At 75.3% G+C, this 54,736-nt stretch carries 44 protein-coding genes and 2 pseudogenes; 28 read left to right on the top strand and 18 right to left on the bottom strand.

Translation table 11 applies throughout. The features are described 5' to 3' along the window. Nucleotides 1–1,215: sulfite oxidase (locus ABZY91_RS22000; RefSeq protein WP_355404626.1), on the top strand; the 1,215-nt coding region annotated here is incomplete at its 5' end. A 37-nt stretch (nt 1,216–1,252) separates the two neighbouring features. Here the strand turns inward: ABZY91_RS22000 and ABZY91_RS21995 are convergent. After that, the gene (locus ABZY91_RS21995; RefSeq protein WP_329948877.1) at nt 1,253–1,903 is read right to left on the bottom strand and encodes a TetR/AcrR family transcriptional regulator; all 651 of its coding nucleotides are present in this window, start codon (nt 1,901–1,903) and stop codon (nt 1,253–1,255) included. Between the two features lie 138 nt (nt 1,904–2,041). Next, on the bottom strand, nt 2,042–2,950 hold the full coding sequence (locus ABZY91_RS21990) for an acyl-CoA thioesterase domain-containing protein (RefSeq protein WP_355404624.1): 909 nt from the start codon (nt 2,948–2,950) through the stop codon (nt 2,042–2,044). Between the two features lie 159 nt (nt 2,951–3,109). Between ABZY91_RS21990 and ABZY91_RS21985 the strand changes: the two genes are divergently transcribed. From ABZY91_RS21985 to ABZY91_RS21965, 5 genes are all read left to right on the top strand, one after another. Next, the gene (locus ABZY91_RS21985; RefSeq protein ID WP_355404622.1) at nt 3,110–4,594 is read left to right on the top strand and encodes an SWIM zinc finger family protein; all 1,485 of its coding nucleotides are present in this window, start codon (nt 3,110–3,112) and stop codon (nt 4,592–4,594) included. Continuing rightward, on the top strand, nt 4,591–7,356 hold the full coding sequence (locus tag ABZY91_RS21980) for a DUF6493 family protein (RefSeq protein WP_355404620.1): 2,766 nt from the start codon (nt 4,591–4,593) through the stop codon (nt 7,354–7,356). The genes ABZY91_RS21985 and ABZY91_RS21980 overlap by 4 nt, the downstream gene beginning before the upstream one ends. Before the next feature lie 75 nt (nt 7,357–7,431). Then, entirely contained in the window at nt 7,432–8,010 is a 579-nt protein-coding gene (locus ABZY91_RS21975; protein ID WP_355404618.1) for a TetR/AcrR family transcriptional regulator, read from the top strand. Between the two features lie 58 nt (nt 8,011–8,068). Next, entirely contained in the window at nt 8,069–8,425 is a 357-nt protein-coding gene (locus ABZY91_RS21970; protein WP_329880434.1) for a hypothetical protein, read from the top strand. A gap of 182 nt (nt 8,426–8,607) precedes the next feature. After that, on the top strand, nt 8,608–9,561 hold the full coding sequence (locus tag ABZY91_RS21965) for a DUF389 domain-containing protein (RefSeq protein WP_355404616.1): 954 nt from the start codon (nt 8,608–8,610) through the stop codon (nt 9,559–9,561). A 108-nt stretch (nt 9,562–9,669) separates the two neighbouring features. Here the strand turns inward: ABZY91_RS21965 and ABZY91_RS21960 are convergent, their stop codons facing one another. The 3 genes from ABZY91_RS21960 to ABZY91_RS21950 all read right to left on the bottom strand — a co-directional run bounded on the left by ABZY91_RS21960 (nt 9,670) and on the right by ABZY91_RS21950 (nt 12,363). Further along, nucleotides 9,670–10,929, bottom strand: coding sequence for an MBL fold metallo-hydrolase (locus ABZY91_RS21960; protein ID WP_355404630.1), 1,260 nt, complete (start codon nt 10,927–10,929; stop codon nt 9,670–9,672). 336 nt (nt 10,930–11,265) lie between these two features. Then, nucleotides 11,266–11,718 (bottom strand): MaoC family dehydratase, encoded by a 453-nt coding sequence (locus ABZY91_RS21955; protein ID WP_355404614.1) that lies wholly within the window; start codon nt 11,716–11,718, stop codon nt 11,266–11,268. Between the two features lie 213 nt (nt 11,719–11,931). Further along, a complete protein-coding gene (locus ABZY91_RS21950; RefSeq protein WP_355404612.1) occupies nt 11,932–12,363 on the bottom strand; it encodes a pyridoxamine 5'-phosphate oxidase family protein in 432 nt (143 codons plus the stop codon). Between the two features lie 252 nt (nt 12,364–12,615). On the opposite strand from ABZY91_RS21950, the gene ABZY91_RS21945 reads away from it, so the two are divergent. The 15 genes from ABZY91_RS21945 to ABZY91_RS21875 all read left to right on the top strand — a co-directional run bounded on the left by ABZY91_RS21945 (nt 12,616) and on the right by ABZY91_RS21875 (nt 30,887). Further along, nucleotides 12,616–13,557 (top strand): hypothetical protein, encoded by a 942-nt coding sequence (locus tag ABZY91_RS21945; RefSeq protein WP_355404610.1) that lies wholly within the window; start codon nt 12,616–12,618, stop codon nt 13,555–13,557. Nucleotides 13,558–13,800: 243 nt separating this feature from the next. Continuing rightward, complete coding sequence (locus tag ABZY91_RS21940; protein ID WP_355404608.1) at nt 13,801–14,319, top strand: hypothetical protein; 519 nt, start codon at nt 13,801–13,803, stop codon at nt 14,317–14,319. Nucleotides 14,320–14,552: 233 nt separating this feature from the next. Next, entirely contained in the window at nt 14,553–15,254 is a 702-nt protein-coding gene (locus ABZY91_RS21935; protein ID WP_355404606.1) for a hypothetical protein, read from the top strand. Nucleotides 15,255–15,355: 101 nt separating this feature from the next. Next, nucleotides 15,356–16,252, top strand: a complete 897-nt coding sequence (locus ABZY91_RS21930; RefSeq protein ID WP_355404604.1) for an SAF domain-containing protein — start codon at nt 15,356–15,358, stop codon at nt 16,250–16,252. Between the two features lies 1 nt (nt 16,253). Next, a complete protein-coding gene (locus tag ABZY91_RS21925; RefSeq protein ID WP_355404602.1) occupies nt 16,254–17,795 on the top strand; it encodes a hypothetical protein in 1,542 nt (513 codons plus the stop codon). Continuing rightward, nucleotides 17,785–19,425, top strand: coding sequence for a CpaF/VirB11 family protein (locus ABZY91_RS21920; protein ID WP_355404600.1), 1,641 nt, complete (start codon nt 17,785–17,787; stop codon nt 19,423–19,425). Before ABZY91_RS21925 ends, ABZY91_RS21920 begins: the two co-directional genes overlap by 11 nt. Further along, complete coding sequence (locus ABZY91_RS21915; RefSeq protein WP_355404598.1) at nt 19,422–20,492, top strand: type II secretion system F family protein; 1,071 nt, start codon at nt 19,422–19,424, stop codon at nt 20,490–20,492. The genes ABZY91_RS21920 and ABZY91_RS21915 overlap by 4 nt, the downstream gene beginning before the upstream one ends. Continuing rightward, nucleotides 20,489–21,367 (top strand): type II secretion system F family protein, encoded by an 879-nt coding sequence (locus ABZY91_RS21910; protein ID WP_329880421.1) that lies wholly within the window; start codon nt 20,489–20,491, stop codon nt 21,365–21,367. Before ABZY91_RS21915 ends, ABZY91_RS21910 begins: the two co-directional genes overlap by 4 nt. Before the next feature lie 58 nt (nt 21,368–21,425). Continuing rightward, complete coding sequence (locus tag ABZY91_RS21905) at nt 21,426–21,704, top strand: hypothetical protein (protein WP_355404596.1); 279 nt, start codon at nt 21,426–21,428, stop codon at nt 21,702–21,704. Between the two features lie 38 nt (nt 21,705–21,742). Next, a complete protein-coding gene (locus ABZY91_RS21900) occupies nt 21,743–22,120 on the top strand; it encodes a TadE family protein (RefSeq protein WP_329880418.1) in 378 nt (125 codons plus the stop codon). Beyond that, nucleotides 22,117–22,650 (top strand): TadE/TadG family type IV pilus assembly protein, encoded by a 534-nt coding sequence (locus ABZY91_RS21895; protein WP_355404594.1) that lies wholly within the window; start codon nt 22,117–22,119, stop codon nt 22,648–22,650. Before ABZY91_RS21900 ends, ABZY91_RS21895 begins: the two co-directional genes overlap by 4 nt. 192 nt (nt 22,651–22,842) lie before the next feature. After that, the gene (locus tag ABZY91_RS21890) at nt 22,843–23,292 is read left to right on the top strand and encodes a hypothetical protein (RefSeq protein WP_329880416.1); all 450 of its coding nucleotides are present in this window, start codon (nt 22,843–22,845) and stop codon (nt 23,290–23,292) included. After that, a complete protein-coding gene (locus ABZY91_RS21885) occupies nt 23,292–27,329 on the top strand; it encodes a LysM peptidoglycan-binding domain-containing protein (RefSeq protein ID WP_355404593.1) in 4,038 nt (1,345 codons plus the stop codon). Before ABZY91_RS21890 ends, ABZY91_RS21885 begins: the two co-directional genes overlap by 1 nt. A 686-nt stretch (nt 27,330–28,015) precedes the next feature. After that, nucleotides 28,016–30,166, top strand: coding sequence for a hypothetical protein (locus ABZY91_RS21880; protein WP_355404591.1), 2,151 nt, complete (start codon nt 28,016–28,018; stop codon nt 30,164–30,166). Nucleotides 30,167–30,278: 112 nt separating this feature from the next. Then, the gene (locus ABZY91_RS21875; protein ID WP_355404589.1) at nt 30,279–30,887 is read left to right on the top strand and encodes a hypothetical protein; all 609 of its coding nucleotides are present in this window, start codon (nt 30,279–30,281) and stop codon (nt 30,885–30,887) included. A 132-nt stretch (nt 30,888–31,019) separates the two neighbouring features. Here ABZY91_RS21875 and fabG read toward each other — a convergent pair whose 3' ends face one another. From fabG to ABZY91_RS21860, 3 genes are all read right to left on the bottom strand, one after another. Next, nucleotides 31,020–31,778 (bottom strand): 3-oxoacyl-ACP reductase FabG, encoded by a 759-nt coding sequence (gene fabG / locus ABZY91_RS21870; protein ID WP_355404587.1) that lies wholly within the window; start codon nt 31,776–31,778, stop codon nt 31,020–31,022. A gap of 152 nt (nt 31,779–31,930) precedes the next feature. Continuing rightward, nucleotides 31,931–33,118, bottom strand: a complete 1,188-nt coding sequence (locus ABZY91_RS21865) for an acetyl-CoA C-acyltransferase (protein WP_355404585.1) — start codon at nt 33,116–33,118, stop codon at nt 31,931–31,933. Between the two features lie 94 nt (nt 33,119–33,212). Continuing rightward, nucleotides 33,213–34,376, bottom strand: a complete 1,164-nt coding sequence (locus ABZY91_RS21860) for an acyl-CoA dehydrogenase family protein (RefSeq protein WP_329880403.1) — start codon at nt 34,374–34,376, stop codon at nt 33,213–33,215. Between the two features lie 123 nt (nt 34,377–34,499). On the opposite strand from ABZY91_RS21860, the pseudogene ABZY91_RS21855 reads away from it, so the two are divergent. Beyond that, nucleotides 34,500–35,123: pseudogene (locus tag ABZY91_RS21855) on the top strand (TetR/AcrR family transcriptional regulator C-terminal domain-containing protein); the annotation flags it as partial. Nucleotides 35,124–35,245: 122 nt separating this feature from the next. Here the strand turns inward: ABZY91_RS21855 and ABZY91_RS21850 are convergent. The 7 genes from ABZY91_RS21850 to ABZY91_RS21820 form a co-directional block, all read right to left on the bottom strand. Then, nucleotides 35,246–36,601 (bottom strand): nitric oxide synthase oxygenase, encoded by a 1,356-nt coding sequence (locus ABZY91_RS21850; protein WP_355404582.1) that lies wholly within the window; start codon nt 36,599–36,601, stop codon nt 35,246–35,248. A gap of 118 nt (nt 36,602–36,719) precedes the next feature. Further along, on the bottom strand, nt 36,720–38,153 hold the full coding sequence (locus ABZY91_RS21845; protein ID WP_355404580.1) for a sugar porter family MFS transporter: 1,434 nt from the start codon (nt 38,151–38,153) through the stop codon (nt 36,720–36,722). A 148-nt stretch (nt 38,154–38,301) separates the two neighbouring features. Then, on the bottom strand, nt 38,302–39,273 hold the full coding sequence (gene egtD / locus ABZY91_RS21840) for an L-histidine N(alpha)-methyltransferase (RefSeq protein WP_355404578.1): 972 nt from the start codon (nt 39,271–39,273) through the stop codon (nt 38,302–38,304). 90 nt (nt 39,274–39,363) lie between these two features. After that, entirely contained in the window at nt 39,364–40,113 is a 750-nt protein-coding gene (gene egtC / locus ABZY91_RS21835) for an ergothioneine biosynthesis protein EgtC (RefSeq protein ID WP_355404576.1), read from the bottom strand. Continuing rightward, a complete protein-coding gene (gene egtB, locus ABZY91_RS21830) occupies nt 40,113–41,447 on the bottom strand; it encodes an ergothioneine biosynthesis protein EgtB (protein ID WP_355404628.1) in 1,335 nt (444 codons plus the stop codon). Before egtB ends, egtC begins: the two co-directional genes overlap by 1 nt. Nucleotides 41,448–41,593: 146 nt before the next feature. Beyond that, nucleotides 41,594–42,883: an ergothioneine biosynthesis glutamate--cysteine ligase EgtA gene (egtA, locus tag ABZY91_RS21825; RefSeq protein WP_355404574.1), complete on the bottom strand. Its 1,290-nt coding sequence runs from the start codon at nt 42,881–42,883 to the stop codon at nt 41,594–41,596. Nucleotides 42,884–43,250: 367 nt separating this feature from the next. After that, nucleotides 43,251–43,715 carry an SRPBCC family protein gene (locus tag ABZY91_RS21820; protein ID WP_329948854.1) on the bottom strand — a complete coding sequence of 155 codons (465 nt, stop codon included), beginning with the start codon at nt 43,713–43,715 and terminating at the stop codon, nt 43,251–43,253. A gap of 209 nt (nt 43,716–43,924) precedes the next feature. Here ABZY91_RS21820 and ABZY91_RS21815 point away from each other — a divergent pair, with 209 nt between their 5' ends. After that, nucleotides 43,925–44,731, top strand: coding sequence for an SAM-dependent methyltransferase (locus ABZY91_RS21815; RefSeq protein ID WP_329880389.1), 807 nt, complete (start codon nt 43,925–43,927; stop codon nt 44,729–44,731). Beyond that, the gene (locus tag ABZY91_RS21810; protein WP_329880388.1) at nt 44,728–46,848 is read left to right on the top strand and encodes an EAL domain-containing protein; all 2,121 of its coding nucleotides are present in this window, start codon (nt 44,728–44,730) and stop codon (nt 46,846–46,848) included. The genes ABZY91_RS21815 and ABZY91_RS21810 overlap by 4 nt, the downstream gene beginning before the upstream one ends. Before the next feature lie 111 nt (nt 46,849–46,959). On the opposite strand, the gene ribA is transcribed toward ABZY91_RS21810, so the two are convergent. Next, nucleotides 46,960–47,604, bottom strand: a complete 645-nt coding sequence (gene ribA, locus ABZY91_RS21805) for a GTP cyclohydrolase II (RefSeq protein ID WP_355404571.1) — start codon at nt 47,602–47,604, stop codon at nt 46,960–46,962. A gap of 971 nt (nt 47,605–48,575) precedes the next feature. Here ribA and gdhA point away from each other — a divergent pair. The 4 genes from gdhA (at nt 48,576) to ABZY91_RS21785 (ending at nt 52,947) form a co-directional block, all read left to right on the top strand. Next, complete coding sequence (gene gdhA / locus ABZY91_RS21800; protein ID WP_329880376.1) at nt 48,576–49,955, top strand: NADP-specific glutamate dehydrogenase; 1,380 nt, start codon at nt 48,576–48,578, stop codon at nt 49,953–49,955. 209 nt (nt 49,956–50,164) lie between these two features. Then, the gene (locus ABZY91_RS21795; RefSeq protein ID WP_355404569.1) at nt 50,165–51,037 is read left to right on the top strand and encodes an AraC family transcriptional regulator; all 873 of its coding nucleotides are present in this window, start codon (nt 50,165–50,167) and stop codon (nt 51,035–51,037) included. A gap of 170 nt (nt 51,038–51,207) precedes the next feature. After that, nucleotides 51,208–52,116 carry an NADP-dependent oxidoreductase gene (locus ABZY91_RS21790; protein ID WP_355404567.1) on the top strand — a complete coding sequence of 303 codons (909 nt, stop codon included), beginning with the start codon at nt 51,208–51,210 and terminating at the stop codon, nt 52,114–52,116. Nucleotides 52,117–52,182: 66 nt separating this feature from the next. Beyond that, nucleotides 52,183–52,947, top strand: a complete 765-nt coding sequence (locus tag ABZY91_RS21785; RefSeq protein ID WP_355404564.1) for a VOC family protein — start codon at nt 52,183–52,185, stop codon at nt 52,945–52,947. On the opposite strand, the gene lnt is transcribed toward ABZY91_RS21785, so the two are convergent. Beyond that, nucleotides 52,923–54,581, bottom strand: a complete 1,659-nt coding sequence (gene lnt / locus ABZY91_RS21780) for an apolipoprotein N-acyltransferase (RefSeq protein ID WP_355404562.1) — start codon at nt 54,579–54,581, stop codon at nt 52,923–52,925. The two genes, ABZY91_RS21785 and lnt, sit on opposite strands and share 25 nt — an antisense overlap. Before the next feature lie 68 nt (nt 54,582–54,649). After that, nucleotides 54,650–54,736: pseudogene (locus ABZY91_RS21775) on the bottom strand (AraC family transcriptional regulator); the annotation flags it as partial.

Below are 54,736 nucleotides of genomic sequence, written 5' to 3'. Positions count from 1 at the left end.
GCCCCGCCGGACGCGCTCGCGGCGCCGCGGTCCGCGGGCGGCGCCGAGCCCGTCGCGCCGCCGTCCGCCGGCCTCGCCGCCGCCGCTCCCACCGCCGGGCCGGTGCCAGGGATCCTCAAGCCGCTGCCCGCCGAGTGGTTCGTCCCGCGCGGCACCAACGCCGAGATGCGGTTCGACGCGCTGCGCGGGAGCGCGGACGGCGGCCCGGTCGGCCGTCACATCCCGGTGGAGCGGTTCTTCGTCCGCAACCACACCAGCACGCCGCTGATCGACGCCGACAGCTGGCGGCTGCGGCTCTTCGGCAGCGGCCTGCGCGGCGCACCCACCGCCGACCGGCCGGTCGAGTTCTCCCTCGACGACCTGCACGACCTCCCCGCGCACTCGATCAGCGCCCTGGTCGAGTGCGCCGGCAACGGCCGCAGCTTCTACGCCGGCCAGCAGCACCAGACGGTGACCGGCACCCAGTGGACGCTCGGCGGCATCGGCTCGGCCCGCTGGCGCGGGGTCCGGCTGGCGGACGTGCTCCGCCGGGCCGGGATCAGCCGTCGTGCGGTGGACGTGCTGCCCAGCGGCCTCGACGCGGAGTTCGTGTCCGGCGGCGTCAGCCTCGGCCGGGTCCGCCGCCCGCTGCCGGTGGCGAAGGCGCTGGACGACGTACTGCTCGCCTACGAGATGAACGGCGAGCCGCTGACGCCCGACCACGGCGCGCCCGTCCGGCTGGTGGTGCCGGGCTGGATCGGGATCGCGTCGATCAAGTGGGTCGGCACGGTCGAGGTGGCCGACCACCCGCTCTACTCGCCCTGGAACACCGACTTCTACCGCCTCTTCGGCCCCGACCACCCGGCCGGCGGCAGCGCCCCGCTCACCACCCAGGTCGTCAAGAGCGCCTTCGAGCTGGCCCGCGGGGCGGTGCTGGCCGCCGGTCGCCGGCACCGCCTGTACGGCCGGTCCTGGTCGGGTGCGGCGGCGGTCCGTACGGTCGAGGTGTCCACCGACGGCGGCCTGCGGTGGCACCGGGCCGAACTGCTCGACGAGCCCCGCGCCGACAACTGGACGCGCTGGAGCATCGACTGGCGTCCGGAGCGGCCCGGCCCGTACGAGCTGCGGGCCCGGGCGACCGACCGCCGCGGCAACACCCAGCCCGAGGTGGCGGTGTTCAACCGCGAGGGCTACCTCTTCGACGCGGTGGTGGTCCACCCGGTGACGGCGGCCTGACTCCGCCCGGGGTCCGCCGCAGCCGCCCCCACCGGGCTCAGGCGCTGGACGGGACCTCGTACGGGGCCGGGTAGGGCGTCTCGTACGGGGCCAGCACCAGCCGCACCACGTCCTCCAGCCGCCGCCGGGCGTCGCCGAGCGTGGTGCGGCCGGTCACCCAGGCCGTCAGCTCGCCCTGCCAGGCGTGGCCGACGATGTGCCGCACCAGGTCGCTCGTGGCGGCCGGGACCTCGGCCATCACCGCCTGGAGCGCGGCACTGTCGGCCCGGGCCATGCCCTGCAGGGCCTCGCTGGCGAAGGGGTCGGTGGAGGCGGCGACGGCCACCCGGAGCCGGGCCAGTTCGGGCTGGCGCTGGTAGGCCCGCATGCCGCCGCGGACGAACCGCACCACCCGGTCGGTGGCGCCCAGGCCGGCGCGCGGTCCGCGGAGCTCCGCCACCAGGTCGGCCAGCAGCAGGCGGTGCCACTCGGCGATGGCGGCCGCCAGCAGGTGGTCCTTGGAGGAGAAGTAGCGGTACGCCGTCCCCAGGGCGACTCCGGACCGCTCGCAGACCTGCTTCATCTGCAGCCGCTCGACGCCGATCTCGTTCACCAGGGCGAGCGCTGCCGCGATCAGACTCTCGCGGCGTTCGAGTTGACGCGGAGACATCGCCTCCACCGGCCGTGGTGACAGGTCAACCTTGGTCACCCGCACCATGATACGGGCCGTGGCCGCTCAGGAATATGACGCCGACAGGCCGCCCGCCGTTCTCCCCCCGGTCACCGGGGCCGGCCCGCGGGCCGGCCCCGCCCCGGTGACCGCCCCGCCGTCGGCTCCGGGCCGTGGTCAGCGCGGTGCGACCAGGCGTTCGCGGATCAGCGCCTCCTGCACGGCGGACGCGACCAGCCGTCCCTCCCGGTCGTAGAACTCGCCCAGGGACAGCCCCCGGCCGTCCGAGGAGGACGGGCTCCGCTGGGCGAACAGCAGCCACTCGTCGGCCCGGAACGGCCGGTGGAACCACATCGCGTGGTCCAGCGAGGCCATCAGCAGCCGGGGCGGCTCGGTGCGCTGGAAGAAGTTGGGCTGGAGGTGCAGCCCGGCCGTCGAGGCCAGCGTGAGGTCCGAGAGGTAGGTGAGCGCGCAGACGTGCAGCAGCGGGTCGTCGGCGGGCAGCGGGGAACCGGTGCGCAGCCAGACGAACTGCTGCGGCATGCCCGGGACGGCGGGCGGCACGCCCGGGGCGTCCGGCGGGACGAACCGCAGCTCCAGGGCGCCGAAGCCGCTGCGGGCGAGCGCCGCGCGGGCCTCCTCGTCCCAGGAGGAGAAGACGTCCGGCAACTCCTCGGGGCCCGGCATGGACGGGATCTCCCGGTGCCGGTCGGTGGCCCGCTCGGGGCGTTTGAAGGACGCGGAGAGGGTGAAGACCGCCTCGCCCTTCTGCATCGCCGTCACCCGGCGGGTGGCGTACGAGGAGCCCTGGCGCACCTGGTCGACCCGGTAGTCGATCGGGTGGGCCGGGTCCCCGGCCACCAGGAAGTAGCCGTGCAGCGAGTGCACCGCGCGGTCGGTCCCGACCGTCCGCCCGGCCGCCACCAGGGCCTGTGCGGCGACCTGGCCGCCGAACGCGCGCATCGGCGCTCCGGCGTGGCAGTGGCCGCGGAACGTGTTCTCGTCGAGCCGCTCGATCAGCAGCAGCTCGGCGAACGGGCCGACGGTGTCGGTCGCCCGTCTCTCCTGTTCGGTCAGCTCGGTCACGGGCCCATAGTGACAGAAGCCGCCCGCCGACCGTTGTGACCTGGGTAACCCTTTCGGGGGAACCTCGCGGGTAGAACCTGTTCCAGTCGGGACCGCTCGGGACGGGTGGAGGAGGGCGCCGGAGCCCGACTGTCAGTGCCCTGACCTAACGTGTTCGGCATGTCGCAATCCGCACACGCGTACGCCTATCTGCGCCCGTCCGCCGTCCTCGACGGCGCGGCCGGCCGGCGCCTCGCCCTGGAGACCTCCGGCGGCGCCACCCCGCTCGGGGCGGCCGCCCACCCCCGCTTCTTCGCGGGCTTCCTGGCCGAGCCCGCGCCGGCCGCCGCCGCGCTGCTCGCGGTCGCCGACGTCGCCGCCGCCCGCTACTACCAGCCCCAGCTGCGCGCCTCGCTCGACCCGGTGGTCACCGCCAACGGCGACCGGCTCCGGTTCGAGTCCTTCTCCGGCTGCTGCGGCGTCTACGCCCGCCTCGACGTGCTCGCCGCCGGCCTGGACGGCGACGAGATCGGTCACGGCACCACCAACGTCGACGTCAACAACCCGCTGCGCGAGGCACTCTCCCGGATCGGTCGGGCCGAGCCGCTGCACCTCGCCGTCGGACCGGACGCCCTGGAGGTCACCACCTTCGACGGGCCGGTCGTCGAGAAGAAGGTCCCGCTGCCGGAGCGCTGGCTGCGCGGCTTCGCCGAGACGCAGGTCACCGCGGCGGGGTTCGACCTGCGGGCCGAGCTGCCCGCGGCCGAGGCGGTCCGCTTCCTGCGGTCGCTGCCGCGCGGCGGCGGCCGGGCCGGTGCCCGGACCGCCCTCTGGGTGGTCGCGGCCGGCCGGACGCTGCGCCCGACCACCCGGCCGGTGCCCGGTGCGGTCTGCCTGCCCGGCCCCGAGCGGCTGGCCGCGCTCCAGCGGGTGCTTCGGCACGCGCTGGCGCTGCGGGTGTACGGCCCGGTCGCGGGTGACGGCCCGGCGGCCTCCGCCTGGGAGGTGGTGCTGCCCGGGATGCGCCTGACGCTCACCCTCTCACCCGACGCCTCCCGGGGCTTCTCCGGCGAGGGCGGGGTGCTCGGCGCGCTGGCCACCGACACGGCCGAGCCGGACGCCGACCTGGTCGCGGCGCTGCTCGCCTGGGAGCCGCGGATCGAGGTCGCCGACCTGGCCGAGCAGTCCGGGCTCACCCCGGCCCGGGTGCGGGCGGCGCTCACCCGGCTCGGCACCGGCGGGCAGATCGGCTACGACGCCGCCGAGGCCGCCTACTTCCACCGCCAGCTGCCGTACGACGCGGGGCGGGCCGAGGACCGGAACCCGCGGCTGCGGGCCGCGCGCGCCCTGGTGGCGGCGGGGGCGGTCCGCCAGGAGAGCGGCGCGCTCGCCACCGTGACGGTGGACGACCACGTCCAGCGGGTGCGGACGGACGCGGCGGGCGCGCTCGGCTGCACCTGCCTCTGGTGGGCCAAGTACCGCGGCGGGCGCGGGCCGTGCAAGCACGTCCTGGCGGTCGGGATGGTTCGGGAGGCGGCCCTCCGGGGCGGCGCGCCGGAGAGCGGCGCGGTGGAGGGCGGAGCCGCGGGGAGCGGGGCCGTGGAGAGCGGGACGGCCGTCGGCGGGGCCGGTCACGACGGGATCCTTCGGGAGGGGGCGCGATGAGCGGGACGGACACGATGAGCGCGGTGCGGGCGACGGACGGGACGGGCGCCGCAGGCGTCACGGGCGGCGCGTCGGCCGCGGTCGACGCGCTGCTGACGGCGGTCCGCGAGGGGCGGGTCCCGCAGGTGCCGGGGCTGGTCGCCGCGCTCGGCCCGGCCGAGCGGCGGTCCTGCGTCCCGGTGCTCAAGGAGATGCGCAAGGAGGCCCGCAGCGACTGGTCCAAGGCGGCCAACCAGCGGATGGGCGCGCTGCTGGTCGCCGGAGCCGGCTGCCACGTCGGTGCGGCGGGCGCCGCCACCTGGATCGGCGGACGCGACTTCACCGGCCGGTCCTGGGCCCGCCACCCGGCGCTCGGCGCGGTGGTCGAGGCCCAGCCGGAGGAGTGGCAGATCGAGGTGGTCGGCCGGCTCGCCGCCAAGCGCGGATCCGGCTGGAGCTGGGACCTCTTCCCGCTGATCGAGCGGGTTGTCCGGCGGACGGGCTGCCGGGTGCCGGCCTCCGACGACTTCGTCGCCGAGTGGGTGCGCTCGGCCGCGGGCGCCGAGTCCGGCCCGCGGGGCACCACCGACACGCTGCTGGAGCGGCTGCGGGCGGACACCTTCACACCGGTGCTGCTGCCGCGGGTGTTCGAGCTCGACGACGTCGCCTGGCCGTTCGACTCCCGGTACAGCAACCGGCCGGGGGACTCCTGGCCGGAGGCGGTCGCGGGGCTGGCGGGCGGCCCGCACTTCGACCGCGCCGAGCTGGTCGACCTCTGCGTGGCCCGACTGGTCCGCGGTGGCCGGCCGGCCGACCAGAAGGCCTTCCTCGCCGTGCTGGTCGCCCTCGCGCCCACGACGGAGGAGTACGCCTCCCGGGTCCGCGACCTGGTCGCGGTGCTGGACGGACTCTCGACGGTGGCCGGCCACGCCCAGCAGGTGCTCACCGGGCTGGACGAGGCCGGCCTGGTCGGACCGGAGGTGCTCGTCGAGGCCTCGTCGGTGGTGCTGTTCCGCAGCGAGAAGAAGCTGGTCCGCGCCCAGCTGGCCTGGCTGGAGCAGGCCGCCCGGCGCTCGCCCGAACGCTCCGGCCCGGTGGTGCTGGCCGCCGCCGAGGCCTTCGGCCACCCCGACACGGTGATCCAGGAGCGCGCGCTCAACGTGGTGGCCCGCCGGCTCAAGGCGGCAGGCGAGGCCGTCCTGCCCGAGCTGCGGCTCGCCGCCGAGGCCCTCAACCCCGCCCACCACGCCCGCGCCGGTGAGCTGTTCGGCGCGCCGGTGGGCAGCGGCGAGGACGACGACACCGCGTGGAGCGAACTGCTCCCGCCGGTCCCGGTGCCCGCCCCGCTCGGGGACCCGCTCGCCACCCCGGCCGAGGTGGCCGAGGAGCTGGCCGTGCTGCTGGCCTCGGGCCGGCCGGACGTCGCCGTCTTCGAACGGGTGCTGGACGGCCTGGTCCGGCACGCCCACCTGGACCGGGCGGCGCTGACTGCGGCGCTGGAGCCGGTGCTACGGGTGAACCCGTGGCGCGAGGGCAGCCGGTGGAGCGACTGCGGTCCCGGCGAGGTGCTGTACGTCGCGGCGGCCGTGGCCGGTCTGGTCGACCCCCACCGGCGCGGCTCCGTCTTCAAGGACAAGGGCCGCCACCCGCTGCGCGGCCCGCACAACACGGTGTACGGCGAGGCGATCGCCGCCCGGCTCGCCGAGGCGGCCGAGCGGGTCACCACCGACCTTCCGCCGCTGCTCCTCGCCACCCCGACCGATGCGACCGGTGCGGTCGCGGCCGAGGTGCTGGTGGAGCGCCTGGCCGTCCACGAGGCGGCCGGCGTCGCGGTCGGGAAGGCCGACCTGAGCGCCGCCCTGCTGCGGGTGGCCCCGACGACCGACGCGGCCGTCCGGGCGGCTGCCGACAGGCTGACCTCGCCCGCCGGCCGCTGGGCGGCCCGGTGGCTGCGTGAGGGCGGCCTGCCGGCGCAGCCCTCGGCGCGGGTGGTCTTCGCGCCCGGCCCGGAGGCCCGGACCGGGCAACGCTACTGGGACCGCTGGTGGGAGACGGTGAAGCGGGTGGCGGTCACCCAGACCGGCAGCGGGGGCGGACCCGTCGGCCCGGCCGGCGAGCGCCTGGAGGCGGAGTTCTGGGCGCTGCTGGACGGCACCGAGCCCACCGTCGACCGGGCCCGCAAGCAGAACGAGTGGCAGTGGGAGCCCAGCCCGCACTGGGCCGCGATGCTCCCGCACCATCGCGAGGAGCAGGCGGCCCGCTGGCTCGACTGGTTCGCCGACTCCGCGGACCGCGAGCGGCGCGGTGCGGGGCGGATGCTCGTGGTGCTCGCCGAGGGCGGCGGCCCGGCCGGGCTCTCGCTGCACCTCGCCGTGGCCTACGGCCTCGGGGCCCGGTTCCCCGACGACCGGACGGCGGCGGTGGACGCGCTGCTGGTCCTCGCCGCCCGGGGCGACCTGGACGGCGCGCTGCTCGGTCGCGAGCTGGGCGAGCTGGTCACCCTCGGCACGGTGAAGCCCAACCGGCTCGCCCATTCCCTGGTCACCGTCGCGGACACCGGCGCCTACGGAACCGTCTGGTCGGTGCTGGCCACCGTCCTGCCCGCGCTCCTCGGCGGTGAGGGGGTGCGCGGCGCGGCCGACGTGCTGGCGGTGGCGGCGGACGCCGCGCGCCGCTGCGGTGCCCGCGGCGAGGTGCCGGGGCTGGCGGAGGCGGCGGGCCGGCCGGGGTCGAGCCGACTGGTGAAGCACGCCCGGGCCCTGCGGGAGGTGCTGGCCGGCTGACGGAGCGAGGGGCGGCGGAGGGTTCGAGAACGTTCGTTCTTGACCGGGCGTTCTTTAACTCCTAGAGTCATCGCCATGGGAAGACCACGCGCCTTCGACGAGGACAGAGCTGTGGAGACGGCGGCGGAGCTGTTCGCCCTCCGGGGATACGAAGGGACTTCGGTGGACGATCTGGTCACCGGTCTCGGAGTGCACCGGGGCAGCCTCTACAAGGTGTTCGGGAGCAAACGCGGCCTCTACCTGGCCGCGCTGCGCCGCCACCTCGACCAGGAGGTGCTGCCGCTCGCGGCGGCGCTCGGGACCGCCGGCGGGCTGGCCGAGCTGCTGGTGCAGGCGGCAGCCGGATTCGACGGCGGCCCGGCCGGCGGACTGCTGCTGTCGGCCGCCGTCGAACGGGCCGGCAGCGATCCGGAGGTCGGCGCACTGGTCGCCGAGGGCCTGGCCGCGCTCGACACCGCGGTCGCCCGGGCGGCCGGGCCCGCTGGGGGCGAGAGCGCCGGGCCCGCGGGCGCGGAGATGCTCGCCGCGACCGTCCTCGGCCTGCGGCTGCGTGCCCGTGCGGGCGTGGGCGGGCCGTCGGCCGCGTCGCTCCTGGCCTTCGCCGGCCGGTTCGGCGGGACAGGCGCGGCCGGCGGGGCCGAACCGACGGGTTGAGCAGGTCCTCACCCGGAACAACCAGAGCATCGTCGACCACCAGCAGAGGAACACTTCCATGGCCCACGTCAGCGTCACCGACCACACCCTCGTCGTCGAGATCGAGGGCCTCGACCGCCTCTGGGCGATCAGGAGCCGGATAGAGATCCCGATCGGCAACGTCCGGGGCGCCACCGTCGACCCCGGCATCTTCCGCGAGCCCAAGGGGATCCGGGTCGGCGGAACGCACTTCCCGGGGCTGATCACCGCCGGAACCTTCCGCTCGGGCGGCGAGTGGGTGTTCTGGGACGTCAAGAACCCGGAGAAGGCGGTGGTGATCGAGCTCGCCGACGAGCGGTACAGCCGGCTGGTCATCGAGGTCGCCGACCCGCGCGCCACCGTCGACCTCGTCGAACTCGCCAAGCGCCCCGCCTGACGGTCAGTCCGCCTGACGGTGAGTCCGCCTGACGATCGGTCCGGTCGGGGTCCGGTCCGGGCGGGGGCGGCCCGGTCAGCGGGCGTGCCGTGCGACGGACCGGCAGCCTCGGCGGGCCGTCGGACGGGCGGCCGTCTATGGTGATCGGGTCTCCCCGCCGCCGCATCCCGTCCGGAGCATCCGTGCTGCACCTGCGCCTGATCGTTCCCGTCGACCTGCGCGACACCGTGCTGAAGTGCCTGGACGACTGCGTGGGCGTGACCCACGTGGTGCTGCTCCCCGACGCGGCCGTCCGGCCGCCGGGGGACGTGGTGCTCTGCGACGTGGCGCGCGAGTCGGCGGACGAGGTGCTGGGCGGGCTGCGGGCGACGGGGCTTCCGGCGCGCGGCGCGATCGACGTCGAGGAGATCGAACTGACCCTCTCGGCGGCGGCCGACGAGGCGGAACGGCTCGCTCCCGGCGAGGGGGCGGACGCGCTGGTCTGGGAGGCCGTCTCCGAGATCACCCACGAGGAGTCCACGCTCACCGGCGTCTACCTGGCCTTCCTGACCGTGGCGACGATGCTGGCGGCCTGTGGCGCGGTGCTGGACAGCGCGATCCTCATCGTCGGCGCCATGGCGGTCGGGCCGGAGTTCGGCCCGCTGGCCGGGCTCTGCGTCGCGCTGGTTCAGCGCCGGTCACGGCCGGCCCTGCGCTCGCTGAACGCGCTGGTGGCGGGGTTCGCGGTGGCGATGGCACTGACCGTCGTGTTCTCGCTGCTGATGGACGCGGCGGGGTTGTTCAGCCAGGAGAGGTTCGACGGGGCGCGACCCAACACCTCGTTCATCTGGCAGCCGGACGCGACCTCGTTCGTGGTGGCCTTCCTGGCGGGCATCGCCGGGCTGCTCTCGTTGACCTCGGCCAAGGCCGGGATGCTGGTCGGCGTGGCGATCTCGGTGACCACCGTGCCGGCCGCCGCCAACGCGGCGGTCGCGCTCGGGTACGGCGACTTCCGGCAGTTCTCGGGCTCCAGCCTCCAGCTGCTGCTGAACATGGCCGGAATCGTGGTGGCGGGGGTGCTCACGCTGCTGGTGCAGCAGGGCGCCTGGCGGCTGCTCCGCCGTCGGGCCGAGGAGCGCGCGGCCTCCGCCTCCTGAGCGCCCGGCGGGACCGTACCCGCGGTCGGCGCCCCGCGGTCCCGGTCCCGCCGGGGCCCGGCGCCCACGTCCGCGCCGGCCCCGCCCGTGGTCCTGCCGCCGGCGGGCTCAGACCGGCACGCCGTCGTCCTCCGCCGCCTTCGGCCGACCGCCGCGCCCCGTGGTCTTCCCGCTGCCCGCCTTCCCGCCGACCGTCTTCGGGTCGGCCGCCGCGCGGGCCGCGTCGTCGGGTACCACCAGCGGCGCGCCGTCCTGCGGAAGCGCGGCCACGGCCCGCCACCAGAGCCGCAGGGTGGGCGGGTCGGCCGGTTCGAAGGGCTTGCCGGGGCGCGGCACCGCCAGCTGCGCGCCCAGCGCCCGCGCGGCGGCGACCACCCGCTCGGCGGGCTCCTCCCAGGGGTGCGGGGCGAGGTTGAAGGTGCACCAGTGGATCGGCAGCAGCACGTCGCCGCCGAGGTCGAGGTGGGCCCGGACGCCCTCCTCGGGCGTCATGTGCACCTCGGGCCAGAAGTCGCTGTACGCGCCGACCTGCATCATCGTCGCGTCGAACGGGCCGAGCCGGCGGCCGATCTCCGCGAAGCCGGGGAAGTAGCCGGTGTCCCCGCTGTGGAAGATTCGCCGGCCGCCGCCGGCCACCACCCAGGACGCCCACAGGAAGAGCGCGCTGGTGCGCGGGCCGCGGCTGCAGTAGTGCCGGGCGGGCGTGGCGGTCAGGGTGAGACCGGCCACCTCGGCCGACTCCCACCAGTCCAGTTCGACGATCCGCCCGGCGGGCACGCCCCAGTGCTCCAGGTGGGCGCCGACCCCGAGGGGGACGGCGAAGGTCGCGCCGGTGCCGATCAGCGCCCGGACGGTCCCCATGTCGAGGTGGTCGTAGTGGTCGTGGGAGATGACGACGACGTCCACCGGGCCGAGCTCGTCGAGCGGCAGCGGCACCGGGTGGAGCCGCTTGGGCCCGGTCCAGGCGAACGGCGAACAGCGCTCGCCCCAGACCGGGTCGAAGAGGACCCGACGGCCGTCCAGCTCGGCCAGCACGGTCGCGTGGCCGAGCCAGGTGAGCCGCAGGCCGGAGGCGGGCGGGGCGGCCAGGTCGACCGGGAGCAGCCGGTGCAGCGGCACGGCGGCGGCCGGGACCCGGCGGGTCCGGTCGGCGGCCAGCTGGGCGCGGGTGATCTCCAGCGGGCTGCGTTCGTACACCAGCCGGCGGGTGGGCACCGGATTGCGGAAGGCACCGTCCGAGAACTGCGGCGAACGGTGGATCCGGGACAGCCGGTCGCCGCGCGGATCGGCCCCGAAGGCGTCCGTCCGGACCCGGTGCCAGGCCGTGCGGGGCAGCCCGCTGAGGCGGCCCGGGGGAGCGGTGAGCATCGAGGTGAGGCCGGGGACACGGGTGTACCAGGGGGCGGCTGGGCGGGGCACGGCACCTCCAAGGACGGCTATGGATACCGGGCATGCCGGGGCGCGCACCGCCGGCGACGGCACCGGTGCGGTACGACAACCATCTCGTCGGAGATTACTCGTCGTCGGCCGTTCGGACCCGGCGAGCGACCCGGCACGCGCCGTTCGGCGTACCCGCCAGGGCGCGCCCGGACGTCCGCCGGTCCGGCCCGCCCGGCGGGAGTCGGTGAGGTCGATGAGATCGACGAGGTGGGTGGGATCGGTGAGACGGGTGTACTGCCCGGTGACCGGCGGATTCCCCGGGGATCAGGCGTAGAAACGCGTGATCGTCTCCGCGACGCAGTGCGGCTTGCCGCTGTCCGCGCTGGTGATGGTGAACCGGACCACCGCCTGCACGCCCCCCGCCACCTCGGTGGCGGAGACCAGCTCGGCCGTCGCCCGGATCGCCGTGCCGACCGGCACCGGCGCCGGGAAGCGGACCTTCTCCGAACCGTAGTTGAGCGCCATCCGGACGCCCTCGACGCCGTAGCACTCCTTGGCCAGCACCGGGATCATCGACATGGTGAGGTAGCCGTGCGCGATGGTCGAGCCGAACCGGCTCTCCTCGGCCCGCTTCGGGTCGACGTGGATCCACTGGTGGTCGCCGGTGGCCTCGGCGAACAGGTCGATCCGTGCCTGGTCGACCGTGTGCCACTGGCTGGTGCCCAGCTCGGTGCCGACGGCGGCGGTCAGTTCGGCGAGGGAGGCGAAGGTCGTCACGGTGCGCTCCTGAGGGGCGGCGGCGAGGGCGGGATGCGAACTCCGCAGAGTATGCCTACTCGCCGGTCACCTGTCAGCGATCGCGCCGGTGCCGGTGCCCGCGGTCGTACCGGTCACACCGTCGTACCGTCACACGGGGTCGGGCGGTCGGGGTGGCGGGGCCGTCAGGAGTGACGGGGGCGTGGCCCCCGCTCCGGGGCGGGGACCACCGCGTCAGGAACGTTGCACCGAGCGGCCGGACCGTAGCAGCCGGCGACCGCTGACCAGCTCGGGCACCAGTGACACGAAGAGCGGGTCCGAATCGCCGACCCACGGCCGCAGCCCCGAGCGGAGCGCCCGCCGGACCTGCTCCGGCTCGCGCACCAGATCGGCCCGGCCGTGCACCAGGACGCTCCAGCCGGTCCGGGTGACCGGGTCCAGCCGGTCGGCCTGGAAGGCGACGACCGTGCCGTCCAGACAGCGCGCGGTGGCACTGTCCCGGCGCACCGCCAGCAACAGGCGCCCGTCCGGGGTGACGTCGAAGGAGACCGGCAGCACGGCCGGCAGTGCGTGCTCGGTGTACACCACGCGTCCGACGGGCACGGTGCTGAGCAGCCGCAGGCACGCGGCCTCGGTCAGGGCCTCCAGCTGGTCGTCACGGTCCATGGGTCCGATCGTCCCGCTGCCGGGAGCGGGCCGATAGGGCCCATGGTCCCTGAGCGGCAGGGTCGGGAGCCCCGTCGGTGGGCGCGCGGGACGGTAGCCTGCCCGGCGGGTGGCACCGGGGCGCGCGGGGCGTGCCGCAGCGCGCGCGGGTGCCACGGACATCGGCGAGCAGTGCGTGGCCGGGCATCGACGGACGGTGGCGCGGCGGGCGGTCCCGGGACGGCCGGGGACGGGCAGGAGGGGGCGGTGCGGATGGCAAGCGGAGTCGATCTGGTGGTGATCGGGGCGGACGGCGGGCCGGACCGGGGCTTCGGCGGCTCGGCGCAGGCGGCGGAGGGCGCCCGGCTGCTGGCCGGTGTCCTGCCCGGCATGTGCTTCGACGCCGGCGCGGCCGGGAGCCGGGTCACGGTGGTGGAGCCCGGGGCGGACGCCAACACGATGCTGACCGCCGTCCGGGAGGCCGCCGCCCGCCCGGGCCGGTGGCTGCTGGTCTGCCTGGTGGGCCAGTTGGTGGCCGACCCGCGCGGGCGACGGCTCGCCCTGGTGACCGGCGGTTCCACCACGGACAACGCCTACCGGCGCGGGCTGGCCTGGGACTGGGTGGTGAGCGCGATGGTGCACGGCGACCAGGAGGAGGCGCTGCTGCTGGTCGACGCGGTGGTCGACAAGGACACCTGGACCGCGCTGGAGCGGAGCGCCGGCGAGGACGGTATCGGTGAACTGCTCAACTACTCGCGGGTCCCGCTGTGGGGCCGGATCGGCCGCTACGCCCCGGGCCGCTACACCCCCGGCAGACGTGGTCGGGACGCCGTCCTGCCGGGCGGCGCGGGCTCGTTCAGCCAGGCGCTCACCACGGTGCTCCAGCAGGGTGTGCCGGGCGCACCGGCCGCCGTCGGCCCGCTCGACCTGCAACCGGCCGTCGGCGCACTCCTCGACGGCGGTGGCGGTGGCGGTGGCGCGGCGGGCGGAGGGCCGGGCAACTCCGCGGGGGGCGGGCCCGGTGGTGCCGCCGCTACGCCGGCGAACCACGGTGACGCGCCGGGTGTGCGCCTGCTCGTACCGCCGGAGGGAGGGCGGCTGTTGATGCGCAATCGGGCCGCGGTTCGGGGTGCATTGGCCGGATTGTCGCTTTCCGAAGAACTGTTGGCCCTTCTGTGGCGGGAAAGTGCCCCGACGGATCCGCCTTCCGCGTAAGGTCAGGGGGCCCTGGGTGTTGCCGTGAAGGACCGGTTTGGCGAAGAATCGATGCCCTCGGGGGCAACATCGGCGGGACGGCGGAATTCTTTGGCGGCCACGGGCCACACGCGTGGTCGGCTGCGACGAGGTGGGGCGATGCGGCAGCGCGGAAATGTGTTGCGCCCTGGGGCGGTTGGGGTCGGCGGACTGGTACTGGCGTTGCTGCTGAGCGCCTGCGGGAGCAGCGGTGACGGTGGTTCCGTGGAGCGTCTGGGGACCAGTGCGCCCACGGTCGCGGCGGTGACTCCGGTAACCCCTTCGGGTGGTTCGCCGAACGTCGGTAACGCGCCGACGGACGGACCCGAAGGAGCGGCCGCCCGGGACGCCCTGAGCGCCTATCAGGACTGGTGGCAAGCCCAGGTGGAGGCCTACGGGCGTACGGATTCGGACGGATCGCGACTGGAGACCTTCTCCTCCGGGAAGGCACTCACCGACGCCCTGGTCAATCTCAAACAACTTCACGACGCCAAACTGGTGATGACCGGCGGACCGCGGAATTCGCCGGTGGTGAAGAACCTCGATCTGGCCGCCGATCCGCACACCGCCGTGATCGAGGACTGCCTCGACGTGTCGGGCTGGCACCAGGCCGACGCCACCACGCGCGCGGTGAAGGACCCGCCGAACCGGCTCACCCGGTACCCGGCGACCGTTTCCCTACGACAGTTCGAAACGCGTTGGCTGATCCACGAGTTCAAGCGGGAGGTGCAACGAACATGCTGAAACCGGTACGGCGATTGGTGCTCGGTACGCCCTTGTTCACCGCATTGCTGTTATCCCCCGGAACCGTCGCGGCGGCGGAGCCGACCCCCACCGGGGGTGCCACCCGCTGCGAGGTGAACGTGATCTGCTCGGGAACCGAGGACCCGGGCACCAAGCCGACCCCCGGGGGCGGCGGGGGGACGGGGGGCACCGGGGGGAGTTCGAGCGGCCCTCAGGTGTGCTCCTGGAACGGGATGCCCCTCGCGTGCAGCGATCCCGAGCTGGGCTGGTTCAGCGCCTCGCGCGGCTGTTACTTCCGGGTGATCAGCCCACCGCCTCCCGCGGGCGATCCGCGCTGGCAGGGGCACGATCCCTCGGAGGGCTCGGTCTACAACGTGACCTGCCTCGACAGTGCGGGCTCGCAGACCGGCGCCCCGGCGGAGTTCGCCGCCCAGGCGCCCGCCGGGCCGCCGCCGGACAACCCGGCCCAGCTGGCCCGTCAGGCCAGGGACCGGATCGCCTTCCCCAAGCCGAAGCCCGTCACCGCCCCCAAGGGCGACTCCGTGGTGGGCGCGCCGGTCTGGCTCTGGCTGGAGGGCTCGCAGCCCCCGGCCCCGGTATCGGTCTCCGGCAACACCCTCACCGTGACGGTCACCCCGCGCCTGGACTGGGTGGAGTGGAAGTTCGGGGACGGGACGAAGGAGCGGTGCGAGGGGAAGGCCGCGGCCGGCACCCCGTACGACCCCAAGTACGGCGCCAACGCCTCGCCCACCTGCGGCCACGTCTTCAAGTCCGGTTCGGGCCGCACGACGGACGGCCTGTTCCACGGGACCGTCACGGCCCACTGGGTCGGTGTGGTCACGGTGACCGGGGGGACCCAGCAGGTCGACCCGATCGAGCTGCCGCTGACCGAGGCCGTCCAGTTCCGGGTGGCCGAGGTGCAGGTCCTCAACTAGCCGGTCCTCAAAAGCCGGTTCTCAACTACCCGGACCTCGACCGGCCGGACCGGCACACCGCACAGCAACCCGACGAACGACGCGAGAAAGGCCGAAGCCCGGTGGAGAACCGTACCTTTGCCACGCCGGGGTCCGGCACGTCCGCCACGGCGACCGCGACCGCCGGGTCCGCCTCCGTGGCCGTGCCGGAGCAGGGACGCGGCACGCCGCACGCCCCCGGGCGGACGCTCGGGGCGCGGCGCCGTCGGCCCGCCGTACTGGCGATGGCGGTGGCCCTGATAGCCGCCGGCGGGCTGGGTGGTGCCGTCCTCTACAACAGCACCGGCCAGCGGGTCGCGGTGCTGGCACTCGCCCGTGACGTGCAGTGGGGGCAGACGCTGACCGCCGCCGACCTCGTGGTGGTGCGGATCGCCGGCGATCCGGCGCTCACCCCGCTGGCCGCCGCCGACCGGGACAAGGCGGTCGGCATGCGGGCCACCACCGACCTCCACCGCGGCGGGCTGCTCACCAAACGGGACCTGGCCCAGACGCTCGTCCTCGGCCCGGGGCAGCTCCTGGTCGGTGTCTCGGTCAAGCGCACCCAACTGCCGGCCACCAGGCTCCAGCCCGGCATGCCGGTCCTCGTGGTGAACACCGCGGACGGCAACCGGATCGAGTCGCTCTCCGCCACCGTGTACACGGTCGGCCGGGTGGAGGGCGACGGCAGCCAGGTCTTCGACGTGGTGGCCGCCGAGGCGGAGGCCAACCGCCTGGCGGCGTGGGTCGCGAGCGGACGCATCCAGATCGTGGTGGCACCGCGCCCCGCCCCGGGGGCGGCGCCCTCCGGGGCGGGTTCCGCGGCGCCGGGGACCGGAGCGACACCGTCGGGGGCGGCGCCGTCGGGAGCCGCGCCCTCGGGAGCCACGCCGTCCGCGGCCCGGGTCGGGACGCCCGCACCGACGGGCGCGGCGTCCTCGGGGGCCGCGAGCGGTGCGCCGTCCGGGGCGGGTGGGGCCTGAGATGGCGGTCATCGCGGTGGTCGGCGGCCCGGGGGCACCCGGCGCCACCACGACGGCGCTGGCGCTGCTGCTGGCCTGGCCGCTGCAGCCCGGCCGCCGCGTCCTGCTCGTCGAGTGCGATCCGGACGGCGGCGCGGTGCTGGCCGGCGCCCTGGAGGGCCGGGTCGAGGCGGTGTACGGGCTGCGCAACCTCGCCGTCGCCGACCGGCGCGGGCTGCTCGCCCAGGCGCTCTGGGAACAGCTGATCGACCTCTCGCCGGAGGGCAACGCCGAGCGCCTCCTGTTGCCGGGTCTCACCGACCCCACCCAGGCACCCGGGCTCGCCTACACGTGGGAGCCGTTGATGGAGGTGCTGCACGGGCTGGAACCGCAGGGCTACGACGTCCTCCTCGACCTCGGCCGCTCCGGCGCGACCGGCACCAGTGCGGTGCTGGCCCGCCGGGCCGACGTGGTGGCGGCCACCGTGCGCACCACCCTGCGCGGGCTGAGCGCGTCGCGGCCCCGGCTGGCCGCGCTCGCCGAGGACCTCGGCACGGCCGGCACCGGGGCGGACGCGCTGGGCCTGCTGCTGGTCGCGGAGGGGCCGTACTCGGGGGCGGAGGTGTCCCGCGAGTTCGGGCTGCCGGTGCTCGGGGTGCTGCCGCACGCGCAGCGCACCGCCCGGGTGCTCTCGGACGGCGGCGACGTCACCGACCGGCGGTTCGTCCGCTCGGAGCTGATGCGGACGGCGCGTTCGGCGGCGGACGAGCTCCAGCTGACGGTGCGCCGGCGGCGGCAGCGGCTGGCGCCCACCTCCCAGCCGGCCCCACCCGCACAGCTCGCCCCGGGAACGGGGCCCGCCCCGGACCGGGGGCCGGCGGCTGCCGGTCCGTCGGGGACGGCCGGCCCGGCGCCGGAGCCGGCCGGCGGGCCCGGCTACGCGTACCCGCCGCCGCAGGCACCGCAGCCCGCCCAGCCGTACGGGCCCGTGCCGCCGGTGATCACCACCGGGCCGGTAGCCCCGCTCGCGGGGCTGGCACCGCAGCCGGCCGCTCCCGCGTCCTTCCCGGGGCACGGCGGCACCCCCGGGGAGCAGGCGCACCAGACCCAGCAGTACGGCGGCCGGCACTCCGCCCCGCAGTACCCCCAGAACCCCGGCCGGCCCGACGCCGGCCAGCCGCACGGAACGCAGCAGCACGGAACGCAGCCGCAGGCGACGCATCCGTACGGGACCCCGCACGACGGGACCCGGAACGGCGCAACGCAGCAGCACGCGACGCATCCGTACGGGACCCCGCACGACGGGACCCGGAACGGCGCAACGCAGCAGCACGCGACGCAGCCGTACGAGGCCCAGCAGTTCCAGCCCCGGCAGTCCGGCGCCCCGACGTACGGGCCGCCGTCGTCCGGCGCCGCGCAGTACGGCGCCCGGACCGCAGCCCCGCAGCACGCCGCCCCGCCCGCCCCCGGCGCGCCGGAGCAGCCGACCGGGCCCGCGCACCAGCCGTACGGCACCGCACCCAGCGACCCCCTCGCCCAGACGGAGGTGCTCCGTGCGCGGTAGCCCCCTGCACCAGCAGCCGGCCACCGACCCCGCCGCGCTGCCCTGGTCGACACCCCTCCCCGGCCCCGTCATGCCCAACCCGGTCACGCCGGGCCCGGTGACCGCAGGCCCGGTCGGGCCCGGCCCGGCCGCCCCGGCGGGTGCCCCGCCCGTGCCGCCGGGAGCCCAGCAGGGCGGCGCCGCGACGGCCACCGCCGTCCCCTCCCAGCTGCCCTCGCTCGACCGGCGCGGCGCCGGCACCCGCCCGGCCGTCGACCCGCAGGTGGCGCGCGAGCTCAAGCGCCAGGTGGCCGCCGAGCTGCACCAGCAGATCCTCCGGCTGACCGCGGGCTCGGGAACCGAACCCGACCGCGCGACCCGCCGCCAGCGCGGTCGCGCGCTGATCGAGGAGGCCGTCGCCCGCTGGTCCGACGCCTACGCGCAGACCCACGGCATCCCGCCCACCCGCGACCAGGACCGTGCGCTCGCCGAGGCCGTCTTCGACCTGCTCTTCCGGGCCGGCCGGCTCCAGCCCTACCTCGACGACCCGGAGATCGAGAACATCCTCATCAACGGTTGCGACGACGTCTGGATCTCCCGGGTCCACCAGCCGCTGCGCCAGGTCCCGCCGGTGGCCGACAGCGACGCCGAACTCGTGGAACTGCTCCAGGACCTGGCCCGCCAGCACGGCGGCGGCGAACGCTCCCTCTCCACCGCCAGCCCGACCCTCGCGCTGCGCCTGGAGGGCGGCATGCGCCTCCAGGCGCTCACCGAGGTCACCCCGCGCCCCTACGTGGCGATCCGTCGGCACCGGGTGGCCTCCGCGACGCTGCCCGAGATGGTCCGGCTCGGCACCCTGGACACCACCCTGGCCTCCTTCCTGGCCTCCGCCATCCGGGCCCGGAAGAACGTGATGATCACCGGGACCCAGGGCGTCGGCAAGACCAGCCTGCTGCGCGCGATGGCCGCGGAGATCCCGCCCGACGAGCGGATCGGCACCCTGGAGTCGGAGTTCGAACTCTGGCTGCACACCCTCGGCCACCTGCGCCAGGTCGTGCCGATGGAGGCCCGGGAGGGCAACGGCGAACGCGTCGAGGGCCGTTCGGCCGGCGAGCTGACCATCGGCGACCTGATCCCGGCCGCGCTGCGGATGACCCTCTCGCGGATCATCGTCGGCGAGGTCCGCTCCGGCGAGGTCGTCCCGATGCTGCGGGTGATGACCAACGGCGAGGGCGGCTCGATGTGCACCCTGCACGCCCGCGGCCCGCACATGGTGGTCGACCGCATCGCCGAACTCTGCCTGGAGTACGGCTCGCACATGACCGACGCGCTCGCCTACCGGCTCACCGCCAACGCGGTCGACCTCATCGTGCACGTGGCGATGGTCGACGAGACGCCGGTCGGCGGACGCCGGCACCGGTTCGTCTCGCACGTCCTGGAGGTGACCGGCCTCGGCGAGAGCGGCCGGCCCGCGCTGAACACCGTGTTCGGCCCGCGCCCCGAGCTCGGCGAGCCGCGCGCCGTCCCGCACACCCCGCCGCAGTGCCTGGACGACCTGCGCCGGGCAGGCTTCGACGCGTCGCTGCTCGGCTCCCGGTACGGCAGTTGGGCCGCACCGCTCCAGCTCCGGATCGGCGGTGGCGCCCGATGATGCCGCTCTTCGTGCTCTGCGGCCTGCTCGTCATGGGCGGCCTGGTCGCCCTGGTGGCCTGGGCCCGCGGCAGCGACCCGGCGGCCGAACCGGACGGGGACCGCGAGACCTCCAACCCGCTCGGCGGCCGGCTGCACGTCTTCTGGTACGGCGCGCCCGGCACCGCCTCGGGGCGGATCGTCCGGCTGCGCCGGATCCAACTGCCGCTCGCGCTGGCCGGCGCGCCGCTCGGCTGGCTGTTCACCGGCATCCCGCTGACCGCGCTGCTCGTCCCGCTGGCGGTCTTCGGCCTGCCCTGGCTGTTCGACACCACCCGTTCGGACACCGACCGGATCGAGCGGCTGGAGGCGCTCTCCGAGTGGACCCAGCGGATCGCCGACGTGCTGCTGCTCGGTGTCGGCCTCAACCAGGCCATCGTCACCAGCCGCCGCACCGCGCCCGCCGCGATCGAGGGGGAGGTCGGTGAGCTGGCCGCCCGGCTGCAGGCCCGCTGGCGGCCCGAGGAGGCGCTGCGCGCCTTCGCCGACAGCATGGCCGACGCCACCGCCGACAAGGTGCTCGCCGCGTTGCTGCTGCGCTCCGGGGACAGCGGGCCCGGGCTGGCCCGGGCGCTCTCCGACATGGCCGAATCGGTGCGCGAGGAGGTCCGCCAGCGCCGCACCATCGAGGCCGACCGGGCCAAGCACCGCACCACCATCCGCTGGCTGGTCGGCATCATCGTGCTGGTCGTCACCATCGGTTCGTTCAACACCGAGTACACCCGCCCGTACAGCACGGTGCTCGGCCAGAGCGTCCTCGCCGTGGTGGCCGCGCTGTTCGTGGCGGTGATCGCCTGGATGCGGGCGCTGGCCTCGCATCCACCGGTCCCGCGCCTGCTGGAGCTGGACCGTCGCAGCCGGACCGGCCGGGCCGCGCGGCGTGCTGACGCGCCCGAGGGCGGTGCGGGCGGCCGGGCCGCCGAAGGGCCCGGTGGCCCGGGTGGCGCCGCGACCGGCGGCGCTGCGGCCGGCGGTGCTGCGACGGGCGGTGCCGACGCCGGCGCCCGGCTGTTCGGGGAGGCACGATGATCTCCCCGTGGTCCGTGCTGGCCGGCGCCGCGGCGGCCGGCGGCATCGCCCTGCTGATCGCCGAACTCCGCCCTGCCCCGCCCGACCTGGGTCAGGCGCTGGACCGGTTGCACCGCACCCCCGCCGACCGGACCCCCGACCCGGAGGAACGGCCGCGCTGGTTCGACCGGATCGGCGAGCGCTCGATCAGCCTGCGCGGGGTGCGCATCCCCGAACGCGACCTGGCGCTGATCGGCCGTACCCCGGCCCGGTTCATGGCGCACAAGCTGATGTTCGCCCTGATCGGCCTCGTCCTACCGCCCTACCTGGTGGTGGCGGCGATGCTGCTCGACATGAGCCTGCCGTTCGTGCTCCCGCTGCTGGTCGGCCCGCTGCTGGCCGGGCTGTTCTGGTTCCTCCCGGACGCCATCGTGCGCGGCGAGGCGAAGGAGGCCCGCGTCGAGTACCTCCACGGCGTCGCCGCCTACCTGGAGCTGGTGGCGATGGAACGGGCCGCCGACCTCGGTCCGGCGGAGGCGCTGCGGCGGGCCGCCGCGGTCGGCCGGGGCGCGGTGTTCCGGCGGATCAGGGACGCACTGGACCGCGCGGCCACCGACCGGCTGCCGCCCTGGGCCGGACTGGACGCGCTGGCGGTCGAGTTGGGGCTGACGCCGCTGCAGGACGTGGCCGACATCATGCGGATCTCCGGCACCGACGGCGCGGCCGTCTACGACACGCTGCGGGCCCGGGCCAAGGGCCTGCGGGGCGAACTGCTCGCCGAGGACCTCGCCCGGGCCAACTCCGACAGCGAGCGGATGGTCGCTCCGGGGGCCGCGCTGACCCTGCTGATGACCGTGCTGATCATCTATCCCGCGTTGCACAAGATGCTCAACTGAGGTACCCCTCGCGGAGGTCAGCAACCTCCGTCACCACGACGCACCCTGGGAGAAACTGATGAACACCCACCTCAAGTACCTGGTGGCCCGATTGGCGGGGCCGACCCTCCTGCCGGTCCGGTTCGCCCTGCTGCTGTTCCACTTCCGGATGGGCCGCGCGAAGGCGGCCCGTGCGCGTGGTGACCGGGGCGCCATCAGCATCGAACTGGCGCTCGCCGTCATCGCGCTGGTGTTCGTCGCGGGCCTCGTCGCGACCGCGCTCTACAGCCTGAACAAGAAGGTCGTCGACAAGGTCAACGAGGACCCGAACCTGCCCGGGAGTGGCGCCACCCCGTGATGAGAGGTCGTCGTCTCCGCCGTTCCGACCGAGGGTCGTTGAGCCTGGGCCTGGCCATCGTCTTCCCGGTCGTGCTGATCCTGATCCTGTCCGTCGCGCAGACGGGCCTGTGGTGGTACTACCGCCAACTCGCCCTCACCGCTGCCCGCGAGGGCGTCGACGCGGGCCGCGTCCAGGGCAATCGGAGCGACGAGCTGAAGAACGAGGCGGCGCGGAAGCAGGCCGAGGCGTTCCTCGGCCGCCAGGGCAGCGAGGACCACGCGATCAGCACCGACGGCAGCACGCCGGTGCTGATCCGGGTCACGGTGGAGGTGACGGCGCCCGTGGTCATCCCCTTCGTCACGCGGCCGACCGTGACCCAGCGCGCCGAGGCGCCGCGCGAGCGGTTCGTCCCGCCGCAGGTGGTGGGACCGTGAGCGGACGGTTCCGGTGGCGGACCGGGAAGTCGGCGGACCGGCCGCCCGGGTGGGCGGCCGGACGGGCGCGCGGGTTCGCCGCGGCCCGGTCCGCCCGGTCGCCGTTCGGGCGGGACGGCGGCGGCTTCGCGGTCGAGGCCGCGATCGTCGCGCCCGCCGTGGTGGGACTGATCCTGGTCACCGTCGCGGCCGGCCGGGTGCAGACCGCCGCCGGCACGGTGGAGGCCGCGGCCCGCTCGGCCGCCCGGACCGCCTCGCTGGCGCGTGGCGTCGACGCGATGGACGCGGCGGCGAAGAAGTCCGCCGTGGAGGCGATGGAGCAGCAGGGCGTGCACTGCGCGAGCAGCAGGGTCACCGTGGCGCACGGGGAACTGGTCAGTCACGGGACCACCATGGCGACGGTCACGGTGTCGGTCCGGTGCGAGGTCGGACTGTCCGACCTGCTCGGCGGGCCGAATCTGAACGGGCCGGTGTCGAAGACGCTCACCGGCAGCTTCGTCTCGGTCGTGGACCGCTACCGGGGCGGGTGAACGGGCGTGCGCCGGAGCGAACGGGGCGGGCCGGAGCCCTCCCCGGACAGGGATGTGTCGGGCCGTGGGGTGGGCGGTGGCGAGGTCGTGACGACGAGGTACCCGGACGGGGATTGGGGACGCCCCGGGCGGGGGAAACGCAAGCGGAGAGCGCCCGGGGGAGGGTGGACGGGCATGTCGGGAGGGGGCGCCATGGCGCGCGGACGCGGGGCACCTCGATTCCGTGCCCGTTCGGACCGGGGCACGCTCTCGATCTTCGTCGCGATCTGCTCGGCGTTCGTCGCCGTGGTCATCGCCCTCATCATCGACGCCGGCGGCAAGCTTCGCGTCGCGGAGAACACCGACGCCTACGCCCAGGAAGCCGCCCGGGTGGCAGGCCAACAGCTCGACGAGGCCGCGCTGTTGCGCGGCGAGGGGTACCGGGTGAAGCGGGAGTACGCCGAGGAGGCCGCCAACAGCTACCTCGCGCTGTACGGTCTGGCCGCGAAGTTCGTGGAGTTCTCGCCCGACGGGGCGGCCGTCACCATCACGGTGGAGACCGAGTACCGGCCCGTCCTGCTGACCCAACTCGCCAACAGGAAGATCACGGGCAAGGGAAGCGCAGCCCTCGTCCACGGAGTCAAGGAAGCGGAGACCGACTGATGGCCGCGCCACGCGCCAAGGACCAGACCCGTGCCGGGCGTCCGGCCCGGGGTGTGCCCGCCACTCCCGCGTCCGGCCGGCGGCCGTCGTCGCGGCCGTCGCACCGCGGCGGCAGCGGCGGCCGCCGGGGCCGGGGCGGCGCCGTGCTCGCCGCGATCGCGGCCCTGATCACCCTGCTGGGACTGCTGCTCGGCGTCCCGGCGCTGCTGCTCTACGGCACCCGCGCGGTCGCCGACATGGGCCCGCTCGCACCGGACGGCCTCGGCGCGCTGCTGACCAGCCCCGACGACGGGCAGCTGTTCCTCTGGCTGCTGGTCGTGGTCGGCTGGGTCGGCTGGGCCTGTTTCGCGCTCTCCGTCCTGCTGGAGATCCCGGCCCAGCTCCGCGGCCGGGTGGCCCGGCGGATCCCGGCGTTCGGCTGGAGCCAGCGCGCTGCCGCCGGCCTGGTCGGTGCGGTGATCGCGCTGGTGCCGGTGGCCGGTTCGGCGTTCGCCGCCACCCCCGAGCGCCCCCAGGTGGCGACCGCGTCCGTCCAGGCGGGCGCCGCGGCGCAGCGGGCCGCGCTGCCCGCCGCGCAGGCCGCACCCTCCCTCGCCCCCGCCGCCGACCAGCAGTCCACCTACACGGTGCGGGACAGCAGGCCGGCCGACAGCCTCTGGTCCATCGCGGAGCGCCAGCTCGGTTCGGGCGAGCGCTGGACGGAGATCGCCAAGCTCAACGACGGCCGGGTGATGGACGATTCGGGCAACCGCTTCGACGCGGACCGGCCGATCCACCCCGGCTGGGCGCTGGTGATGCCGGGCGACGCCAAGCCGGACGAGGCCGGGACCCCGGCGCCGGCTCCGGCTCCGGCGCCCGCGACCGGCACGACGCAGGCGGGTACGCCCGCGAGCGGCGCCCAGGGCACCGGCACCGTCACGGTGAAGCCCGGGGACAGCCTGTCGGTCATCGCCGAGCGCGAGCTGGGCGACGCCGAGGCCTGGCCGAAGCTGTTCGACGCCAACAAGGGCGTCCAGGCGCCGGACGGGGAGCGACTCACCGACCCGGACGTGGTGGTGCCCGGGATGGTGCTCAGCCTGCCCGGCGCGGCGACGCCCGCCCCGGCCCCGGCCCCGGCGCCCGAGCCCGCCCCCGCCCCCGCCCCGGCACCTGCGCCGGCGGCGGAACCGGCCCCGGCCCCGGTCCCTCCGCCGCCCGCACCGAGCACCCAGGTGCCGGCACCGGCACCCGCCACCCAGGCGCCCGCCCAGACCCCCGCTCCCGCCCAGACCCCCGCTCCCGCACAGGCCCCCGCGCCCGGGCAGACCCCGGCCCAGACGCCCGCCGCGCACGCCGAGGACGCCCCGAGCGACGACTACACCGTCGCCCTCGCCGCCTCCACCGTCGGCGTGCTGCTGGCGGCCGTCATGGTCGGCGCCGTCGCCCGCAAGCGCGGCACCCAGCTCCGGGGGCGGCGGCCCCGGCACCGCATCGCCCTGCCCACCGCCCCCGCCGCCGCCTTCGAGGCCGAACTGAAGGCCCGCCAGGACGAGGCCGGTCTCGACCTGCTCGACCGCGCCCTGCGCAGCATGGCCCGCAACACCGTCCGCGGCGGCAAGCGGCTGCCCGCCGTCGTCGCCGCCCGGATCACCCCCGGCCGGACGATCGAGCTGCACCTCTCCGGCGCGGCCGCCCCGATCGCCCCGTTCCGCGCCGCCCACGCCCCTGACATCTGGTGGTGCGCGGCCGACTCGGACGGGCTGCTCTCCCGTGCCCAGGCCCGCAAGACCGCCGCCCCCTACCCGGCCCTGGTCACCCTGGGCTCCTCGCCCGACGGCTCGGTGATCCTCGCCGACCTGGAGACCGTCCGGCTGCTCCACCTCTCCGGCCACCCGGACGACGCCCGCGACGTCCTGCGCACCCTCGCCCTCGAACTCGCCCACAGCCCGCTCGCCGACCGCCTCCACCTGCACCTCGTCGACCTCGCGGAGGAGATTCCGATCAGCGGCCCGGCCGCCGAGCGGATCCACCGTCACCCCACCCTGGAGGCCGCGCTCGCCGCCCTCGGCCCGCGCACCGCCAAGGCCCGGGCCACCCTGGTCGCCGCCGAGGCCACCAGCCCCCGGGAGGCCCGCAGCCGCGGCCAGGCCGACGAGTCGTGGACCCCCGAGATCGTGCTCTGCGGCCACCAGCCGGGCGGGGACGTCCCGGCCGAGCTCGGCCGGCTCCTCGACGGCCGCCCGCGGACGTGCGTCGCCGTGGTCACCCGGGCGCCCGAGCGCGGCACCGGCCCGGTCGCCCGCTGGACCCTGCCGGCCATCGGACAGGCCACCATCCCCGGCCTGCACCTCACCCTGGAACTGCAGCGCCTGACCACCGGCCAGTACGAGCAGGTCGCCGAGCTGCTCCGGGCCGCCGACGACCAGACCCAGCACCCCGCTCCCGCCTGGACCCTGGACGGCCCCGGCCTCGACGACCTCGAACCGGCCGAACTCCCGCCCGTACCGGTCCTGGTCGGCGTGGGGGCGTCGGGCGGTCCCTCCGGCGGATTCCTGATGGGATCGCCGGACGAGCCCGACCTGGGCGACGGCACGGGCGGTGACGCCCCCGAGGCGGCCGGCCCGCGCCTGCTCGCCCGCGTGATCGGCACGGGCGCCAGCCCGTTCGCGGGTACCGACCCGGCGGCGCCCGCCGCGGCCAACGGCTCGGCCGGTGGGTCGGCCGGTGGGTCGGCCAACGGCGCCTCCGCCGGGTCCACCGTCTCCGCCGTGCCCGCCCTGCCGGCCGCCCCGGCCGTGGCCGTCCCGCCGTCCGCGGCGGTGGCCGTCGTCCCCGGTCCGCGGCACCTCGTCAACGGCCTCGGGCGACAGGCCGCCACACCCGCCGCCCCGGCGGGCCCGGCCGCCGGCTTCCCCGTCGGCCCGGACACCGGCACGACGTCCGGGGGAGAGGACACCACCCAGAACCTCCGGGTGCCCGATGGGACCGGGACGCCCACCGGTGCGGTCGCGCCCGTCCAGCCGGTCACGCCGGTCACGCCGGCACCCGCCCCGGCCGGGAAGCCGGTGCCCGCCCCCGAGCCGCTGCCGACGCACGACCCGGCGCCCGCGCCCACCGGTGCCGATCCGCGGCTCCCCGCCCGCCCGGAGCCGTCCCCCGGGTCGCCCGTGCCGTCGGTGTCCCCCGTCACGGAACCCGGACCGACGGCCGTCGCCCCGTTGGCCCGCACCACCCCCGGCCGCAGCGACAGCGACGACCTGCTCGCCATCCTGCGATCCCCGGAGGCCCACGCCACCCGGACCGCGCCCCGGATCCGTCTGCTCGGCCCGGTCGACGTGGCCGGCACCGGCGGCCCGGCCGAACCCGCCACCGTCCTGCGGCTCACCGAACTCGCCGTCTACCTGGCCCTGCGCCCCGGCGCCGACCACCACGCCCTCGACCACGACCTGCACCCCGGCGCGGCCCACCTCGACCCGCACCCCACCGCGGCCGACGCCCGGAGTCCGCTGCCCGAGAAGCTCGCCGACCTGGCCTCCTGGTTCGGCTCCTCCTCGGACGGCCGGTCCTTCCTGGTCACCGACTCCTCCGACGGCTACGCCTTCGCCCCCGCCGTCACCTGCGACTGGGACGAGTTCCGCGGCCTCTACCGGCGCGGCATGCGCAGCACCAGTGCCACCGCCGACGCCGCCCTCGCCCACGCCCTCGCCCTGGTCCGGGGCGCCCCGTTCGCGGAGGCACCGCCCGCCGCGTTCGGCTGGGCCGAGTCCGAACGGCAGGACATGATCGCCGCGATCGTCGACACCGCCCACGAACTCGCCGCCCGCCGTCTCCAGTACGGCGACCACCGCAGCGCCGAGGCCGCCGTCTTCCGCGGCCTCGCCGTCGCCCCGGACGTCGAACTCCTGCACCGCGACCTCTTCTACGCCTACGCCTCGGCCGGTGCCCGCGACCAACTGCTGCGCGCCGTCAACCGCCTGGACGCGCTCAGCCGCCGCACCGGCCGGGACCTGGACGCCGACACGGTGGCCCTGCTGCGCGACCTCCTCGCCGGCTCCTGAGCCGGTGGCCGGGCAGCCCACGACCCCGTGGGCACGGCCGGCGGACCGGCCTTCCGCCCCTGGACGGTACGGGTGCTCCGTACCGTCCAGGGCATGACGGTACGGAGCCCGGTGAAGGGCGTCGTCGAACGCAGGGGAACCGCGGCACCTCTCCCGGTCGAGGCCGATGACGGCTATGCCTTCGAGCTGGACCGGTCGCTGTTCCTGGCGTCCGGGGACCGGATCGGATGCGAGGGCACCGGGCTCACCGTCGTCCGCTCCGACGGCCGAGGGCCGACGGATCCGGCCCGCCGGCTTCTGGTCCACCCGCTGCAGGATCGGACGGCGCCGAGCCGTAGTGGCTTCCGGCTGAAGGCTGCGACCGTGAGCCGGTCACCGTGCGACTGCACCAACGTGCCCGTGTCGCCCGGATTCCGACGTGTCCGCAGGAGCCGGTGCGCACGGAGCTCCGGACCCTGGACGGAGCGGGGGCACGGACCGCCGGGACCTCGCCACGCCGCGGGCGGTCGGCCGAGGGCGGGCCGGGCGTGTGCCCGAGCTGTGTCCGACCGGCGTCGATCGCCGACCCGGCCTGGCTCGGGTGTGCCGGGATCTCGTAGGGTGGCGCAATCGGGTGTGGTGGAAGTCGCCACGCGGGGCAAGGCAGCGACGCCGCTGAGCGGCGGGGCAGGGCGGGTGACCTGGAGATGGCGGAGACGACGGCGGTCCCCGGAGGTCCGGACCCGGCGCCGGACGCGGGCCCCCAGGACGACCTGCCGCCATGGCTCCCGCGCAACGCGTACGAGGACCATCCGCCCGGTCCCGCCGCGCTGTACGAGCCACCGGTCGACGCACCCGCACCCGGCCCGGCCGCGCTCTACGAGCCGCCGACGGCCGCACCTGCGGCCGTCCCCGTGACGGCGCCCGAGCCGTCGGTGCCGTCCACCGGATGGACCGTCACCGGCCTGCCGGCCATGGGCGGTGCGGCGGGAGCCGACGGCGCAGCGGGCGCCGGCACGGCCCCGCCGCCGCCCTCGGCGACCCCGCCGCCGTTCGCCGGGCCCGGAGCCACCCCCGCGCACGGCGTTCCGGCGCAGGGCGTTCCGGGGCAGGGTGTGCCCGGCCCCGGAGTGCTGCCCGGCCCCGGCAGCCTGGGCGCCGCGCCGCGCGGGCGGATCCTGGTCGTCGAGGGCGGCTACGGCAGCTCCGGCCGCCGTACCTGGGGGCGCGGCGGAACCGCGCAGGCCCCGGTCCTCTCCGCGATGCTCGCCGCAGTCAGCCCCCAGGTGCTGCTCGCCGCCGATGCCGTCGACGCCGTCCACCTCCCCGCCGCCAGTGACCCCCACACCGTCCTCGCCCATCTGCGGGCCGCGGCCCGCCACCCCGGACCGCTCCTCGTCCACCTGGGCGGCCACCTGCTCGCCGACCGGCGCAACGGCCAACTCCACCTCACCCTGCGGGACTCCAAGCCCGGCAGCGTGCGGCAGGACGGCCTCCCCTGGCAGGCGGTCGCGGCCGAGCTGCGCCACCGCCCGACCGACTGGCAGACCCTGGTCATCGCCGACCTGAGCGCCGATCAGAGTGCGTGGCCCTTCCTCCAGGGAGCCGTCTCGCCGCTCGCCGAGGGCATGCCGCTCTGGGCGGTGGTCAGCCCCGACCCCGAGCAGATCGGCACCTTCACCCGTGCGCTGATCGAGGCGCTGCACGGCGGTCGCCCCGGCGCCGAGGCCGTCCTCGCCCCCGAGCAGCTGCGTCAGCAGGTCTACTCGGTGCTCCGCCCGGACGTCGTCATCGTGGCCACCCACGCGCCCGACCGGCCGTTCTTCCGCAACACCGCGCGCCGCGGCGACGGTTCCGCCGCGGACCCCGTCCTGTACGAGGGGGCGAGCCCGGCCGCCGTGCTGCCCCGCCCGGCCGCCCCGGAGGAGGCGCCCTGGGACGACCTGCCGCAGGACGCCGCGCCTCAGGACACCCCGGTGCAGGACACCCCGCCGCAGGACGCCGTGCCGCAGGACGCCGTGCCGCGGCCCCGGCGCGCCGTCACCCTGGACAAGCCGGCGGCGGCCCTCGAACCGTCAGGCTCCGCGCCCCTGCCCGCTCCCGCCGCCGCCGCGGCGGAGCCCGACGGCCGGGTGGGCCTGCTCAAGGCCGAGGTGCCGCCCACCCCGCCGCCCGCGCCCCGTCCCGTCGACCTGCTGAAGCCCTACGCCTGGCAACCGCCGACCGTCGACACCGTGGTGGAGGAGGCCCCGGCGGCGGACGAGGTGCCGGTGACCGACGCGCTTCCACCCGACGCGGCTCCGGTCGGCGCCAGGCCCGGGGACGCCGCCGACGAGCCCCAGGCCCAGGCCGAGGCCGAGCCAGAGGCCGAAACCGAAACGGGGGCCGTGCCGACGCCCGACCCCTTCCAGTCCCGCGCCGACTACCGGGAGGTGATCGGCCGCATCGTCCGCAGTGCCGAGGCGGGGGACCACGCGGCCGCCACCGACCTGGCCTTCGCCCTCGAACTGGAGGCGATCGGCGAACACGGCTCCGTCTCCGCGCCGGTGCTGCAGGTCCGCCAGGTCCGCGCCCACATCTGCCGCCTCGCCGGGCGGACCGTCGAGGCGGCGGACATCTACCGCGAGGTGGCCCTCACCCTGCTCCGTGCCCAGGGGCCGGACCACCCCGAGACCCAGCAGGCCGCGACCAACGCGGAAGCCTGCTGGCGGGCGATCCCGGACCGCGCCGAGGCCCTTCGGATCGCCCCCGAGATCATCGAACTGCGGGCCTACCTCCCCGGCCCCGACGGCCGGAAGCTCCGTGCCGCCGAGCGCCACCTGGCCCACCTCGCCGCCGCTCAGCCCGACCGCGTCTGACGGGTGCCGCCGGCGCTCCGCGACGCCTCGTGCGGGCGTCGCGGAGCGCCGGCAGGCCACCGGGCGGGACCGTCCGCCGGTGTTGTCCGAGGCCACCGCTACGGTCCTGCCCGTGGAACAGGAACGTGCCGAGCACGTCGACCCGCTGCCCGACCGGGTCGGCCACGTGGCCGGCGTCGAGTCGCTCACGCTGGACGGCCACCGCTACTACTTCGGCTTCGACCACCGGAGCGACCTGGTCGTCTCGCCGCTGGTCGACGACCCGGGCACGATGGCGGCCTTCGCGGCCGAGCACATGAGGCAGACCGACGGCCGGCGCGACGAGGCCTTCTGGGCGGAGCTCGTCGCCCACGCGGTCGAGACGTCGGCGCTGGTGCCGGAGGACACGGACCGGGAGTTCACCACGGCGGGTCTGCGCGCCGGCCTGCCCGACCCGGGGAGTCACCTGCTCTGTCTGCTGGGCGCGACGGGCGAGTGGGACGACGCGTCCACCCTGTCGCCGGAGGTTCAGCGGGCCTGCGCACGGCTGGGGTTCGACGAGGACGACGTCGCCGAGGCGCTGGACGCATGTCTGCGGGCCGTCCTGGAGGACGGCGCGGGCGGCCGGCCCGACGAGTGGGCGGTCGTGCGCGGCGTCCTCACGTCCGCGCCGAGGGACCTGCCCGGCAACTGGGCCCTGCTCTTCTCCCCGCTGGCAGAGGCCGTCGCCGGTCACGCCTGAGCGCCCGGTCACACCTGGGCGCCCGGTCACGCCGCAGGGGGTGGCGGTCGGGAACGCCGTGGCCGTCCGGGGTGAGGGGAGCGCCCACCCGGGACGGCCGTCCGCCGTAGGGCCGGAGCCCGGGGGTAGACGTCAGCGCGCTCCGCCGTTGACGTACAGGGTCTGCCCGCTGACGTAGGAGGCGTCCTCGCTCGCCAGGAACGCGACCACCGAGGCGACCTCCTCGGGCTGCCCGACCCGCCGGAGCGGCGTCCGGGCGGCCACCTCCGTCCGGTGGTCCTCCGCCGTGGCGCCGACCCGCTCGGCGGTGGCGGCGGTCATCGGGGTCGCGATGTAGCCGGGGGCGACGGCGTTGACGTTGATGTTGAACGGGCCCAGCTCGATCGCCAGGGTCGCGGTCAGGCCCTGGATCCCGGCCTTGGCGGCGGCGTAGTTGGCCTGGCCGCGGTTGCCGAGGGCGGAGCGCGAACTGAGCGAGACGATCTTGCCGTACTTCTGCGCCACCATGTACTTCTGGGCGACGTGGCTGCAGTTGTAGGCACTGGTGAGGTTGACCGTCAGCACCGCGTCCCAGTCGGCCCTGGGCATCTTGAAGAAGAGGTTGTCCCGGGTGATCCCGGCGTTGTTCACCAGGACGTGCAGGCCGCCGAGATCCTGCGCCACCTGTGCGAAGACCGCCTCGACGGCGTCGTAGTCGGCCACGTCGCAGCCGTACGCCCGGGCGGTGCCGCCCTTGGCGGTGATCTCCTCGACCGTGCCGGCCGCCCGCCCGGCGTCGAGGTCGACCACGGCGACCGCCGCGCCCTCCGTGGCCAGCAGCCGGGCGGTGGCCGCTCCGATGCCCTGCGCCGCGCCGGTGACGACGGCGACCTTGCCTGCAAAACGAGTCACAGCGGTTCCTTCGGTAGCTCTTCGGGAGGGGGTCGGGAAGCCGGCGGACGGGGTGCCGACAGCTTCCCGTCGTCAGTCGTCAGTCGTCAGTCGTCTGTCGCCCGTCGTCAGGCGCCAGGCGCAGGGGTCGTCCGAGTCCGCGCGGCAGGCCGTCAGGCCGACTCGACGAGGACCGCCGTCCCCTGGCCGACGCCCACGCACATGGCCGCGAGCCCGCGGCGCCCGCCGGTGCGGCGCATCCGGTGCAGCAGGGTGGTGAGGATGCGGGCGCCGGAGCCGCCGAGCGGATGGCCGAGCGCGATGGCGCCGCCGGTCGGGTTGACCAGCTCCGGGTCGAGGCCCAACTGGTCGACCGAGGCCAGGACCTGGGCCGCGAAGGCCTCGTTCAGCTCGGCCTCCTCGATCTCGCCGAGCGACCAGCCGGCCCGGGCGAGTGCCTTGCGGGTGGCGGGCACCGGGCCGATGCCCATGACGTCCGGGTGCACGCCGGCCGAGGCGCCGGCCACGTACCGGCCGAGCGGCCGGAGGCCGAACTCGTGCAGCGCCTCCTCGCTGACCAGGACGAGCCCGGCCGCGCCGTCGTTCATCGGCGAGGCGTTGCCCGCCGTCACCGTGCCCCCGGGACGGAAGGCGGGCTTGAGCCGGGCGAGCTTCTCCGGACCGGTGTCCTCGCGGATCGACTCGTCCGCATCGACGATCACCCCGTCCGGCCGCTCGACCGGGATCAGCTCGGCGTCGAAGTGCCCGTCCTTGCGGGCGGCGGCGGCCCGTCGGTGGCTGCGGAGCGCGAAGGCGTCCTGGCGCTCACGGCTGATGCCGTAGCGGGTGGCGACCTCCTCGGCGGTCTCGCCCATCGACAGCACACCGTGCAGTTCGGGCATCCGCGGGTTGGTGAGCCGCCAGCCGAGCCGGGTGTCGTAGGTCTCGATCCGGTGCGGCAGCGCCTCGTCGGGGCGGGGGAGGACGAACGGTGCCCGGGTCATCGACTCGCAGCCGCCGGCCAGCACGACGTCCGCCTCGCCGGAGCCGATCGCCCGGGCGGCCATGGTGACCGCCTCCAGGCCGGAGGCGCAGAGCCGGTTGACGGTGGCGCCGGGGACGCTGTCCGGCAGGCCGGCGAGCAGCACGGCCATCCGGGCGGCGTTCCGGTTGTCCTCGCCGGCCTGGTTGGCGGCGCCCCAGTAGACGTCGTCGATCCGGGCCGGGTCGAGGGCGGGCAGGTCGGCGAGCAGGGCGCGCAGCACGGTCGCCGAGAGGTCGTCGGGGCGGACCGTGGCGAGCGCTCCGCGCAGCCGGCCGATGGGTGTGCGGCGGGCGGCGGCGAAGTAGACAGGACGCACGACGTCGGGCTCCTTGTCGGGAGGGAGGGGGCAGCCGGCCGGAGTGGTCGTCAGGCCGGGAGGCGTGGTCGGAGGGATCGGGCCGGAGGGGCGGTCAGAAGGCGTTGACGCCGGTGAGCGCGCGGCCGATGAGCAGTTGGTGGATCTGACTGGTGCCCTCGTAGAGGGTCATCACCCGGGCGTCGCGCAGGTACTTGCCGACGGGGTACTCGTCGATGAACCCGTAACCCCCGAAGACCTGGAGCGCGTTGTTGGCGGCCCGGACGGCGGCCTCACTGGCGAAGAGCTTGGCGACGGAGGACTCGGTGGCGAACGGCAGGCCGCGGTCGATGTGGTCGGCGACCTTCCAGGTGAGCAGCCTGGCGGCCTCGACGTCCACGGCGATGCCGGCGAGCAGCTGCTGCACCAGTTGGTGGGAGGCGATCGGCGCACCGAACTGCTCGCGCTCGCCCGCGTACCGGACGGCGGCGTCCAGGCAGGCCCGGGCGATGCCGACGCAGCCGGCGGCGACCGACATGCGTCCCTTGGCGAGCGCGGCCATGGCGACGGTGAAGCCCTTGCCGGTCTCGCCGAGCCGGGCGCTGTCGGGCACCCGGACGGCGTCGAAGGCCAGTTCCGCGGTGGTCTGGCCGCGCAGGCCGAGCTTGCCGTGGATCTCGGTGCGGGTGAAGCCGGGCAGGTCGGTGGGGACGAGGAAGGCGGTGATGCCCCGGTGTCCCCGCCGGTCGGGGTCGTCGCCGCCGGTGCGGGCGAAGACGAGGGCGACGTCGGCCCAGGTTCCGTTGGTGATGAACATCTTGGCGCCGCTGATCAGCCAGTCGTCGCCGTCGCGGACGGCACGGGTGGTGAGGTTGGCGGCGTCCGAGCCGGTGCCGGGTTCGGTGAGGGCGAAGCAGCCGAGCGCCTCGCCGGCGGTGAGCCGGGGCAGCCAGTGGCGCTTCTGTTCCTCGGTTCCGAAGGAGTTGATCGACTTGCCGACCAGGCCGAGCGAGACCGAGACGATGCCGCGTACGGCGGAGTCGCCGCGGCCCAGTTCCTCCAGGACCAGGCAGTAGGCGAGGTGGTCGCCGCCGCTGCCCCCGTACTCCTCCGGGAGGGTCAGGCCGAGGAAGCCGAGCGCGCCGAGTCTGGCGATGATCGCGCGGTCGACGGACTCGGCGCGGTCCCACGCGGCGGCGTGCGGCGCGATCTCGCGGTCGGTGAAGGAGGCCGCGAGGTCGCGGACGGCGGCCTGCTCCTCGGTGAGCTCCAGGTTCATGGCGACCCCGATAAACTAGCGCTGCAAGTTTTACGAGGGGACTGTAGCCCCGACCGGGCGCGCTGGGAAGGGGCACCTGCCAGAATCGGTCCCCACACCCACCCGACCGGAGGAACCGCGCCGATGGCCCGCCCCCGAACCCCGCTGCTCAGCCGCGAGCGCATCGTCGCCGCCGCTCTGCGGCTGGTCGACGAGGAGGGGCTGGCCGCCCTCTCGACCCGCCGCCTGGCCACCGAGCTGTCCGTGAGCGGGCCGTCCCTCTACAACCACTTCGCCACCAAGGACGAGTTGCTGGACGCGGTGGTGGACGGGGTCATCGGCGAGGTCGACCTGTCGATGTTCGGCGCGGGTGCGCCCTGGCCGGAGGCGCTGCGCGACTGGGCCCGCTCCTACCGCGCCGCGCTGGCCGCCCACCCCCACATCGTCCCCGTGCTCGCCCAGGGCCCCGGGCGCCGGCCGAACGCGCTGCGACTGGCCGACGCGGTCTTCGGGTGCCTGGTCGAGGCGGGCTGGCCGCGCGGGCAGGCGACCAGGATCGGCGCGCTGATGCGGTACTTCGTCACCGGCTCGGCGCTGGCCTCGTTCGCGGCCGGGTTCCCCGAGGACGCCGGGCTGTACGACGCCGCCGACTACCCGCACCTCGGCGAGGCCCACCGGCTGGCCGAGCACCGGACGGCGATCGACGAGGGCGCCTTCGAGACCGGCCTGGAGGCGCTGCTCGACGGGCTTGCCCTGCGCTACGAGCGCGGTCCGGCCGCCGTGGGCGCTACGGGCGGACCGGGCGCGGCCGGTCGCCCGGACGTCTCCGACGGCCGGGCCGGTTCCGACGGTTCCGACGGTCCGGGTGGTTCCGCCGCACCCGACCGTGCTCACCAGGCCGCGCGGGTCACGAACGCGGGCCGCAACGAGGAGTCCACCGGGTCGTAGTACCGGTGGTAGACGGGGGTCAGCCCGCCCGAGACCGGTGGCACGATCCAGCTCCAGTCGGCCGGGGTGGGCCGGCCGAGCCGCCGCTCCTGCGCGATGTGCCGGAGGAACCGCTCCGACTCGGTGTGGTGGTCGGCGATGGTCACCCCGGCCTCCTGGAACGAGTGCAGCACCGCCACGTTGAGCTCCACCAGCGCGCGGTCCCGCCACAGGGTGCGGTCGTGGGAGGTGTCCAGCCCGAGCCGCCCGGCGACAGTGGCGAGCATGTCGTAGCGGTCGGCGTCGGCCAGGTTGCGGGCGCCGATCTCGGTGCCCATGTACCAGCCGTTGAACGGGGCGGTGGGGTAGCGGACACCACCGATCTCCAGCGTCATGTCACTGATCGCCGGGACGGCGTACCAGCGCAGGCCCAGCTCGGCGAACCACGCGTGGTCGGGGTGGACGAGGTCGACCTCGAGCGTGGTGTCGTCCGGCAGTTCGTACCACTCGGGCCGCTCGCCGGGCCGCTCCTGCACCAGCAGCGGCAGCACCTCGAACCGTTCCTCGCCGCACTTCCACCCGAGGTCCCGGGCCCGGGCGGCGAGCCTGGCCCCGGCCGGGTCGCCCGTCCACCCGCCGTCCGCCGTCGGGTGGCCGGCGTACCGGACGAGCTGCTGGTTGAGGATGCGGGCCGCCGGACGGCCGGGCCGGTCGGGGGCGAACACCGAGACCACCGGGCGGATCCGCCCGCCGTTGGTGGCGGTGCGCAGGTGCTCGAAGGACTCGGCGGCGATGTCGTCGGCGGAGCTCAGGTGCCGCAGGTCGCGGACCACGAGGCTGCGCCAGTACAGCCGGCCGATGCAGCGGGCGGCGTTGCGCCAGGCGAGCCGGGCGCCGTGGGCCAGCTCGGCGGGCGTGTGCTTGTAGGTGCCGGTCCGGTCGATCTCGTCGAGGACGGCGCGGACGCGCGGCTCCGGGTCCCCGGCGGCGGGCTGCTCTCGGTGGAACTGCCGGACGAAGTCGGCGGCCTGCCGGGGGTCGGTGAAGTGGTCCGCGGGGTCCGCCGGGCTCGCGGGGTCGGCCTGGTCCGCCGCCGGGTCGGCCTGGTCCGCGGACCAGGCGGCGTCGGGGCCTTCGGGGCCTCCAGGCCGTTCCGGGCCCTCGGCGTCGGCCGACGGGGGCGCCCCGCCGGGAGCCGCCGCCTCCTCGGGCACCAGGTGGCCGTGGACGTGGGCGTGCGAGTACGGGCAGGTCCCGCCGTTCGCGGCGGTGGGTCTGCGGGCGCTGCGGGTGCGAAGCCGGTCGAAGATCAAGGACATCCCTCCTGCCGCCAGGGATACCGGAGGTGTCCGGTGCGCCGCAGAGAGTGAACGATTCGGCCCCCGCACCCGGGCTCTTGGCGCTAGGGTGCGGGGGCCGGGGAGGTTCGGCGGGGGCTCAGCCCATGTCCTCCAGTCGCACGCCCTTGGTCTCCTTCATGAACTTCGCCACGAAGACGATCGACAGCGCCGCGAAGAGCGCGTAGGCGAGGTACGTCGCGGAGAGGTTCCAGCGCGAGAGCGCCGGGAACGAGACGGTGACGGCCCAGTTGGCGAGCCACTGCGCCGAGGCGGCCACCGAGAGCGCGGCGGCGCGGATCCGGTTGGGGAACATCTCGCCGAGCATGACCCAGACCACCACGCCCCAGGAGAGCGCGAAGAACAGCACGAAGGCGTTGGCGGCGATCAGCGCGACGGTGCCCTGGAGGTCGGGCAGCGTGACGTCGTCGCCGGTGCCGGTGGCGGAGGAGAACGCCCAGGCGCAGGCGCCCAGTGCGACGGCCATGCCGGCCGAGCCGATCAGCGCGAGCGGCTTGCGGCCGATCCGGTCGACCAGCAGGATCGCGACGGCGGTGCCGAGGATGTTGATGACCGATCCGATGAAGCTGATCAGCAGCGAGTTGGTCTGGTCGATGCCCACCGACTGCCAGAGGATCGACGAGTAGTAGAAGATCACGTTGATGCCGACGAGCTGCTGGAAGACCGAGAGCCCGATGCCGACCCAGACGATCGGGAGCAGACCGAACCGTCCGCCGAGCAGGTCGCGGAAGCGCGGACGGTGGTCCGTGTCGATCAGTCCCCGGATCTCGGCGATCCGGGCGTCGGTGTCGGAGTCCTTGCCCTCGACCTCGGCGAGCACGGTGCGGGCCTCGTCCAGGCGGCCGGCCGAGATCAGGAAGCGCGGGGACTCGGGGATGGTGGAGGCGAGCACGAAGTAGACCGCGGCGGGCACGACGCAGATCCCGAGCATCCACTGCCAGGCCTCCAGGCCGAGCAGGTGGCCGCGGGTCTCGCCGCCGGCCGCGTCCGCCAGCACCCAGTTGACCAGCTGGGAGACGGCGATGCCGAGGACGATCGCCGCCTGCTGGAACGAGGCCAGCCGGCCGCGGTACTTCGTCGGCGCGACCTCGGCGATGTAGGTCGGGGCGATCACCGAGGCGATGCCGATGGCCGCTCCGCCCAGGACCCGCCAGAAGGCGAGGTCCCAGGCGGAGAACGGCAGCATCGAGCCGACGGCGCTGACCGCGAAGAGCAGCGCCCCCGCCTTCATCACGGTGATCCGGCCGTACCGGTCGGCGAACCGCCCGGCCAGCGCGGCGCCGACCGCCGAGCCCAGCAGCGCGGAGGAGACGATCAGTCCGGTCACGCCGTCGCCGACGCCGAACTTCTCCTGGATCCCGGAGACGGCCCCGTTGATCACGGAGCTGTCGTAGCCGAACAGGAAGCCGCCGAGGGCCGCGGCGGCGGTGATGAAGACGACGAAGCCGAGCCGGCCGGACGACGGCCCGGTCTCGGCCGCCGAGGGCCCCGCGGGCTGCTGGGTGACGCTCACGATCTTGACTCCTGTACTCAACGCTGAGCTTGGTAGCCGAGATCGTAACCCCTCAATGTTCAAGTGTTGTACGTGGGATGCCCGTAGCTTCCGGCCTGGATTAGTAAGGTGAACGATCAAATCCGAGGGACCGGCAGGGCTCCACCGATCAGGCGGGCCGGGCCAGCGAGAGCCCGAACCGGCCCTCGTCGTCGGTCCACCACTCGGTGAGCCGCATGCCCGCCGCCGCCAGCTCCTCGGCCACCCGCTCCCGGCGGAACTTGGCCGACACCTCGGTGCGCAGCTCCTCGCCCTCGTCGAAGTGGACCGGCAGGTCCAGCTCCGGGATCTTCACGGTCTGGTCCCGCAGTGACCGCAGCCGCATCTCGATCCACTCCCGCTCCGGGTCCCAGAGCGCCACGTGCTCGAAGGCCTCCGGGTCGAAGTCGGCGGCCAGCTCCCGGTTGAGCACGTTCAGCACGTTCCGGTTGAACTCCGCCGTCACCCCGGCCGCGTCGTCGTAGGCGGCGACCAGGACCGCCGGGTCCTTGACCAGGTCGGTGCCGAGCAGCAGGAAGTCGCCCGGGTCGAGGGCGGCGCGCAGCCCGCGCAGGAAGGCGGCGCGCTCCGCGGGCAGCAGGTTGCCGAGGGTGCCGCCGAGGAACGCGACCAGGCGGGGTCCGCCGTCCGGCGGCAGGCCGAGCCGGGCGGTGAAGTCGGCCAGCACGCCGTGCACCGCCAGCCCCGGGTACTCGGTGGCGAGCGCCGCGCCGGCCGCGCCCAGCGCGCTCTCGCTGACGTCCACCGGCACGTACGCGTCCAGCGTGCCCAGGTCGCGCAGTGCGTCCAGCAGCAGCCGGGTCTTCTCGGAGGAGCCCGAACCCAGCTCGACCAGGGTGCGGGCCCGGGTGACGGTGGCGATCTCGCCGGCCCGGGCGGTCAGGATGGCCCGCTCGGCACGGGTCGGGTAGTACTCGGGCAGCCGGGTGATCTCCTCGAACAGCTCGCTGCCCCGGGCGTCGTAGAACCACTTGGGCGGCAGCGACTTGGGCTCGGAGGTCAGGCCGTGCTGCACGTCGTACCGCAGGGCGGTGCTGAAGTGGTCGGCGGGCAGCAGCCGGGTGAGATCGAAGGTGCTCATGGCAGATGGATCCTCTGTTCAGGAAGTGAAGAAAGGAGGAGATCTTCAGGAGAGAAGGCTTCAGGAGGGAAGGCTGCGGGAGGGAAGGACTCAGGAGGCCCGGGCGAGTGGGGTGACGGTGACCCCGGCCGGGCCGGCCAGCAGCAGCGACCGGTCCGGGACGGCCGTCCAGTCCGGGTGGTCGTCGGAGGGCTCGGAGGCCACCAGCACGCCGAGGCCGGGCACCGTCCGGTGGTGCAGGGTGTCGCCCCAGGCCGTCGCGGCGACGGCCCGCCCGTCGGTGAGCAGCAGGTTGAGCCGCCCGTCCGTGTGGGCGGTCACGTCCGCGACGGTGCCCGCCAGCGCCTCGCCCAGGCCCGCGCCCGCGCGCAACCGGTGCAGGGTCAGCGCCCAGAGCAGTGCCGAGTCGGTCCGCGCCACCAGCCCCAGCAGCTCGGCGGGCGGCAGTAGCGACGCCACCGCGCCCAGCCGCTCCGGCCAGCCGGCCACCACGCCGTTGTGGCTGAACAGCCAGGGTCCGGCGGCGAACGGCGCGGCGGCCTCCTCGCCCGCCGCGCAGCCCTCGGTGGCCGAGCGGACGGCCGCCAGCAGCGCCCGGGTGCGCAGGACCCGGGCGAGATCGGCGAAGGAGGCGTCCGCCCAGACCGGCCCGGCCCGCCGGTAGCGGGCCGGGACGTCGTCGCCCTCCGCGTACCAGCCGAGGCCGAAGCCGTCCGCGTTGACCGTGCCGTACTGCTGGACGCGCGGTGCCCAGGACTGCCGGTAGAGCCCGAACGGCGGTGCCACCAGCAGCTCCCGGGGCGCCACCGGCTCTCCCAGGTAGGCGAGGTGACGGCACATCAGCCGGAATCCACGTCGGCGGCGGTGCGGAACCCGGCGAAGATCTGGCGCCGGATCGGGTAGTCCCAGTTGCGGAAGGTGCCCCGGCAGGCGACCGGAGCCACGGCGAAGCAGCCGCCGCGCAGCACCTTGTGCTGCGGCCCGAAGAAGACCTCCGAGTACTCCCGGTACGGCCAGGCGCGGAAGCCCGGGTACGGCCGGAAGTCGCTGGACGTCCACTCCCAGACGTCGCCCATCAGCTGCCGCACCCCGTACGGGGACTGCCCGGCGGGGTAGCTGCCGGCCGGGGCCGGGCGCAGGTGCCGCTGGCCCAGGTTGGCGTGCTGCGGGGCCGGTGACGCGTCGCCCCAGGGGTGGCGGCGCGAGCGGCCGGTGGCCGGGTCGTGCCGCGCGGCCTTCTCCCACTCGGCCTCGGTCGGCAGCCGCCGCCCGGCCCACCGTGCGTAGGCGTCCGCCTCGTACCAGCTGACGTGCAGCACCGGCTCGTCGTGCGGTACGGCCTCCAGCACGCCGAAGCGCCGGCGCAGCCACTGGTCGCCGTCCCGGCGCCAGAACAGCGGGGCGGTGAGTCCGGCCTGCTGCCGGTGCTCCCAGCCCTCGGGCGTCCACCAGCGCGGTTCGTCGTAGCCGCCGTCGGCCAGGAACCGCAGGTAGGCGCCGTTGGTGACCGGCGTGGTGTCCAGCCGGAAGGCGGGCAGGTCGACCCGGTGGGCGGGGCGCTCGTTGTCCAGTGCCCACGGTTCGGTGTCGGTGCCCATGGTGAACGGCCCGGCCGGGACCAGCACGTCGGCGGGCAGCCCGGCCGCGTCCGCCGGGGCGGGCGGCGGCGGGGGAGCGGCCAGGGCGGGCTCGCCCCGGCGGAGCTGATGGGTGATCAGCATCGTCTCGTCGTGCTGCTGTTCGTGCTGGGCGATCATGCCGAAGGCGAACCCGGCGTCCAGCAGGGGTGCGCCCTCCAGCGGGCTGGCGGCGAGCAGGTCGAGCACCCGGCCGCGGACGTCGTGCGCGTACGCGCGGGCCTCCCCGGGCGGGAGCAGCGGCAGCCTGGGCCGCTCGGCCCGCGGGTGCTCGAACGCGTCGTAGAGCGGGTCGATCTCGGGGTGCATCGGGTCGCGGCCGCCGATGTTGCGCAGCAGCCAGAGCTCCTCCTGGTTCCCGATGTGCGCGAGGTCCCAGACCAGCGGGGACATCAGGGGGGAGTGCTGGGCGGTGAGGTCGTGCTCCCCGACGCAGTCGGTCAGTGCGGCGGTGCGGGCGCGGGCGGCCAGCAACTCGGAGGCGATCGTCTCGCGCAGGGTCTCCAACGGCAGCGCGTCCAACGGCGGCGCGTCCAGCAGCAGCGCGTTCGTCGGCAGCGCTCCCGGCGACTGGGGGGTCGGGGAGGGAGCGGTCGGCTGTCCCGGTGCGGGCGTGCCGGCCGGGCGGGCGTCGCGCACGGTCCGTGCCGCGTGCGCGTCAGCGGCGGTGCGGGCGTCGTCGGTCATGGTGCGGCCTCCTCCGGGGGAGTGCGTAGGCTGCCGGAGCGCAGGGCGTCCAGCTGGTCGTCGGCCGGGCAGCGGCCGCGCGCGGGGTAGCGCTCGGCGAACTCGGCGACGACGGCGCGCAGCCGTTCGGCCCCGGGCATCCGGCCCAGCGCGGCGTCGGCGGCGGCGAAGCAGGTCAGGGTGGCGCGGCGCAGCTCGGGGTCGGCCACGGCCAGGGTGGCGGCCCGGCGCCAGACGTCGCTGCGCGGCGGGCGCGGTCCGTTCGGGCGCTCCAGCGGCTCCAGCGCGGCGAGCGCGGCGTCGGCGGCCACCGGGTCGTCCAGCAGGGCGGTGGCCAGGGCGGCGGGGACGATCCAGCCGTCGCCGGGCTGGGCGTCGATCATCCGCAGCTCCAGGTAGCCGTGCGGGCGGACCGGCGGGAAGAGCGTGGTGCGGTGGTAGTCGAGGTCGGCCAGGGTGGGCGGGCGCTCGCCGCGGCCGCGCAGCCAGTCGCGGAAGGTCAGCCCGGCCGGCGCGGTCCAGGGGAGGCCGTCGTGACGGCGGACGCAGAGGACCTCGGCGTCCAGCACGTAGCGGGTCCAGGCCTCGCGCGGGTCGCCGTGGTCCGGTGACGGGGCGAGCGTGCGGCTGGGGTCCATCCGGGACCAGACGGTCTGGCGGGTGGACCGGTGGCCGGTGGGCCGGCCGTCCAGCAGCGGAGAGTTGGCGAAGGCGGCGACCAGGACGGGGCCGAGCCGGTGGGCGAGGCGCCATCGTCGGTCGAGCGAGTGCGGGCCGCTCTCCGCGCCGGAGTCCAGGCAGACCTGGAGGGAGGCGGTGCCGGTCATCATGATGCGGCCCCAGGGACCGGCCGAATTGAAGAACCGTTCCATCGCCACGTAGCGCGGGTGGTCCAGCACCATCTGGCGGGGTCGGGCCAGGGGGTCGGTGCCGGTACCGGTGAGCCGCAGGCCCTGCGCCGCGAAGGCGGCCCGCAGGGCGGCGAGGTCGCGCCGGGTGTCGGCGACGCAGCCGGTGAGGCTGTCGGCGGGCGGGGAGCTGAGCTCTACCTGGCCGCCGGGTTCGAGGGTGAGACGGGAACCGGAGGGGAGTGAGGTCCCGTCGGGGCCGCCGAGCGGCAGTGCGTTCAGTGCGGCGTGCAGTCGTTCCGGAAGGACGGGGTGGGTCGGACATCGGTCGTCGTGGACGAACCACTCCAGCTCGACGCCGACCAGGCGGGGCGGCCCGATCTTGAAGCAGACGCCGGCCATGTGGCCGCGCGCCTCGGACTCGGTGAGCGGGGTCACCGTGGTGGGGCTCCCGCCGGGGCGGAGTGCGCCTCCGGGGGGTCCGGCGGCGGACGGCCCGCCGCTCTGCCGGTCGGGCGGGCTGGTCGGTCGAACGGGTATCACCGGACTCACCATCCTCGGGATCACGATTGCGGCCCGGTCTACTCTGCCCAGTCTGCTACGGACCATGCGGAGTCGCCCCACAAACATCTGTTGCAGAGGATTCACCGCAGGTCAGAAGGGGTACGACAGGGTGAATCAGGCCCGGTGCCGGGCCTTCGGCGGCTCCCCGAAGCAGCCGTTCCGCAGTCGTTTCGCCGCCGTTCGGCAGCCGTTCCGCCGCCGTGCGTGGCCGTCCGCCGACCTCGGCCGCCGTGCCTCGCCGTCAGGCCCCGTCCGCCGGACCGGCCCCGAGGTGGGCGGCCAGCCCGCGCCGGCCGCGGTGCATCATCACGGCGTGGTTGGCCCGGAACAGCAGGTGGGCGGGGACGGCGAGGCGGCGCAGCAGGGCGCTGGCCGGGCGGGCGTCCTCCTCGAAGAGGACCTCGGAGCCGCCGGCGCCGTCCGCCGTGACCGTCCAGCGCGACCAGCCGATCAGGTCGGCGTCCATGGCGGCCTCCAGCACGCCGGCCCCGTGGTCCCGTCGGGTCGTCGTGAGCCGGATCACCAGCCGGTACGGGAGCAGGGCGCGGACCAGCACCTCCCCGCTGTCCGGGCCGGTCTGCCGGACGTCACGGATGTCGGGCCACCAGCGCGGGTAGCCCGGTACGTCCTCCAGGGCGGCGTACACGGCGCCCGGCGGTGCGGCCAGGCGCCACGTCCCGCGGAACCGGTAGTGGTTGAGATCCACGGGCGCACTCTAGTCCGGGCGGGTCCCGGCCCGGTCCGGGTTCGGCAGGTTCGCCGGGTCCGGCGCGAACTCGACCGGGAGGACCACGGCACTCCGCTTGCACGCATTCGGCGTGCGGAGGAGGATCTTTTGTGCTTGTAGTCTCATCAGTCACAGCCGCCCCTCCAGGCGGCCGGTCCACCGGAAGACGAAGCGAAGGAGTTCCGAGGATGCGGCGACCGAACTGGGTACCGGAAGGCACGGACCTGGACAAACCGAACGCCGCGCGGGTCTACGACTACTACCTCGGAGGCTCGCACAACTTCGAGGTCGACCGGGAGATGGCCCGCAAGGCGATCGCCCTGTGGCCCGAGCTGCCGCAGATCATGCGCTCCAACCGCGCCTTCCTGCGCCGCGCCGTGCAGTTCACCGCCGAACGCGGCATCACCCGCTTCCTGGACATCGGCTCCGGCATCCCCACCTTCGGCGCGGTCCACGAGATCGCCCGCGCGATCCGCCCCGAGGCCCAGGTGGTGTACGTGGACCGCGACCCGGTCGCCGTCGCGCACAGCCGTCTGCTCCTGGAGGGCGACGAGGGCTGCTCGGCCGTCCAGGCCGACGTCCGCGACATCGACGACCTGATGTCCCGCCCCGAGGTGACCGACCTGCTGGCGGCGGGGGAACCGGTGGCCGTCCTGCTGGTCGCGGTCATGCACTTCGTCGAGGACCAGGACAACCCCTGGAAGCTGATCGAGGTGATCCGCGACGCCCTCCCGCCGGGCAGCGCCCTCGTCCTCTCGCACGCCTCCCTGGAGGGCCGGCCCGACCAGGCCGAGGACCACCAGCGGCTGTACAAGATGACGCCCACTCCGCTCACCATGCGCACCCACGAACAGATCACCACCATGTTCACCGGCTTCGACCTGGTCGAGCCGGGCGTGGTCTACCTGCCGCAGTGGCGCCCCGAGCAGCCGGAGGCCGTCGGCCGCAACCCCGAGCGGATGACCGGAGTGGCAGGCGTGGGGTTCCGCCCGTGATCGGAGCACCGGAGCCGAGCAGCAGCGCCGAACGGTTCCACGCGGACTGGGCGCGCCTGCTCTCCGGTGACCACGGCACGGCGGTCCATCCCGGCCTGGTCGGCCGGCTCGTCTCCCGGACCGCCGCGCTGCTCCACCGCGCCCAGCTGGAGGAGCCGTTCGAGCCCCAGCTGGCCGCCGAGGCCGGGGCCCACCTGGTCGAGGCGCACTTCATCGACCCGGTGGTGCTGGCCCGGGCGGTGGAACTGCTCCAGCAGCAGCCGACCCCCGACGGCCGCGGACCCGCCCTCAGCGGTGCGTTCGCGGCCGGCTGGGCCGCCGCCCTGCGCGAGCGCACGCTGCGCGAGCAGGAGGCCATCCGCACCGCCGCAGACGTGGCCCGCAAGGAGGCCGAACGGGCCCTGCGGGCCTCCGAGGCCCGGTTCCGGGCGCTGTTCGAGAGCGCCGCGATCGGCATCGGCATCGGCGACACCGACGGCAACATCCTGGCCGTCAACAAGGCGCTCCAGGAGCTGTTCGGCGCGGGCCCGGAGGACATGACCGGCCGCCGCGTCGGCGACCTCGTCCACCCCGAGGACGCCCCGGGCGTCTGGGAGGCGTACGAGGACCTGATCAGCGGCAAGCGCGAGTACTTCCAGTTCGACAAGCCGTACTACCGGCAGGACGGCGAGGTGGTCTGGACCCACCTGACCGTCTCGCTGATCCGGGACGACGACGGCGTCCCGCAGTACCAGGTGGCGATGCTGGAGGACGTCACCGACCGCTACCGGCTCCAGGAGCGGCTGCGCCACCAGGCCACCCACGACCCGCTGACGGGCCTGCCCAACCGCGCCGCCTTCTTCGAACGGCTGGAGAAGCTCTTCGAGGACCCGGACCCGGGCGCCCGGTTCGGCCTCTGCTACGTCGACCTCGACGGCTTCAAGGTGGTCAACGACAGCCTCGGCCACGACACCGGCGACCAGCTGCTCGCCGCCGTCGCGGCCCGGCTGAAGGCCGCCCTCAGCCCGCTCGGCCACCTGGTCGCCCGGCTCGGCGGGGACGAGTTCGTCGTCCTGCTGGAGAACAGCCGCGGCGAGCAGGAGGCGGTGGCCGCCGCCAAGACCGTGCTCAAGGCGCTCGCCGGGCCGGTGCTGATCGGCGACCACAAGCTCGCCGTCGGCGCCAGCGTCGGCGTGCTGGAGCGGAGGGTCTCCACCACCACCCCCGGCGCCGCCGTCCGCGCCGCCGACCTGACCCTCTACCGCGCCAAGGAGGCCGGCCGGGGCCGCTGGACCCTCTTCGACCCCAAGGAGAACGCCCGCGCCGTCTCCCGGTACGCGGTCTCGGTGCGGATGCCCGCGGCCCTCGACCGGGGCGAGTTCTTCATCGACTACCAGCCGCTGTACGCGCTGGCCGACGGCCGGCTGGCCGCCGTCGAGGCACTGGTCCGCTGGCGCCACCCGCAGCTCGGCGTGCTCGGCCCGGACGAGTTCGTCACCACCGCCGAGGAGACCGGGCTGATCATGCCGCTCGGTCGCTGGGTGCTGGAGCAGGCCTGCGGCCAGGCGGCCGAATGGATCAAGCGGTTCGGCGACGCCGCCCCGCAGCTCAACGTCAACCTGGCGGTCCGCCAGGCCCGCAGCGCGGCCCTGGTCACCGACCTCGGCCGGATCCTCGACACCACCGGCCTCGACCCGGCCCGCCTCCAGCTGGAGATCACCGAGTCCACCGTGGTCGGCCCGGAGGACGAGGCGCTGCGCACCCTGCACGGGCTGGTCGGCCTCGGTGTCTCGCTCGCCGTCGACGACTTCGGCACCGGCTGGTCGAACCTCGCCTACCTGCGCGACCTGCCCGTCTCCGGCCTGAAGATCGCCGGCTCCTTCGTCGGGGACCTGCACGACCCGGCCAAGGACGAGTCGACCGGCTGGCGGATCGTCAGCGGTCTGGTCTCGATGGCGCACGCCCTCGGGCTGACCGTCACCGCCGAGGGCGTGGAGACCCGGCGGGACGCCGAGCGGCTGCGCCGGATCGGCTGCGACTGGGCGCAGGGCTGGCACTTCGGCCGCCCGGTCCGCCCCGCCGAGATCGCCCGCCGCATCGTCGAGGAACCGCAGGGCCGCCCGGTCCCGCCGGCCTGAGGCGGCGTCCGGCGCAGCTCCGGGCGTCGAGCTGCGGACGTCCCGGCCCTGCCCGGCCGGCCGACTGTGCGCGGCCCGACCCCGCCCGGCTGCCCGGCCCCGTCGTGGTCCTCAGCCCACCAGGCGGGAGAGCTCGATCGAGTGTCCCGTCCGCTCCACCTTGGCCCGCAGGTAGCGGACGTTGGAGGGGGACAGGTGGACGCCGGTGGGCACCCGGTCGTGGACCGTGACGCCCAGGCGGGTCAGCTGGGCGGCCTTGTCCGGGTTGTTGCTCAGCAGGTCGATCCCGGTGACGCCCAGCGCGCCGAGCATCTGGGCGGCCGCGGTGTAGTCGCGGCCGTCCTCGGGCAGACCGAGCGCGGTGTTGGCGTCGTACGTGTCCAGGCCGGCATCCTGCAGGGCGTACGCGTCGAGCTTGTTGTACAGCCCGATGCCCCGACCCTCCTGCCGCAGGTACAGCAGGTACCCGCCGGCCGTCGTGATCCGCTCCACCGACTCGCGCAACTGTGGGCCGCAGTCGCAGCGGTCCGAGCCGAACACGTCCCCGGTGAGGCACTCCGAGTGCAGCCGCACGAGCGGCGTGCCGCCCGCCGGTACCTCGCCGAGGGCCAGGGCGAGGTGCTCCGCGCCGTCCGCCAGCCCGTGGAAGGTGGACACCTCCGCGTCGGCCCGGTACCCGTCCGGGAACGTCAGCGGGATCCGGACGCGGGACCGCACGGTGGCGGCACCGGTCTGCGGCGGGACGTGCTGCGGCATGGGGGGCCTCCGTGACAGAAGTGGTGATCGGATCCCGACCGTACTAGGTAGTTCCAATTTGAACAACATGGTTCGGGTGCCCCGCGTACTCCGGCGCACGGCGACGCAGCCTCGCAACGCCGCTCCCACCACGCCTGTTCCCGGCCCCGCCCGGCCCCGCCCGGCCCCGCCCGGTGCCGGCCGCCCGACGCCGGCCCGCGCGGCCGCCGGCGTGCCCGCTCGCCGGGAGCGGGGCGGGTTCCTGCGGGCGTGAGTTCTTCCTCGGTCTCGGGCGGAATCCCTTCCGGTGGCGTCGTTCTCCCGGTCGGTGCCGTGCGGTACCGGGCCGGTGGCGGCCCTCGGGCCCTTTGGCCGCCGAATTGGGAAATGCGTGAACGAGGATCGGGGGTGCGGCCCCGACCGTAGGGGCTCGGCGGAAGGATCCGGTGCGCCGCGGAACGTGCCCGGTGGCGCCGCGCCGGATCGGAGAGGCCGGGCCGAACCGGGGGGATCGCGCTTCGAAGGTGTTCGTCCACGCAGCACGGGCGGCTGTGGCGGTACATGTCCAGAAATGTGCGCGGCCATTTCTCGCTGTGTGCGCGTGCGGAATGCGACTCGATTTCGTTCGTGCCCGTGGAAATCCGATGCGGGACATCGTCGGCGCTGGTGACGGTGCCCCCGGCCCGGGGCCGGGTGAATTCTTTTCGGAGGAATCCCGGGCGCCGGTCGAAGGCCCGGTCGCGACGGTGGGGGCGGACGGGTCGGTGCTTCGTGTGGTTCCGGTGCGTCTGCGACCGGTCGACCGGGTTGCCCGGAATGCGGAAGGCGGCGGACAAATGCGGCCGACGGTGGGAGACTGACCCCCGTGTGAGCGGTCCGAGCTTGCCGCACCGGTGCGTTTCGCACCGTGACGCCCTCAATGGCGAGGGGGACCGCCGGCGCTTCCCCGGAGCGGGAGCGCCCTGTCTGTCGACCACGGAAGGTCCTGAGAGATGCCGGCTACCCCTGTGTCCGTGGCGTCGCATGACGCCGGGAACCCTGTCATCGAGTCGCTCTACGCCGAGGTGCTGCGGCGGAACCCGGGAGAGCCGGAGTTCCACCAGGCGGTGCGGGAGGTGGTGGAGACCCTCGGACCGGTGCTGGAGCGGAGGCCCGAGCTGGTCGACGCCCGGATCGTCGAGCGGATCGTGGAGCCGGAGCGGCAGCTGATGTTCCGGGTGCCGTGGACGGACGACCAGGGGCGGATCCACGTCAACCGCGGGTTCCGGGTGGAGTTCAACAGCGCGCTCGGGCCGTACAAGGGCGGGCTGCGGTTCCACCCGTCGGTCAACCTCGGGATCGTCAAGTTCCTCGGCTTCGAGCAGATCTTCAAGAACGCGCTCACCGGGCTGGGCATCGGCGGCGGCAAGGGCGGTTCGGACTTCGACCCCAAGGGGCGGTCCGACGCGGAGATCATGCGGTTCTGCCAGTCCTTCATGACCGAGCTGTACCGGCACCTGGGCGAGCACACCGACGTCCCGGCCGGGGACATCGGCGTCGGCGGCCGGGAGATCGGCTACCTGTTCGGGCAGTACAAGCGGATCACCAACCGCTACGAGTCGGGCGTGCTGACCGGCAAGGGCATCGGCTGGGGCGGTTCGCAGGCGCGCACGGAGGCGACCGGCTACGGGTGCGTGCTGTTCACCGCCGAGATGCTGCGGGCCCGGGGCGAGGACCTGGACGGCCTGCGGGTGGCGGTCTCCGGCTCCGGGAACGTCGCCGTGTACGCGGTCGAGAAGGCCCAGCAGCTCGGGGCCACGGTGGTCACGGTCTCGGACTCCGCCGGCTACGTGGTGGACGAGAAGGGCATCGACCTCGCGCTGCTCAAGGAGGTCAAGGAGGTCCGCCGCGGCCGGCTCACCGAGTACGCGGAGCTGCGCGGCAGCCACGTCCGGTACGCCGAGGGCACCGGCGTGTGGAGCGTGCCGGTGGACGTGGCACTGCCGTGCGCGACGCAGAACGAGCTGACCGGTGCGGACGCGCTGGCGCTGGTCCGCAACGGGGTGCGGGCGGTCGCCGAGGGGGCCAACATGCCGACCACGCCCGAGGCGGTCCGGGTGTTCCAGGACGCCGGGGTGGCCTTCGGCCCGGGCAAGGCGGCCAACGCGGGCGGGGTCGCCACCAGCGCGCTGGAGATGCAGCAGAACGCCTCGCGCGACTCCTGGTCCTTCGCGCGGACGGAGGAGCAGCTGGCCGGGATCATGCGGCACATCCACGACTCCTGCCACACCACGGCCGAGACGTACGGCCGACCCGGCGACTACGTGCTGGGTGCCAACATCGCCGGCTTCGAGCTGGTGGCGGACGCGATGCTGGCGCAGGGCCTGATCTGACGCGTCGCCGTAGCCGTACCCGCACCTCCCCGACCGGTCCCCGTGGCCGGTCGGGGAGGTGTTCGTCGTCGTGTCGCCGTGTCGCCGTGTCGCCGTTCCCGGGCCGCGGTGACGCCGCGGCCGACCCGACCGGAGCGGGCACAGGATGTCGGGTGCGGCCCGCGGGCGCTGCCTACGGTGGAACGCAGTAAGGGAAGGACGGGGCGCGGATGCTGGAACGGCTGAACCAGGCCATGGAGTACATCGAGGAACACCTCGACGGGCCGGTCGAGGTGGCGGAGCTGGCGCGGATCGCGACGACGTCGGAGTACCACTTCCGGCGGCTGTTCTCGGCGCTGGCCGGGATGCCGCTGTCGGAGTACCTCCGGCGCCGGCGGCTCACCCTCGCCGGGGCCGAAGTGCTCTCCGGCGAGCGGACGTTGCTCGATGTCGCGGTCCGGCACGGCTACACCTCCGGCGAGGCGTTCGCCCGGGCGTTCCGTGCGATGCACGGGGTCGGCCCGGGGGAGGCACGGCGCGCCGGTGCGGTGCTCGTCTCGCAGCCCCGGATGTCCTTCCGGCTCGTCATCGAAGGGAGCAGCAGCATGCGGTACCGCATCGTGGAGAAGCCGGCGTTCCGGGTGGTCGGCAGGCGGGCCCGGGTCCCGCTGGTCCACGTGGGGGTCAACCCGGCCATCGCCTCGTTCATCAGGGGGCTCGGCCGGGAGACCGTCGACCGGATCGCGGCCCTCTCGGACCAGGAGCCGCACGGCGTCGTCTCGGTCACCGAGTTCTTCTCGGACAGCCGGGAGGAGGGCGTCGAACTCGACTACTACCACGCGGTGGTGGCCGGCGCGGAGGTCGAGGTGCCGGAGGACCTGGACGTCCGCGAGGTCCCGGCCGGCACCTGGGCCGTCTTCTCCAACACCGGGACGTTCCCGCAGGCGTTGCAGGAGATGTGGCGGGACGTCTACACCCAGTGGTTCCCGTCCAACCCGTACGAGTCGCGGCCCGGCCCGGACATCCTCCGCACCCGCTTCCCCGCGGAGGCGGGGCAGGCCGAGGCGGAGATCTGGGTCCCGGTGGCCCGCGCGGGGCGGTGACGGACGACGGTGCCCGGCGGGCGGCGGGCGCCGTCCGTCCGCGCCCGTCCGCCGGCCCGGCCCTCCGCCCGTTCGGCCCAGCACCACCGGCCCGCCCGACGCCCCGCCCGCATGCTGGGCGGGGAAGCACCGAGGCGGCCGGGGGCCGGCGAGCGAGGAGTGGATCGAGGATGGCCGAGGCGTTCGGGTTCGTCGACTACGGCGGGCCGGAGAAGCAGGAGTTCCTGGACCGGCCCGTGCTGGAGCCGGGACCGGGACAGCTCGGGATCGCGGTGCGGGCGGCCGGGGTGAACCCCGTGGACTGGAAGGTCCGCCGGGGTCTGCTCGGCCGGGACCGGGAGCTGCCGGCCGTCATGGGCCAGGAGGCGGCGGGCGTGGTGGAGCGGGTCGGGCCCGGGGTGACCGGCTTCACGCCCGGCGACGAGGTGTTCGGGATCGCGGCGGCCGGGGCGTTCGCGGCCCAGACGCTGCTGCTCGCGCGGATGAGCGCGCTGAAGCCGGCGAAGGTCGGCTTCGACCAGGCCGCCACCCTGCCGGTGGCGGCGGCGACGGCCGACGACGCGGTCCGGGACGTCGGGGTGGGCGCCGGGCAGACGCTGCTGATCCTCGGTGTCTCCGGCGGCGTGGGCAGCGCGGCCGCCCAGATCGCCCGCAGCCGGGGCATCCGCGTCATCGGCACGGCGAGCGACGCCAACCGCGGCTACGTGGAGTCCCTGGGGGCGGTGCAGGTCCGGTACGGCGCCGGGGTCGCCGAGCGGATCCGGGCGGTGGCCCCGGACGGGGTCGACGGGATCCTCGACCTGGTCGGCGGCGACGACGTGCGGGCCGCCGCGACCACGCTGGCGGACCGTTCCCGGCTGGTCGCCACCTCCGACCCGGCCGCCGCGGCCGAACTCGGCGGCCGGTTCGTCACCCGCTCCACCACGCCGGACACGCTCGCCGCGCTGGCCGGGCTGGTGGCCGCCGGCGAGCTGGACCCGCAGATCAGCGCCCGCTACCCGCTGGCCCGCGCCGCCGAGGCGCTCGCCCTGGTCGAGTCGGGCCACGCGCGCGGGAAGCTCGTCCTCGAAGTCGCCTGAGCGGCGTCCCCGGCCACCGATCCACCCCGGTCCGCCCGGACCGCCGAACAGTCCTGAGGAACGCGGATGAAGATCGACGAGGTAGCGGTCGGCGGCCCCTGCTGGGTGGAGCACGGCAGCACCGACCCCGTGGCGGCCCAACGGTTCTACGGCGAGCTGTTCGGCTGGCGGCCCGAGACGGACGAGCGGCCCGAGGCCGGCGGGTACACCTTCATGAGGCTGGACCGCGCGATCGCCGCCTCCGTCTCCCCGCTGTACGGCGAGGGGCAGCCCACCGCGTGGACCGTCTCGTTCCTGGTGGCCGACGCCGACGCCGCCGCCGCCCGGATCACCGGGGCGGGCGGCAGTGTCGTCGTCCAGCCGATGGACGCACTCGACTTCGGCCGGTTCGCGATCGTCGCGGACCCGTCCGGTGCGGTGTTCGGGCTCTGGCAGGCGGGACGCCTGGTCGGCGCCGAGGTGCTCAACGCCCCCGGCGCGCTCGGCTGGGTGGAGCTGCTCACCCGGGACCGGGAGGGCGCCGCGGCGTTCTACCCGGCGGTGTTCGGCTGGACGGTAGGCCCGTCCGGGCAGTACACCCAGTGGGGCCTGGCCGGCGACGACTTCGGCGGCATGCTGGTGATGGGCGAGAACTTCCCCCCGCAGGTGCCGCCGCACTGGCTGCCGTACTTCGCGGTCGCCGACGTGGACGTGTCGGCGTTCCGGGCGGGCAACCTCGGCGCGGACGTGCTGATGGCCCCGACCGCGGTGCCGGACGGCCCACGGATCGCCGTCCTGCGCGATCCGCAGGGCGCGGCGTTCGGCATCTACCTGGCGGGCTCCGAGGGCTGACCGTCCGCCGCCGGGGCCGGCCGGCCCCGCGCGGACCGGCCCGTACCGCGTCCGCGCAGGGCGCCGACCGCGGCGCCCGCCGTCACCAGCAGGGCCGCCGGCGGCACCACGTCCCCGACCCGGTCGTACCAGGTGAGCGCGGACGGCGCGGTCAGCGGCAGCCGGACGACCAGCGTGCCCGTCCCGTCCGTGCCGAGCCGGGCGAGCTCGCGCCCCTGCGCGTCGAAGGCGGCCGACACTCCCGTGAGCGAGGCCTGGACGGCCGGCCGGCCGGTCTCGGCGGCCCGGATCGCGGCCAGCGACACGTGCTGCTCGGGCGCCCAGGTGCGTTGGAACGTCGAGGTCGAGGACTGGTAGACGAGCACCCGTGCACCCGCCCGTGCGGCCGTCCGGGAGAGGTCGGGGAACGCCGACTCGAAGCAGATCAGCGCGCCGACCGGCAGCGCGCCGCCTGCGCGGTCGACGGCCGGCAGGAGGTGGAAGGCGCTGCCGGGGGCCCGGTTCTCGCCGGCCGCCCGGCTGACCCCGGCCACCCAGCCGAGCACCGGCCGCAGCGGTACGTACTCGCCGAACGGCACCAGCCGGATCTTGCGGTACCGGTCGACGATCCCGTCCGGCGAGATCAGCACCGCGTCCTTGGAGATCCGTCCGTCGGCCTTGCGCGCGTCCTCGCCGGCCAGCACCCGGGCGCCGGTCGTGGCGGCCAGCCCGCGCAGCCGGTCGAGCGCCGCAGGGTCACGGTCGAGGTCCGCGGTGGTGCTGGACTCGCCCCAGACGACCAGGTCGACGGGCCGTCCGCGGAGGGCCTCGGTGGCGCGGACACCCGCCTCGAAGCGGGCCTGCGGTTCGTCGACGATGCCGGGCTGGACCAGGGCGAGGGTGATCGCGCCACCGGCCCCGCCCGCCCCGGCCCCGCCCGCCCCGGCCGGTTCGGGCGCGGGTCGCAGGGCGAAGAGCAGCGGCCCGGCGGCGAGCAGACCGGCCACCACGAGGGCGGCCACCGTCCGGGGCCGCCGTTCGGCGGCGGTCAGCACCACCAGGACGGCGGTGTTGACCGCGACCACGGCCGCGCTGACCAGCCAGATCCCGCCGATCGAGGCCAGCGCGAGGACGGTCGGGTGCTGCCACTGGGTGGCGCCGATCAGGGCCCACGGCCCGCCGAGGGCGTGCCAGGACCGCGCGTACTCGGTGGTCAGCCAGACCGCGGCGACGACCACCGGCGCGAGCAGCGCCCGCCGCGTGGTCGGCGGCGGGTGCAGCAGCCCCCACACCGCCGCGCCGACCCCGGCCTGGAGCGCGCCGAACAGCACGGCGAGCAGCGGCAGCGCGGGCCCGACGGACGGCACCAGCCAGTACATGCCGGTGAGGATGAAGCCGGCGCCGAACCACCACCCCCGCACCGCCGCCTCGCGCATCCCGGGTGCCCGCTGCATCAGCAGCAGCCCGGGGACGAGCGCGACCCACGCCAGCGTGGCCAGCCCGGGCGCCGGGAAGGCGAACACCGGCACCGCCCCGGCGGCCAGCGCGGCCAGCCGTGGCCGGTACCGGGCGGCCCGGTCCGGGCGGCCGGGAGCGGCCACGGCCGCGGGACCGGCGGGACCGGCGGGACCGGTGAGCAGGGAGCGTCGCGACATGCCCCGTATTGTCCGCTCGGCGCGGCCCGGTCACCAGCCCCGTGATCACTCGAACGGGTCCGGCGTGTGGCGATGCTCGCGGCGGCCCGTTCGCCGTGGGCGGCACGGACCAGGTGCAGGCAGAGGTCGATGCCGGCCGCCACCCCCGCCGAGGT

Source organism: Kitasatospora sp. NPDC002965 (genome assembly GCF_040611255.1).
Lineage (GTDB): Bacteria > Actinomycetota > Actinomycetes > Streptomycetales > Streptomycetaceae > Kitasatospora.
This window is presented reverse-complemented; position numbering and strand designations above follow the sequence as displayed.

Bases quoted from the DNA above. Each gene is read 5' to 3' on its own strand.
- ABZY91_RS21985 (WP_355404622.1), top strand. From the start codon at position 3,110: ATGTCGCAATCCGCACACGCGTACGCCTATCTGCGCCCGTCCGCCGTC.
- ABZY91_RS21980 (WP_355404620.1), top strand. From the start codon at position 4,591: ATGAGCGGGACGGACACGATGAGCGCGGTGCGGGCGACGGACGGGACG.
- ABZY91_RS21975 (WP_355404618.1), top strand. From the start codon at position 7,432: ATGGGAAGACCACGCGCCTTCGACGAGGACAGAGCTGTGGAGACGGCG.
- ABZY91_RS21970 (WP_329880434.1), top strand. From the start codon at position 8,069: ATGGCCCACGTCAGCGTCACCGACCACACCCTCGTCGTCGAGATCGAG.
- ABZY91_RS21960 (WP_355404630.1), bottom strand. From the start codon at position 10,929: ATGCTCACCGCTCCCCCGGGCCGCCTCAGCGGGCTGCCCCGCACGGCC.
- ABZY91_RS21950 (WP_355404612.1), bottom strand. From the start codon at position 12,363: ATGGACCGTGACGACCAGCTGGAGGCCCTGACCGAGGCCGCGTGCCTG.
- ABZY91_RS21945 (WP_355404610.1), top strand. From the start codon at position 12,616: ATGGCAAGCGGAGTCGATCTGGTGGTGATCGGGGCGGACGGCGGGCCG.
- ABZY91_RS21935 (WP_355404606.1), top strand. From the start codon at position 14,553: ATGCCCCTCGCGTGCAGCGATCCCGAGCTGGGCTGGTTCAGCGCCTCG.
- ABZY91_RS21925 (WP_355404602.1), top strand. From the start codon at position 16,254: ATGGCGGTCATCGCGGTGGTCGGCGGCCCGGGGGCACCCGGCGCCACC.
- ABZY91_RS21915 (WP_355404598.1), top strand. From the start codon at position 19,422: ATGATGCCGCTCTTCGTGCTCTGCGGCCTGCTCGTCATGGGCGGCCTG.
- ABZY91_RS21910 (WP_329880421.1), top strand. From the start codon at position 20,489: ATGATCTCCCCGTGGTCCGTGCTGGCCGGCGCCGCGGCGGCCGGCGGC.
- ABZY91_RS21905 (WP_355404596.1), top strand. From the start codon at position 21,426: ATGAACACCCACCTCAAGTACCTGGTGGCCCGATTGGCGGGGCCGACC.
- ABZY91_RS21890 (WP_329880416.1), top strand. From the start codon at position 22,843: ATGGCGCGCGGACGCGGGGCACCTCGATTCCGTGCCCGTTCGGACCGG.
- ABZY91_RS21885 (WP_355404593.1), top strand. From the start codon at position 23,292: ATGGCCGCGCCACGCGCCAAGGACCAGACCCGTGCCGGGCGTCCGGCC.
- ABZY91_RS21880 (WP_355404591.1), top strand. From the start codon at position 28,016: ATGGCGGAGACGACGGCGGTCCCCGGAGGTCCGGACCCGGCGCCGGAC.
- ABZY91_RS21860 (WP_329880403.1), bottom strand. From the start codon at position 34,376: ATGAACCTGGAGCTCACCGAGGAGCAGGCCGCCGTCCGCGACCTCGCG.
- ABZY91_RS21850 (WP_355404582.1), bottom strand. From the start codon at position 36,601: ATGTCCTTGATCTTCGACCGGCTTCGCACCCGCAGCGCCCGCAGACCC.
- egtD (WP_355404578.1), bottom strand. From the start codon at position 39,273: ATGAGCACCTTCGATCTCACCCGGCTGCTGCCCGCCGACCACTTCAGC.
- egtC (WP_355404576.1), bottom strand. From the start codon at position 40,113: ATGTGCCGTCACCTCGCCTACCTGGGAGAGCCGGTGGCGCCCCGGGAG.
- ABZY91_RS21815 (WP_329880389.1), top strand. From the start codon at position 43,925: ATGCGGCGACCGAACTGGGTACCGGAAGGCACGGACCTGGACAAACCG.
- ribA (WP_355404571.1), bottom strand. From the start codon at position 47,604: ATGCCGCAGCACGTCCCGCCGCAGACCGGTGCCGCCACCGTGCGGTCC.
- gdhA (WP_329880376.1), top strand. From the start codon at position 48,576: ATGCCGGCTACCCCTGTGTCCGTGGCGTCGCATGACGCCGGGAACCCT.
- ABZY91_RS21795 (WP_355404569.1), top strand. From the start codon at position 50,165: ATGCTGGAACGGCTGAACCAGGCCATGGAGTACATCGAGGAACACCTC.
- ABZY91_RS21790 (WP_355404567.1), top strand. From the start codon at position 51,208: ATGGCCGAGGCGTTCGGGTTCGTCGACTACGGCGGGCCGGAGAAGCAG.
- ABZY91_RS21785 (WP_355404564.1), top strand. From the start codon at position 52,183: ATGAAGATCGACGAGGTAGCGGTCGGCGGCCCCTGCTGGGTGGAGCAC.
- lnt (WP_355404562.1), bottom strand. From the start codon at position 54,581: ATGTCGCGACGCTCCCTGCTCACCGGTCCCGCCGGTCCCGCCGGTCCC.